Genomic DNA, 57,671 nt, shown 5'->3' on the forward strand with positions numbered 1-57,671 from the left:
GGTGGCGGTGGCCGACCGGCGGGTGATCGTCACCGGCACGCGCTTTGTCACGGCGATCACCGGCGACAGCGCGCAGATCTCGGTGCTTCAGGGTCGCGTGGCGATCGGTCGGCGCGACGCCGCCCGCGCCGATGCGTTGGACGGGGCGGTGGGGGTGACGGCCGGCGAACGCGCCGTCTTTCAACCCGGCGCAGCTCAGATCGTGAAGACCCGCGCCGACGTGGATGCGGCGACCGCCTGGCGTCAGCGCCGCCTGGTCTTCCGCAATGTCCCCATGTCCGAGGTGATTGCCGCGGCGGCGCGCTACTCCGACGCCCCCTTGGTCGTCGCCGACCCGGCCCTGCAGCGCCTGTACATCACCACCGTCCTGCCCCTGGAGGGCGACGGCGCCCTGGCCGATCGCATGGCTGCCTTGCTTCCCATAAGCGCCGAACACGCCGCCGACGGCCGCATCCTGATCCGCGCCGAATAGGCGGCCATCGCAGAGCTGTCACGCCCGTGCGTTAGGGCGGCTAGGCATGGTCTATCCACGGCTCAGCTCTTTGAACCTGATCGCGACGTCGCTGAGCGCAAGCTTGCGGTGGGCCGTGGTCGGCGCTGCGACTGTGGCCATCGTCCTGGCCGTGGCCCAGCCAGCTCAGGCGCGGCCGGGACCAATCCCGTTCAACATCCCCGCCCAGGACGCCTCGTCGGCGCTTCTTCAGCTCTGTCTGGCGGCCGACTGCGAGCTGGCCTTCACCCCCAGCCCTGGCCACAGCGTGCGCACCAGGCCGGTGCGCGGGGTGATGGATTGGCGGACGGCCCTGGCGCAGATGCTCGAGGGCACCGAGCTGCGCTACCGCTTCGTGGGGGCGAAGGGCGTGCGGGTCTGGGTCGCAGCGCCTGCGCCGCCGCCGCCGCCGCCGCCTGAGGCGCTCGGGCCGGTGGAGGTGCGGGCCGTCGAGGTCGTCGGGCGGCTTTCGGACCAGATCGACGAGGGTTTGAGCCGCAAGCGCGCCGCCGATGTCATCTCCGAGGTCGTGGCCGCCGATCGGATCGGCGACCTGCCGGCCGCCAACCTGGCCGAGGCGCTGCAGCGCGTGCCCGGTGTGGCCATCGAGCGCGAGGTGGGCGAGGGGCAGTTCGTCAGCGTCCGGGGCCTGGGGCCGTTGTTTCAGTCGGTGACGCTGAACGGCGCGCCGGTGGCCTTCAACGAGAACATCCGCAACTCCACCCAGAGCGGCCGCCAGTTCCGCTTCCGCGCCCTGTCGGTGGACCTGTTGGCCGGGGCGCGCCTGACCAAGTCCTCGACGCCCGACCTGATCGATGGGGGCATCGGCTCCAATATCGATATCGAGACCGCCGGCGGCCTCGACGGCGATCAGTTCCTGTCCCTGCGCCTGGGGGGCGAGGCGAGCGCGCGATCCGACAGGCTCGGGGCCGACCTCTCCCTCGCCGGGCGGATCGTCTCGGCCGATGGCGAGATGGGCCTGATCGCCGGCGTGTCCGAGGAGACGCGGAGCGTCCGCTATGACCGTTTCCAGATCATGCGCTATGGGCAGACGCTCATCGACGGCCGATGGCTGACGACGCCGAACGATGTCCGCACCACGGTGGAGCAGGAAGAGCGTCGGCGACGCAGCCTGTTTGTCGGCGCCGACTGGCGCCCGTCGCCGGAGGTCCGCCTCGATTTCGACGGGCTGGTCTCCACCTTCGACAATGACATCCGGGAGGACCGCCTGGTGTTCGGCTTCGGCGAGGCGCTGGCCGAGCCAGGCGCTGTCGTGCGCGTTCAGAATGGGGTGGTCACCGCCGCCAGCGTCGCCGACGGCCAGATCGACAACAACACCGAGTTCTCAGACCAGTCGCACCTGAACGTCCTCGTCTCGGTGGGCGCCGACGTCTCGCTGGGTGACTGGCGTCTCACCCCGCGGCTCAGCGCCTCGCAGGCCTATTCCGTGCTGGATACGCCGCTTGAGCGGTTCTCGGCGGAATCCCCGGAAGGCGTCGCCTACGCCTTCGACCTGGGCGATGCCGCCAGCTCCCGCCGGGCCGCCAGCCTGACCACCGACTTCGACCTGCTCAATCCCGCCAACCTGACCCTGGATCAGCTGGCCATCCGCGCCGTGGAGTCCCGGGACGCGGACGTGACGGTGGTCTTCGACGCTGAGCGCCGCCTCGACTACGCCTGGGCCGGCGTCCGGTTCTCGGCCCTGAGCCTGGGCGTCCAAATCAGCGACCGGAGCCGGGGCTATGATCGCCGCGATCGGCGCGCAGTTCCCCTGTCGGATGACGACAGTGTGCTCGACTTCTACACGGGCGCCACGCCGGCCGATGTCTTCAGCGACCTGATCGCCACGCGTTCGACGCCCTGGACGAGGACGGATTTTGCGAGGCTGAGATCGGCCTTCCGCATCGCCGATCCGGCCTCAGACATCGTCTTCCGCCCTGGCGACGTCGCCCCGACCGGCGCCGATCAGCAGAATTCCTACGCAGTGGAGGAGCAGGTGGCGGCGGCCTATCTGCGCCTGGATTTCGGAGGCCAGGCGGCGGGGCGCAGCTTCTCCGGCAATCTGGGCCTGCGCGCGATCGAAACCCGCACCCATGTGGAGGGCGCCCGCCTGCAGCTCGTCGATGGCGCCGCCCAGGTCGGTCCGGTCACCTTCGATGGCGACCATCAGGCGGTCCTGCCGAGCCTGAACCTGGCCTTTGATCTCGATGAGATCTCCATCCTGCGCATGGCGGCGTCTCGCTCGATCACGCGCCCCTCGCTGGCCGACCTGCGCGCCTCCACGGTCCCGGCGAGCGTCCTGGTGTCGGCCATCTACAAGTATGGCGCAGAGGCGATCACCGATCCGGAAGACGGCGTCATCTTCAGCGGGGTCGGAGGCAATCCTAGCCTGACGCCCTACGTCTCGACCAATTTCGACATCTCCTATGAGGTCACCGGGCGGCGGACCAGCTTTTCCATCGCCTATTTCCACAAGACCATCGACGACTTCATCGAGGCGGTGGCGGCGCCGGAGACGCTCGTCTTCGAGACGGCGGTCGGTCCCCTCGTCGAGGCCGAGGTCCTGATGAGCCGGCCGCACAACGCCGGGCGCGCCACCATCGATGGCCTGGAGTTTGGCCTGCATCAACGCCTCGCCAATGGCCTCGGCCTCTGGGCCAGCGCCACCTGGACCCACTCGCGGCTGGACGGCGGCGGCCGGCTGACCGGCGTCTCGGACTGGTCCTGGTCCCTCAGCCCCTATCTGGAGCGCGGCCCCCTGAGCGTGAACCTGTCCTGGTCCTGGCGCTCCCCCTTCCGCTCCGAGGCCGACATGCAGGGCGGCGGGGTCTCGGACTTCACGGTGGGCGCAGCGGGCTATCTCGACGCCCAGGCGATCTACGCGCTTCCCGCCCAGGCCGAGCTCGTGCTTTCGGCCACCAACCTCACCGACACCCGCGAACTGGCCTATGAAGGCTCCAAGGACCGCCTGCTCCAACTCGGCTCGGTCGGCCGCCAAGCCTCCATCGGCGTTCGCTGGGTCTGGTGAGGCAGAGTGCGCCGAGCACGTTAGGATGGATCGAAAGCCCTGCTGTGGGGTTGAGGAGGGATATGCTCGGCACGCTCCCATACTGGCAGCAGCTGGCGCTTTATGCGCTGGCCGGCGCCATCGTCATGTCCCTGCTGTTCCGGCTGCCCTATGTGGGCCAGGCGTTGCGCACCGTGGTGTCCTTTGGCGCCCTGGCGCTCTGTATCTTCATCCTGCTGCAGCATGCGCCCTATCAGCCCTGGCTCGCGCAGATCGTCGAGCGGACGGGGCTGGACCGGCAGGAGGTGGTGGGCGAGGAGGTGCGCATCCCCATGTCCGCCGACGGCCACTTCTGGGCCAAGGTGACCCTGAACGGCGAGGAGGTGCGCATGCTGGTCGATAGCGGCGCGACCCTGACCGCCATCTCCACCGAGACGGCCGCGCGGGCCGGCATCCGGCCGGAACCCGGCCTCACCCCGATCCTGGCCCGGACGGCCAATGGGGTGGTTCAGGCGCGGCCGGCGACGGTGGACTCCTTTGAACTCGAGGGAATAGCGGCGTCCGACCTGCAGGTGGCCATCTCGTCGGCCCTCGGTCCTGTCGATGTGCTGGGTATGAACTTCCTGACCCGGCTGGCCAGCTGGCGCGTGGAGGGCCGGACGATGATCCTCACGCCTCGGCCTGGCGAGACGACCGATCGGGCCGACCTGGACGGCGAGACCCTCTAGGCAGGCGCCGGATCGTCGGGCCGATCGCGAGCCAGCAGGGCGACGGGCAGATGTTCAAACAGCCTGGCCGCGGGCAGGGCGCCGGCGCTGTGGCGCTGGCCGCCGAGATGGTCGTGGAGGGCGACGCCCTGGCCGGCCTCCAGCAGAACGACCGTGTCGTCCCACCAGACAGGGTCGGGCAGGGGGCGCCCTTCGGCGAATTGAGATGGCGAACCCATCACCGCGGCGGCGATGACCGTGTCGGTCGCCGTCCGGCGGGCGAAGGCGATCACGGCGTCCTTGCGGCGACCTTGTATGCGTAGAGGGTTGTATTCGCCCCGCGCGAAGATCTCGGGCCTGGCCTTGCGAAGGCTCAGGGTCCGGCGGATCACGAACTGCTTCACCGCGCCCGTTCGCCAGTCCGCCATGAGCTCGGCCGGGACGGACTGGCGCAGCATCTCCTGGCGCAGGGCGAAGTCCACCGGGCGGCGGTTGTCAGGGTCCACCAGGCTGAAGTCCCACAGCTCGGTCCCTTGATAGGTGTCGGGGACGCCGGGACTGGCGCAGCGCAGCAGGGCCTGGGCCAGGCTCTTGATCGCCCCGGCCGGCGCGATCTCCTCCACCAGACCCGACAGCTCCGCGCGATAGGCCGGATCGGCGAGGCATTGCTGGAGATAGGCGAGGCAGGCGGCTTCATAGGCTTCGTCGGGGACCGCCCAGGAGGACCGCAGCTTGCCCTCGCGCAGCGCCTTGGTGAACCAGCCGGCCACCCGCGCGCCGAAGATCTTCAGGCCTGCGGCGTCGCCCAGGTCCAGGTCGAGGGGTAGGGCGCCCACAAGGGTCTGGTGCATCTGATAGGCGTCGGCCGGATCGATCTGCGGCGGCGCGTGGTCGAGCCAGGCGCGCACGGCTTTCGCCCAAAGGTCCGGGCGCTCGCTGAGCACGGCCAGCCGGGCGCGGACGTCTTCGCCCCGCTTGTGGTCGTGGGTGGCGGTGGTGAGCATGCTGGCGGGCCAGGCTTCGGCCCGGGCGGGATTGGCGGCGTGGAACTCGTCCGCGTCGCTGGCCAGACGGCCGGGATAGGAGCCCACCTCGTTGCGCGAAATCAGGCGCAGATAGCGGTAGAAGGCGGTGTCCTCCGCCGACTTCGCCGCCACCGGCGCGCTGAGCTGGTGGAAGCGCTGCAAGGCCCGGCGCCGGGCGTCCGGCGTCCCAGGTCCGCCGCCGGTCAGCCAGGTCTCGATCTGGTCGAGCGCCGGGCGGTCGGCCGGCGCAATGGCGGCGCGCGCCTTCTCCATGGCCCCGGCCAGAACGCCGGCCTCGCCCTGGGAAAGGGCTTCGCCCTCGCCATAGAGCCTGTAGGCGGAAAAGCCGGTGAGCAGCTGGGTGATCGCGCGGCGCAGGGCGCCCTGCGTCAGGTCGCGGGTCTTGAGGTTGTCGCGCGCCAGGTCGTGGAAGGCGCCGACCACGGCCTCGACCTGACCTGCAAAGCCGTGGGTAAGGATTTCCCGACGGGCGGCGTGCTCTTCGTCGCCGTAGTCGCCTTCGCGCCGGCTGATCTCGCGCCAGAGCGCGGCGAGCGGGGCTGCGCTTCCCGGCTCATGGAGGAGGGCCGAGACGTCGTCCATGAACTCATAGCCCGTGGTCCCGTCGCAGGCCCAGTCGCGGCTTAGGGCTTCGCCCTCGGCGAGGATCTTCTCAACAACCAGATAGGCCGGGCCCGCGGCCGACCCCTTGGGTCTCTCGGACTGGCGCTTCGCAAGCTCACCCCGCAGGCGGGTGAGGTAACCCGCTGGATCGGCCAGGCCGTCGATGTGGTCGATGCGCAGGCCATCGATCAGGCCCTCGGCATAGAGGCGAAGGGGCAGGGCGTGGATGCGGTCGAAGACCTCCGGGACCTCCACGCGGACGCCGGCCAGTTCGGTGATGTCGAAGAAGCGCCGCCAATTGATCTCGTCGCCTGCGGTCTGCCACCAGGCCAGGCGATAGGCCTGGCGTTCCAGCAGGTCGTGAAGGCGGGCGCGGCCCGCATCCTCAGCCGGATCAAAGGCCTCAAGGCCGAGCGCGAACACCTCGGCCCGGTCAGCCTCGCGGATCGGAAACCGGTGGTGGCCATAGGCCGTGGCCCACAGCGATCCGTCAGGGCCAGCCTCCAGCCGGATGTCGCCGCCTGCCAAAGCCTCTCCATAGGGCGCGCCGAGAAAGGGGGCCAGCACCTTGCCCTGAAGCGCCGGGTCGCGGGGCCGCCAGTCGATGTCGAACAGGCCCGCAAAGGCGCTGGCCTCGCCCTTTTCCAGGACGTCCAGCCACCAGGCGTTGTCGGCGCCGCCCACGGCGAGGTGGTTGGGCACGATGTCGAGGATGACGCCCAGGCCCTCTGCCTTGAGGGCCGCCACCATCTGGCGGAATCCGTCCTCGCCGCCAAGGGCGGGGTTGATGGCGGTGGGATCGACCACGTCATAGCCGTGGGTGGAGCCGGCCCGCGCCACCGCGATGGGCGAGGCGTAGACGTGGCTGACCCCCATATCGCGCAGATAGCCCGCCAGTCCTGCGCCGTCGGCGAAGGTGAAGCCGGCATGGAACTGCAGCCGGTAGGTCGCCGTGGGAGTCATCTCGGCCGCTCTTTGTTCAGGCTGGCGATCCGGCCAGCCGGTCCTGGCGCGTCGAACAGCGCCCCGGCCGGCCCCGCCAGGCGTCTGCGCCAATTGGGATGTTCGGTGGTGGTGCCGGGCAGGTTGGGCTGCGCCTCCAGGCCCAGCAAATCCTCGATCGGCAGGATGGCGAGTTCGGCGCTGGTCCTGGCCAGGAAGTCGATGGCGGCGTCCACGACGACACCGGTTTTTTCGGCGGACGGGCGATCGCCTTCAGCGCAGCCCGCCTTGCAGAAGGCGGCCCAAAGGGCGGTTCGCTGCGTCTCGCGCTCGGAACGAAGGGCTGTGACCTCATCGACCGTGAGGTCAGGCTGCAGTCGCACGCGCCAGTCGATGTCGGTCCCCCGCCACCAGCCGGCTATAGGCGGCAGGTCGTGGGTGGTGGTCATGGCGCAGGCCCTGGGCGACCATTGCTCCGGCGCCTTGAACGCGCCCGTCTCGTCCTGCTCGAACAGCAGCACCTGCATGCCGCGCACGCCGCCCGCGGCCAGGGTTTCCCGAAGGCCCGGAGGCACTGTGCCCAGGTCCTCGCCGACCACGAGGACGCCATGGCGGTGGGACTCGATGGCGATCAGCCGCATCAGGTCCTGCATGGGATAGGTGAGATAGGCGCCTTCCGTCGGCCCCGCCCCGTGGGGCACGACCCAGAGCCTTCGCAGGCCCAGGATGTGGTCGATCCTCACCCCGCCCGCATGGCGCATGGCCGAGCGCAGGGTGGCCAGGAAACCGGCATAGCCGCTGGCCGCCAGGGCGCGGGGCGAGAAGGTGGTCACCCCCCAGTCCTGGCCATTGGCCTGGAAGGCGTCGGGCGGCGCGCCAATGTTGAGGCCGGCCAGCAGGTCCTGCGGCCGGGACCAGGCGTGGCTGCCGCCCGGGTCCATGCCGACTGCGACGTCGGTGATCAGCCCAACCGGCATGCCGGCGGCCCGGGCGGCGTGCTGGGCGCGGGCCAGGCTGCGGTCGGCGAGCCATTGGACGAAGATGTGGAAGTCGATCTCATCGCCGTGCTCGGCGGCGAAGGCTGCGACCGCCGGGCTCGCTGCGTCGTGAAGATCCGCCGGCCATTCCGGCCAGCCCCGGGCGCCGTCGCGGGCGAAGAAGGCCCCGTGGATCGCCTCGAACCGGGCGTGGCCGCGCAGGTCCTCGCCGCCTTGGGTCGTGAAGCTCTGGAGGTCAGCCCTGAGATCGGCGGACGCCTCGGCCTTGAACCGCGCATGGACCCGACGCAGCGCCGCCCATCGCGCCGGAATGGCGCTCGACCAGGCCACCAGATCGCCGCCGGCCGGCTGATGACCCAGGTCGCCGAGTTGGTCGCCCAGGACGGCGGCTGGATCGGCATAGAGGCCGTTCAGGAACAGGCGGCTCGACGGGGCATAGGGGCTGAACCGCTCGGCGTCGGCGGCGAACAGGGCGTGGACGGGGCTGATGGCCAGGGCGGCGGCGCCGCGACGGCCTGCGGCGTCAGCGAAGCCGGCGAGGTCGCCAAAGTCGCCGAATGGCCGCGGGTCGCGGCCGCGCAGGGCGTAGAGCTGCACCGCCAGACCCCAGAGCCGCTGATGGGGCGCCAGGTCGTCCAGACCAAAAGCGCGGGGGGGCGCAACGGCCACGGTAATCTCTCGGCCTGCGACCTCCAGCCGGTGATATCCTGGGACGTCGACGCCCTGGCGCGTGAACCCGGTCTGGGGATCCAGAGCGATGTCCAGGACCTCCCCATCCTCCAGCCGCAGTCGAGCCTGCGCGCCGCACGGACCCCCGACGGGGCGGAACGGCTGGCCGACCTGGGCGGTGATGAAGTCGGGCGACGGGGTGGCGGCCAGGCGCGCGCGGCTCTCCTTCAACTCGGCCGGGGTCGAGGCCGGCAGGCCCAAGGCCGCCAGCACCGAGCGCAAGGTCTGAGGCGGCGTGCGGCAGGGCTTGCCGTGGACGTCGTCCCATTCCACCAGAACGCCGGCCTCGGTCGCGAAGGCCTCCAACTCGGCGTCTATCACCGCTTGGGCTCCAGCCACGCGATCAGGCTGTAGGGGCACAGTCGGCGCTCGCCATCCAGGCCGTCGCCCACCGTCGCCGACGCGATCCTGTTCGGCGCGTCGCTGAGCTCGACAGCCTCAGCGCCGAGGTTCAGCGCCAGGGTCCAGTGGGATCCGTCGCCCAGGGTCCACCTCGCCTTGATGGCGGTCGGACCAAATGCCTGGGCGCCGGCGCTTCGGGCGCCGCGCAGGCGCGGGGCAAGGTCTCGGGCGCGGATCTGCAGCAGGTCGCGGTACAGCCGGCGCCAGTCGGCGGCGTCTGGTCCCGGCTCCGGACGCGAGGCCTCATAGGTCGCGGCGTCGTTGGGGTCGGGGATCGCCGCCCGCGCGTCGGGGTCGGCGAAGGCGGCAAAGTGCGAGAATTCCGCGCGCCGTCCCTCACGGACGGCCTGCGCCAGGTCCTCATTGTGATCGGTGAAGTAGAGGAAGGGCGAGCGACTGCCCTCCTCCTCGCCCATGAAGACCATGGGGATCTGGGGCGCCAGCAGGAGCAGCCCGGTCGCCGCGCGCAGGGCCTTGGGTTCAGCAAGCGTCGTCAGGCGCTCCCCAAGGGCGCGATTGCCGATCTGGTCGTGGTTCTGGACGAAGTTCACGAAGGCCGTGGGCGGCAGGCCGCCGCTCGGCGCCCCGCGCGGCGCGCCGTCCCGCAACGGGAAGGCCTCGCCCTGATAGACGAAGCCTTCGGCCAGGCTGCGGGCCAGGGCTTCGGCGGGGGCCTCGGCATAGGCGCGATAATAGCCCTCGGTCTCCCCGGTCAGCAGCACGTGCAGAACGTGGTGGGCGTCATCGTTCCACTGGGCGTCGAAGGCCCCGCTCAGGTGATCAGGGATGTTGTCGTCGTTTTCGAGGATGAGATGGATCTGACGCTCGCGGCCGGCGGCGGCGCGGACCGCCTCGCCCATCTCGTCGATCCAGTCGCGTTCGCTGATGGCGTGGACGGCGTCGAAGCGGAGGCCATCGAACCGGTATTCGTTGATCCAGTAGACCGCGTTCTCGATGAAGAAGCGGCGGACCTCGGGCCGGCGGAAGTCGATCGCCGCCCCCCAGGGGGTCTGGATGTCGTCGCGGAAGAACTGCGGGGCGTAGGCGCCCAGCGCATTCCCGTCGGGTCCGAAGTGATTATAGACCACGTCGAGGAAGACCATCAAACCCAGCTCGTGGGCTTGGTCGATCATCGCCTTCAGCTCTTCGGGCGAGCCATAGGCCGCGTCCGGCGCGAAGGGCAGGACGCCGTCATAGCCCCAGTTCCGCTGGCCGGGGAAATCGGCGATCGGCATCAGCTCGATGGCCGTAAAGCCCAGGGCCTTCAGCTCGGCCAGCTGGTCGGCGATCCCGGAGAAGCCGCCCATGAGGCCGGGGTGAAGCTCGTAGATCACCGCCTCTTCCCAGGGGCGTCCCTTCCAGTCGGCGGTGCGCCACTGATAGGCGGCCGGATCGATCACCAGGCTGGCGTCGTGGACATCGCCGTTCTGACGGCGGGAGGCGGGATCGGCGACACAGACGTCCTCGCCTACACGATACCTGTAGAGCGATCCGGGGCCACAGGGCGCCTCGACCTCGAACCAGCCTTGTTCGACGGCGGTCATGGGCTGGGCCGGCAAGCCCTCCACTTCCAGGATCACCGCCTCGCAGGCCGGGGCCCAGAGGCGGAACCGCGTGCGATCCTCGGCCAGGACGGTGGCGCCGAAGGGCAGCTCGTGGACGCAGCGGCCTGAGCCGTCAGCCCCCTCGACCACCGAATGCAGGAGCACCGCGCTGTGTGCGCCCACTTCCACCTGCGTCCCGGCTACCGGCCGCTCGGCGAGGCCCGGGTGGGCGCTGTCGAGCAGGATGACCGGCGCCCCCATGGGTTCGGGCAGGTGGAAGGTCATGGCCTCGTCACTGGCGTTGGTCAGCAGGGTGACAAGCTCGACCCGGCCGTCCTCCATGGGCGCGGCGCGGCGCATGGCCAGGGCCGAGGCATGGGCGTTTTGCCAGTCGTCCGAGGACAGGCCGCGGCCATGCTCGTCGAACCAGTCGACGTCGAGCACGCCCGGCGCATATTCGTTCTGGCCGTGCAGGAACTGGTTGGGGCGGAGCGTCCCATAGGTCTTGCGCAGGGCGATCAGCCGGGAGACGAAGTCGATCTGGGCCTGACCCTCGGGGGACTCCAGCTGCTTCCAGTCGAACCAGGAGATCTCATTGTCCTGGCAATAGGCGTTGTTATTGCCCTTCTGGGTGCGGCCGAACTCGTCGCCGCCCAGCAGCATCGGCGTGCCTGACGACGCGAACAGGGTCATCAGCATGGCGCGCATCACCCGGCCTCGGGTGCGCTGGATGTCCACGTCCGAGGTCGGCCCCTCGGCGCCCCAGTTGCGCGACAGGTTCTCGCTATGACCGTCGCGATTATCCTCGCCATTGGCCTCGTTGTGCCGCTCCTCGTAGCTCACCAGGTCGCAAAGGGTGAACCCGTCGTGGGAGGCCAGGAAGTTGATCGAGGCCCACGGGCGCCGCGCCCGGCGGTCGAAGATGTCGCCCGATCCCGACAGCCTTGCAGCCAGGTCAGGCCGACCGCCCTGGTGGCCCCGCCAGTAGCCCCGCACATCGTCGCGGAACCGGTCGTTCCACTCGGCGAAGCCGGGCGGATGCTGGCCAAGCTGGTAGCCGCCAGGCCCGATGTCCCAGGGCTCGGAGATCAGCTTGATCCCCTGCAGGGTGGGGTCCTGCCGCAGCACGTCGAAGAAGCCGGCGCCAGGATCGAACCCGTGCTTTTCCCGTCCCAGGGTCACGCCGAGATCGAAGCGGAAGCCATCGATCCCGTAGGACTGCGTCCAGTAGCGCAAGGAGTCGGCGACCATCTGGATGACCCGGGCCTTGGACATGTTCACCGTATTGCCGGTGCCGGTGTCGTTGACGCAAAACCGCGGATCGCCCTCGACGAGGCTGTAATAGCTGGCGTTGTCCAGGCCCCGGAACGACAGGGTGGGGCCGCGCTCGCTGCCCTCGGCGGTGTGGTTGAACACCACGTCCAGGATCACCTCCAGGCCCGCCGCGTGCAGGCGGCGCACCGCCATCCGCAGCTCGTTCTGGTCGATCCCCGACAGGTAGCTCCGCTCGGGCGTGAAGTAGTTGAGCGTGCTGTAGCCCCAGTAGTTGGCCAGCCCCTTCTCCTGCAGGAAGCGGTCCTGCACGAAGGCGTGGATGGGCAGCAGCTCGACGGCGGTGACACCCAGGCGCTTCAGGTGGTCGATCACCTTGGGGTGCGTCAGCGCGGCGAAGGTGCCCCGAGCCGGGGGGCGGACCTCCTCCATCAGCATGGTCAGGCCGCGAACATGGGCCTCATAGATGACCGTGTCCGACCAGGGGATGTTGGGCCGCCGGTCGCCGCTCCAGTCGAAGGAGTCGGCGGTGACCACGGACTTGGGCATGGCGGGCGCGCTGTCGCGGCGGTCGAAGGTGAGGTCGGCCCTGGCCGAATTGACCCGGTAGCCGAACAGCGCGTCGGTCCAGCGCAGGTCGCCGGACAGGCTGCGGGCATAGGGGTCGATCAACAGCTTGTTCGGATTGAACCTGTGGCCTTCCTGCGGCGCATACGGTCCATGGGCGCGATAGCCATAGAGCAGCCCAGGCTTGGCGTCCGGCAGATAGCCGTGCCAGACCTCGTCGGTCCATTCGGGCAGGGGCAGGCGGGCGATCTCGCGGCGGCCGGTCTCTTCGAAGACGCAGAGTTCGATCTTCTCCGCATGGGCCGAATAGACCGCGAAGTTCACCCCCAGACCGTCGAAGGTGGCGCCAAGGGGATAGGGCAGGCCGCCCTCAAGACGGTCCGGGAGAAGGATCAAGCGGCGGTTCCTTGATGGCGCAGGATGACGGCGCCGAGCGGGGGGATGGTGAGCTGTAGGGAGGCGGCCAGGCCGTGGGCCTGCGCCGGCTCGGTATGAACCGCGCCGCCATTGCCAATGTTCCCGCCGCCATAGCGAGCGGCGTCGGTATTCAGGACTTCGGCCCACACGCCGGCGGCTGGCGCGCCGAGGCGATAGTCCCGCTGAGGCTCAGGCGTCATGTTGACGGCGAAGATCAGCGGCGGCGCGTCGCGGCCAGCCTGACGGCGGAAGGCGAAGACCCCGGCCTCGGCGTCGGTGCAGATCCAGGCGAAGCCCTCGGGATCGGCGTCGCTCTGATGAAGGGCGGCCTCGCGGCCGTAGATGAGGTTGAGGTCCCGCACCAGCATCTGCATCCCGGCGTGGTCGGGCTGCTCCAGCAGCTCCCAGGGAATGGCGCCGTCGTGGTTCCACTCGCTGGGCTGGGCCAGCTCGCAACCCATGAACAGCAGCTTCTTGCCCGGATGGGCCCACATGAAGGCCAGATAGGCCCGCAGGTTCGCAAACTGCCGCCACCGGTCGCCCGGCATCTTGCCCAGCAGCGACCCTTTGCCGTGCACCACTTCGTCGTGGGAGATCGGCAGAACGAAACGCTCGGTGAAGGCGTAGAGCAGGCCGAAGGTCAGCTCGTTCTGGTGCCAGTTCCGATAAACCGGATCACGCTGCATGTAGGTCAGGGTGTCGTGCATCCACCCCATGTTCCATTTGTAGTTGAAGCCGAGGCCGCCCTCTGCCACCGGGCTGGAGACGCCGGGCCAAGCGGTGGATTCCTCGGCGATGGTCACGGCGCCGGGGCAGCGGCTGGCCACCGTCTCGTTCAGGCGGCGCAGAAAGGCGATGGATTCGAGGTTCTCGCGGCCGCCATGTTCGTTAGGAACCCACTCGCCGGGCTGGCGGCTGTAGTCGCGGTAGAGCATCGAGGCCACCGCATCGACGCGCAGGCCGTCGATATGGAAGGTCTCCAGCCAATAGAGGGCGCTGGCGATCAGAAATCCCTGCACCTCCCGCCGGCCCAGATTGAAGATCAGGGTGTTCCAGTCCTGGTGGAAGCCCTCGCGCGGGTCGGCGTGCTCATAGAGCTGCGTGCCGTCGAAGCTGGCCAGGCCGTGGGTGTCGGTCGGGAAGTGGGCCGGAACCCAATCCAGGATGACGCCGACGCCCAGCCGATGGCAGGCGTCCACGAACCGGGCGAGGCCCTCGGGCGAGCCATAGCGCGCGCTGGGGGCGAACTGCGACAGGGGCTGGTAACCCCAGGAGCCGCCGAACGGATGCTCCATGATCGGCAGCAGTTCCACATGGGTGAAGCCCAGGTCCGCCACATAGGGGGCGAGGCGATCAGCAAGGCCGTCCCAGTCGAGGTTGGGGCTTTCACCATCGTCCGGGCGCAGCCAGGAGGCGGCGTGAACCTCATAGATCGACATCGGCGCGTCGGGCTTCTGACGCCGTCCGCGGTCGGCCATCCAGTCGGAATCGGTCCAGTTGAAAGCCGCAGCGGGCGCGACGATGGAGGACTGGCCTGGCGGCAGTTCGGTCATCCGCGCCAGGGGATCGGCCTTCAGGGGCAGCAGCTCGCCGGCGGCGCCGACCAGCTCATATTTGTAGCGCTCGCCAGGCCGCAGCCGCGGCACGAACAGTTCCCACACGCCAGCGGGATGGCGCAGGCGCATGGGATGGCGGCGGCCGTCCCAGCTGTTGAAGTCGCCGACCACCGAGACCCGGCGCGCATTCGGCGCCCAGACCGAGAAGCCGACACCCTCGACACCCTCGAGGGTCTGCGGCTGGGCCCCCATCCTCTGGCCGAGCTCCCAATGGGCGCCCTCCATGAAGAGGTGCAGGTCCAGATCGCCGAGCAGCAGGCCAAAGGCGTAGGGGTCTTCGGTCTCCTGCGTCGTTCCACCCCAGTCGATGCTCAGGCGATAGCCGCCCTTGCCCTTGAGGCGCCCCGCGAACACGCCCGGCGCGACTTCCTCCAGCGGCGAAGGCGCGGCCCCCTTCTGCAGGGCCGACACCGAGACGGCGCGGGGCTGGAAGGTGCGCACGACAGTGTCGTCGCCCGCCTCGTGCGGACCCAGGAAGACGAAGGGGTCGGTCAGCCGACCCTCCATCAGGGCGGAGGTCAGGGCGTGCGTCAGGGTGAGATCCTCGTGGCTCATGGGGCGCCGTCCAGGAGCCGGTCAGCGATGGCGGCCAGGCCCTGGAGGGGCGTGCCGAGCCAGGCGGGGCGATTGGCCGCCTCGTAGCTGACCTCATAGGCCGCCTTTTCCAGCAGGAAGAGGTCGAGCAGGTCCGTCGAAATGTCGCCTGCCACCTCGCCATAGCCATCCAGGAAGGCCTGGCTGGCGACGGTTGCGAACTGGCTCACCACATCGATGGCGCGGTCCTGAACGCCCTGGGCGACGTTCGAGGCCGCGATGGCGCCCAGCGCTGCGGCATAGTCGAAGGACCGCAACATGCCGGCCACGTCGCGCAAGGGGCTGGCCTTGGCGCGGCGAGCCTCCAGGGGCTTGGCCGGCTCGCCTTCGAAGTCGATGAAGGTGACGCCGCCGCCGGTGACCAGCACCTGGCCGAGGTGAAGATCCCCATGGATGCGGGTCCGCACCTGGCCCTTCGCGGCGCCGGAGAGGCGGGCGACCGCCGCATTGAGTTCGCCGCGATGGCGAAGGAGGCGCTCGGCGAGCTGGCCCAGGTTCCCATGGTCTAGCCAGTCGCCGCCCTTCTCCAGCACGACCAGGGCGTCTTCCACCTGTTGCATGATCCCGCCACGCACGGCTTCCGCCGCCGCCCCGTCCATCACCTCGGGCGCAAAGGCCTGATCGTCGCAGGGCTGGGCGAGCACGCTGTGCATCTCGGCCAGGCTCCGCCCCAGGATACGCGCGAACTCGGCATAGGAGGCGAAGTCCGGCGTCGCGTTCTGATCGCCGGCCAGGACAAGGTCGTCGATCACCCGGTGGAGATAGTCCTGGGTCCAGTCCCAGCCATCGCCCTGGCTGTAGATGAAGGCCTGGGCGACCATCAGGGTGTGCGGCGAGCCGTCTGGGGCGATACGGCGAACCTCACCGACAAAGGCCGGGACGTGCGGATAACCCCGCTGGCTGAGCACCCGGGTCATCTCGGCTTCCGGATGGACCCCGGGCACGACCTTGCGCAGCAGCTTCAGGACGATCTCGCGGCCGATGATCACCGAGCTGTTGCTCTGCTCGGCCGAGGACCACTCGATCTCGGCGTCGTCGTCGGCTTCGAAAGCGGCCGAGGCGAACTCGATGTCGCCGAAGGGCGAGGTCAGCCTGGCGTTGTCGCGCAGGCCCGTCATGACCGAGCGGACGAACTCCGTCGTCAGGAAGCCATCGGTCAGATCGCCGACCAACGCGCCGCGGCGGACCCGCGCCATGGCGAAGTTGTGGGCGTAGGGATCGCCCACATCGTCCTCCCAGGCCACGCCCAGGGGCACGAGATAGGCCGAGGTCCCCGTGGAGGTCTCGACCTCCAGCTCGGCGAGGATCTGGTTGGGCGCGCCGGGCAGGGGCGAGAAGCCCTTCACCCGGGTCGCCAGGAGCTCGGCGTCCTTGCCCTGGAACCAGCGCCGGCCGGTCATCCAGGTCGGCAGCACCTCGGATTCCAGCACCGCCCGATGGGGCGGCTCGACCAGGGTGGCCACATCGCCCCGCAACACGAAGGTGTGCTGTTCGGCCTGAACCCCGCTTGGGGCCGTGCTCCAGCTGGGACCATCGGTCTTTTCGCAGAGCTGGAACCAGTGGAAGCCATAGGGGGGCAGGGTCAGCAGGTAGGTGAGGTGGCCGATGGGCGGGAAGGGCGTGCTGCCCGACATCTCCATGGGCGCCCAGCCGGCGAACTCCGACAGGTCGAGCTCAACGGCCTGGGCCGTGCGGGCCAGGTTGGCGACACACAGGATGGTGTCGCCCTCGTGCTCGCGTAGATAGGCCATCACCTTGCGGTTCTGCGGCCGCAGGAAGCGCAGGGTTCCGCGTCCAAAGGCGCTGTGACGCTGGCGCACCGCCAGCATCCGCCGCAGCCAGTTGAGCAGCGAGTGGCTGTCGCGGCTCTGGGCCTCGACATTGATCGCCTGGAATCCGTAGAGCGGATCCATGATCGCCGGCAGCACCAGGCTGGCTGGGTCGGCGCGGGAGAAGCCGCCATTGCGGTCCGGCGACCACTGCATGGGGGTGCGCACGCCATCGCGGTCGCCGAGATAGATGTTGTCGCCCATGCCGAGCTCGTCGCCGTAATAGATCACCGGCGTGCCGGGCATGGTCAGCAGCATGCAGTTCATCAGCTCGACGCGGCGGCGGTCCCGCTCCATCAGCGGCGCGAGGCGCCGGCGGATGCCGAGATTGATCCGCGCCCGGCTTTCGGAGGCGTAGACGCTCCAGAGGTAATCCCGCTCCTTGTTGGTGACCATTTCGAGGGTCAGCTCGTCATGGTTGCGCAGGAAGATCGCCCACTGGCAGGCCTCCGGAATGTCCGGGGTCTGGCGCATGATGTCGGTGATCGGGAAGCGGTCTTCCTGGGCGATGGCCATGTACATCCGCGGCATCAGCGGGAAGTGGAACGCCATGTGGCATTCGTCGCCGTCGCCGAAATACTGCTGGGTGTCCTCGGGCCACTGGTTGGCCTCGGCCAGAAGCATGCGATCTTCAAAATGCTCGTCCAGATGGGCCCGGATGGCTTTCAGGACGTCGTGGGTCTCAGGCAGGTTCTCGTTGTTCGTGCCCTCCCGCTCGATCAGATAGGGGATGGCGTCCAGGCGAAGACCATCGACGCCGGCCTCCAGCCAGTAGCGCATGACCGACAGGATTTCTTCGAGCACCTTGGGGTTGTCGAAGTTCAGGTCTGGCTGGTGCGAATAGAAGCGGTGCCAGTAATAGGCGCCGGCCACCGGGTCCCAGGTCCAGTTGGAGGTCTCGGTGTCGAGGAAGATGATCCGCGTGCCGCTGTAGTCGGAATCATTGTCCGACCAGACATAGAAGTCCCGCTCGGGCGAGCCGGGCGGCGCGCGCCGGGCGGCCTGGAACCAGGGGTGCTGGTCGGAAGTGTGGTTGATCACCAGTTCGGTGATCACCCGCATGCCCCGGCCGTGCGCCTCGTCGATGAAGCGTTTCACATCGTCGAAGTCGCCGTACTCCGGGTGGACCCCACGATAGTCGGCGATGTCATAGCCATCGTCCCGGCGGGGCGACGGATAGAAGGGCAGCAGCCAGATGGCGGTGACGCCGAGGCTTGCGATGTAGTCCAGCTTGGCCGAAAGCCCTGCGAAATCGCCCACGCCGTCGTCATTGGCGTCGAAGAACGACTTCACGTGCAGCTGGTAGATGACCGCGTCCTTGTACCACTGCGGATCGGCGGTCTGGGCGGGGTCGGCGGCGTGATCGTCAGCAGCATAGGCGACGCTCATCGCGGGGCCTCCATACGGAAAATGAGATAGGGCTGGCCGGGATCAAGCGCGATGCGTCGCCACTTGCCCTGCCAGTCGAAGGTCTTGCCGGTGAGCAGGTCGTCCACCCGGGCCGTGGCGTCGTCGGCGAGGCCCAGCCTCCAGAACGGCGCCTCCACATCGGCCTCGTGGGCGCCGTGGGGATCGAGGTTGACGGCGACCAGGATCATGTCCCCGCCGCCTGGGCTGGCCTTGGCGTAGAACAGGATGTTGTCGTCGGTCGCCGGCAGGAACGTGACGTTCAGGTGGGTCTGCAGGGCCGGGTGGCTCTTGCGCAGGCGGTTGAGCTGGCTGATCTGCGGAATGATGCCCGGCGCGGTCCAATCCCGTGGCCGGATCTCATACTTTTCGGAGTCCTTGTATTCTTCCTTGCCCGGGCCGACGGGCTCGGCCTCCAGCAGTTCGAAGCCGGAATAGACGCCCCACAGGCCAGACAGGGTGGCCGCCAGGGCCGCGCGGATCAGGAAGCCGGCGCGGCCTGAGGTCTGCAGGAAGTGGGGGTTGATGTCGGGCGTGTTGACGAAGAAGTTCGGCCGGAAGAATTCCTTCGGCTCGGTGGTGGTCAACTCGGTCAGGTAGTCGGTGAACTCCGCCTTGGTGTGGCGCCAGGTGAAGTAGGTGTAGGACTGTGAGAAGCCGATCTTGGCCAGCCGGTACATGACCCGCGGCCGGGTGAAGGCCTCTGACAGGAAGATAACGTCGGGGTGAGTGGTGCGCACCTCACGGATCATCCATTCCCAGAAGGCGAACGGCTTGGTGTGGGGGTTGTCGACGCGGAAGGTGCGGACGCCCTCGCGCACCCAGAGCAGCACCACATCGCGCAGGGCGAGCCACAGGTCCGGGATCGCCTCGGACCTGTAGAAGTCCACATTGACGATGTCCTGATACTTCTTCGGCGGGTTCTCGGCGTACTTGATCGTCCCGTCCGAGCGCCAGTCGAACCAGCCCGGGTGATCCTTGATCCAGGGATGGTCGGGCGAGCACTGGATGGCGAAGTCCAGGGCGATCTCCAGCCCATGGTCATGGGCTGCGGCGATCAGCTGGCGGAAGTCGTCGAAGGTCCCAAGCTCGGGGTGAATGGCCTCATGTCCGCCCTCGGCCGCGCCAATGGCGTAGGGGCTGCCCGGATCATCGGGGCCCGCGGTCAGGCTGTTGTTCTTCCCTTTGCGATGGCGCTGGCCGATCGGATGGATCGGCGGGAAGTAGAGGACGTCGAAGCCCATGGCCCTGACGGCCGGCAGGCGGGCGATGACATCGTCGAAGGTCCCGTGGCGGGCCGGGTCGTTGGTCTGGGAGCGGGGGAAAAGCTCGTACCAGCTGGCGAATAGGGCTTCGCGCCGTTCGGCGTCGACGAAACGCGCCTCGCTCTTGCAGGCGAAGGCCCGATCCTGCGCCTGATCCATCAGGCGCAATGTCTCGGGGTCGAGCAGACTCTGCCCGGCTGCGGCGGGATCGAGCTTGGAAAGCTCGGCGGCGATCTTGGCCAGCTGGCCCGAGGCGTCGGCCTTGGCGGCGTCGGCGATCAGTTGACGGCCTTCGTCGAGATCGACCTTCTGGGCGACGCCGGCCTCGATCTTCTTCTCCAGGCCGTGATGGTAGAAGCCGTACCGATCGATCCAGGCTTCGATGACGAACTCGTACCGACCCATGCGCTCCAGCGGGAAGCACCCGGTCCAGACATCGTTGCCCAGTTCAGACATGCGGGCGCTGGACCAGGTCTCGCCGTCGACGGCTCGCCAGCGGAGTTCAGCACCGAGCGTCTCATGGCCATCAGCATAGATCGCGGCGCTGACCTCGACGGTCTCGCCGACGATGCGCTTGGCGGCGAAGGGACCGCCGCTGACCTGCGGGGACACTTCCTCGATCACCAGGCGCGGCGCCTTGGCTGCGCTCTTCGCGCCCTGGCGTCCTGTGCGGCTGGGGACGCGGATCACGGCGCTGCGCCGTGCGCCCAGCAGCCGAATCTCGCCCAGGGCCAGGGGCTCGAAGGGATCAGCGCGCCCGTCCATGGCCTCGAAGGGACCAAAGGGGCCGGCGGCCGGAAGAATGAGGCCTGCGTCCAACTCGGCCGTGGCGTCGAGGGCGCTGTTGATCAGGACCAGAATGGCGGCTTCGGCGGTGCGCATGTCTGACCCGCTGGCGCGCAACAGGGCCGTGGCCGGCGCGCCTGGTCCCGTCAGCAGCCGCATCTCGCCCTCGAAGGGCGCAAGTTCGGCCACCAGGCGGTTGGCCGAGCGCACGTCGGCGCTCAGGTCGGCATCATGTGTTGAACCGGGTCCTGAGCTGCCGAGGGGCGAGCGTTCGGCGGATTCAAAGCCCATGGACAACAGCAGGCCAGAGCCGGTCGAAGCCGCCAGGCGGAGCGCCCGAAGATAGCCGGCCCTCACGTCGGCCTCCGGCGGCAGACGCGTGGCCAGACGCGGCCCGAAGGGCGCTTCGGGCTGGGCGATCAGCGGGGCGATCAGGCGCAGATCCTCATGCTCTTCCACGAGCCAGGGCGCACGGCCGTCCCACCAGGCGACCGACGAGATCAGAGCGTCAAAGCCGCAGGGCGCCAGCGAGAGGGCGGCTTTCCGGTCCATCCCCGGCGTATCGGCGATGACCGTCAAATCGGGCCTGGACGACCGCAGGCGCGCGATCAGACGGGTCCAGACCTCCGGCGGCGCCTGCTCAAGCTCCAAAAGGCGGAAACCGTCCAGGCCGGCTTCGACCCAGGTTTCGGCGCGGCGGGCGATCCATTCGACGACGACATCGCAGGCGGCCGGCTCACGCAGCCGCGCCAGGGCGACGCCCTGGGGCGGCGAGGCGAGCCTTGGATCGACAGGGCGGTCGGCAGGGGCTTCCCGCCGCAGGGTGAAGGCGTCCGGCTGATCGGCCACCAGGGGGTGCTCGGCGTCGAACCGGACCAGATCGAGATCCATCAACAGCCTTAGCCCATGCGCCCGGCAGGCGGCCGCCAGCTCGCCGATGGCAGAGGTCGTCGGCGCGCCGTTCAAACATGAGGTGTCGTGGTCGCGGGGGCGGAAGACATCGCCGCCGTGCTGAAAAATGGGCGCCACCAGCAGGTGATCAAACCCGAGATCAGCCGCGTTCTCGGCCAGTTGGGCGGCCAGGCCATCGCCTTCGATTGCAATCGGGTGAACGTAGTAGATGCGCGGCGCATGAACGCGCGAAGCTGGTGCGGGGGTCATCGTCCCTCATGGAAAAGGCGTGCACCCACAACCGAGCCCCAGGACGTTCGTTCCGAGGGTCAAGCTTGTCTTCGAGGCTTTCTTTTCCGGCGCCTGATCTTGTGGCGCAGGCCTCGACGCGCGGCGGGAGGCGCCTCGAACCCCGGGGAAGGGCATCTGTTCCCGTCGCCGTCAGTCGTCACCGCGGAGGTTCAATGAACGTGGTCCGCGCCACCCTTTCCGGGACATGGCGGTCGGGTCAGATCGCCCGGGCGCGGCCTTCCCAGTAGGGCGCGCGGACCTTGTTGCGCTGAATCTTGCCGGCCTCGCTGCGGGGCAGCCGGGGCACGAAGTCCACGCCGCGGGGAATCTTGTACTTGGCCACCGCGGTGCGGGCATAGGCCAGGATCTCTTCCTTCAGCGCCTCGGAGGGGGCGTAGCCCGGCGCCAGTTCGATGACCGCCCGCACCTCCTCGCCGTACTCGTCGTGGGGCACGCCCACGGTGCAGGAATCGGCCACCGCAGGATGCTTGATCAACTCGTTGTCGATCTCCTGAGGATAGATATTCACGCCGCCGACGATGATCGTCTCGGCGCTGCGGCCGGTCAGGAAGAGATAGCCGTCCTCGTCGAAATAGCCGACGTCGCCCATGGTGAAATAGCCGTCGCGGCGGCCGGAGTCGGTCTTGGCGGCGTCCTTGAAATATTCAAACCCGCCCTGGTCGGCCAACCGCATATAGATGGCCCCGGCCTGACCGGTGGGTAGCTCGTCGCCCGCTTCGTCCAGGATCTTGGCGGCCTCAGGATCGGGGCGTTTCCCCACGGTGCCGGGCTTTTTCAGCCAGTCCTGCGAGGTGACCCAGAAGCCCACGCCGCCCTCGGACCCGGCGTAGTATTCGAACAGCACCGGCCCCAGCCATTCGATCATGGCCTGCTTGACCTCCGGCGGGCAGGGCGCAGCGCCATGCGATATGCGGCGCAGGGAGCTGAGGTCGTAGCGCTCGCGCACCTCAGGCGGCAGGCCCAGCAGCCGCTGGAACATGATCGGCACGAAGTGGCTGCGGGTCACCCGGCGGGCCTCGATGGTGGCCAGCACCTTCTCGTTGTCCCACTTGTCGAGCAGCACCGTCGGCACGCCGTTCACCAGGGCCTTGCGCACGTCGCCGGCCATGGGCGAGGCGTGATAGGCCGGGCCGGTGCAGAAGTGGACGTCGTCGTCCTGATAGGCCGGGTCGTAGGTGGGGATCGGCGCGTTGGGCTTGTAGACGCCCTTGGGCCGCCCGGTGGTGCCCGACGAATAGAGCATGGTGTGGCCGCGGACCGGGTCGGCGATGTCGTCCCCGGAATAGGGGCCAAGGGCGGCCTCATAGTCGATGAAGCCCGGCAGCGGCCCGCCGATGGCCACCTTCACGGACAGGCGTGGGCACTGGTCGGCGGCTTCGGCTGCGCCGGCCACCGAGGCTTCGGCGAACAGGGCCTTGGCCTCACAGTTGTCGATCACATAGGCGATCTCGTCGGGCGTCAGGTGCCAGTTCACCGGCGTCATGCGCAGGCCGCACCGCTGGGTGGCGAACAGCACGTCGACGAATTCCGCCCGATTGGGGCAGAGCAGGGCGACGGAGTCGCCTGGCGTCAGGCCCTGGTCCCGCAGCAGCCGGACGATCCGGTTCGCATTGGCGTTGAGCTCGCCAAAGGTTCGGGTCGGCCCCGACATCTCGAAGATGGCGGTCTTGTCGGGCTGGCGCGCCGCCCAGAAGGCCGGGGCCATGCCAAGCTCTGCGGCCGTCTTGAGCGCTTGTACAGATTCATCGTCCAGACGTCCGGCCATGGGGCCTCCCTTTGCCGGCCGCAACGCTCTGCAATGGCGTCTTCGTCAGTGGCCGGGCGCTTAGCGTCGCCGAGAAGGGGCGAGCCACAGCCGGAGCCAGGCTCGCCCAAGGTTCAACGTGCGTAGCCAATATGGAGCACTAATGGTGCGAATGTCACTATCCGGCTGGGGCTTCCGCACAGTGGAACTTGCGCCCCTGGAAGACGCGGCCCACTAATCGCCCATGAGGTCCGACTTGGCGCAAAAGGGTGGGCGCGCCCGGCTTTCCCCCGAGGTGCGGCGGGGCCAGATCCTGGACGCCGCCGAAACCTTGTTGACGGCCCACGGCGGCTTGCCCCTCCCGCTGGAGGAGTTGGCCCGCGCGGCCTTGGTCAGCAAGGCGCTGATCTACGCCTATTTTCCCAACCAGCACGATCTGGCCAATGCGCTTCTGGCCCGGCGCTTTACGGCCATGCTGGCGGCCGGCCTGGAGGCGGCGGCGAGCCAGGACGCCATGGACGACGCCGCCCAGGCCTGCGCGGCGGCCTATTTCGAAGAGGTGGCCCAGGCTGGACCCGTGGCGCACATCATCCTGCGCGATCCCTTCATGGCGGGCCGGATCGATCCCGCGCTGACCGCCATCCGCGACCGGATCGCCCGGCGGCTGGCCCGCACCGCCCGCAAGAGTCTGCGCCTTTCGCCCAAGGAGGCGGTGGCGGCGCTCAGCTTGATGACCACCATTCCGGAAGAGGCCGGCCGCCTGGTCCATGCCGGAGATCTCAGCCTGGAGCGCGGGCGCGAGCTCAACCGACGCCTGATCGCCTCGTCCCTGCGGGCCCTGACCCCCGATGTGGTCTAGCCGCGGCCTTCACGGACGATCTCGCGATTGCCGCCGGTGACGATGGCCAGGCTCAACCGCTCGGCCATGGCCAGGGGAATCTTCTTTTCCGCCAGCAGGCGTCCGGCCCGCAGACAGACGGCCGTCAGCACCACGGTGGCGCCGCGGGCGAGATCGGCCTCGACCCCGTAGCGGGTGGTCAGCCGCTCGGTCATGCGACGGCGGGAATAGCCGCTCTGGGCCTCGCGCTCGGCCCGCATGCCGGCGCGGACCTCGGGACTGTTGAGCAGCCGCTGGATCAGGGCGCCGCGTTCCTCGACCTGGCGCAGATAGGCGAGGGTTGAGAGGGTGACGCGGGTCAGATTGTCTTGCCCGCGCTCGATCTCGGACTGGCGCTCGTCATTCATGGCCGCCAACTCTCGCCGGGCCAGCGCGACCAGGAGGTCGGCCCGCCGGGGGAAGAGGTTGTGGGCCTGGGCTTCGCTGAGGCCCGTCTCGCGGGCCACGCGCTTCATGGTCGCCGCATGCAGGCCCTCGCCGGTGATGATGGCCGCAGCCGCCGCCATCAGCTGATCCTGCCTGGCCTCAGGCGAGCGTCGGGTCCGGTCGCGGCGCGTGCGGCCAGCCCGGGCCGACAGATCGACCACCGGATCGACCCCTGCAGGCGCCGGCGGCAGCGGCGGGCGCTCGGCCCGCTGCGCGTTCCAGTAGCCGCGGCCGGGATAGGGCACCATCAGCCGGTCGCAGATCTTGGCCAGGCCGCTACGACTGATGCCCCACTGGACCGCCAGGGTCGACAGCGGCGTCGCCCAGACCTGATCGTACAGCGCCTCCCGCGTCAGCCGCGGCGGGGCGGGAGTCGTCGATGGGGATTGCGGCGCGGCCATGCCGCAAGGCTTACCCCCTCAGGCCGGCTTGGCCCAGAGGGGCGAGGAGGCCTTCATGAAGCGGATCATGAAGGTGACCGTGGCCACGTCCTTGCCGGTGGCCGCATCGGCGATATCGACGTCGTACCAGGCGTTCTCGGTCTTGGGGCTCTCGGTGAGTTTCAGCATGGTCGTCCGCCCGACATAGTCATGGTCGGCCTTCAGCGGCCCGTCGGCGATGCGGATTTCCAAGGCGCCAAAGAGGCCCACGGACTGGTTCACCTTGGCCAGCACCGTGGGGCGGCTGATATGGGCCAGCCGCACGAGATGCGAGGGGGGGAGGATCCCCTCGTCGTAAAGGGGAAGCCGCTCGGTGATGCGGCTGAGGGACTTTTCCAGCGCTTCACGTTCGATACGCATGGGGATGTCGGTGTTCACGTCACCGACCTTGTAGCCGGCGAGGATGCGCAGGGCCTCGGCTGGGGCCTGGGCGGCCATGCGCCGGGTCATTTCCGACTCCGGATCACGCGTCTGGCCGCTGGCGGTGCCGATACAGACCTGGACGCCCTCGCGGTTGAACATGGTGAGGCGCGAGCGCGGGCTGGCCGCCTCCATCACCGCCTTCACCTCCTCGCGATCCACCGTCGCCTGGGTGAAGTGCAGGGACATGTTCCCGCGCGCAAACCAGTCGGTCCCATAGGTCTCCACCAGCAGGGGCGCGAACTGATCCATATGGACCGAGCCCGGCACCGTGCCGCCCTTGAAGCCCAGCTTGGCCGCGACCTCGTCATTGTGGATCGAGCCCGGCGCCTGCTGGAAGCCGTTGTGAGGGCTGCGAAACTCGCCCTCGATGATCTTGCCCTGAAGGGTCTCGGTCATGGCGCTCTCCCTGTCTGTGACGCTCAGAACGCGCCCATCATCTCTTCGAAGTTGCGGCTGTAGAACCGCTCGCGATCGTCCTCGCTGAGGCCGCCGAAGGTGCGCTCGAACCGGCCGATGGGATCGGTGGTGCCCTCGGGGTGCGGATAGTCGCTGGAAAACAGGAAGAGATCGGCGCCGGCGTCGGCGATCAAGTGGCCCACATCCTCGCCGGGGAAGGGGGTGAACTTGATGTGCTTGCGCATGTATTCCGACGGCTTCATGGCCAGGGCCTTGAGCTGCGGATCGGTCTTGGAAAAGCTGCGATAGCCCAGGTCGATCTGGCGTAGGAAGCCCGGCACCCAGGCCGCCCCGAACTCGATCACCCCGCCGCGTAGGTCCGGGACCCGGTCGAACAGCCCGTCATAGACCATGGCCGCCACGAACATCTGGGCCGAGAAGGGCAGGACGATGAAGTCCTGGAAGCGCAGGTTCTCGCCACCGCCGTGCAGGTCCGGCGACCGGGGCTTGCCATTGTTGTTGTACTGCTTGGGCAGCACCCGCGAGCCCTGGCCGATATGCAGCATGAAGGGGATGCGCTTCTCGGCCAGCAACGACCAGAATGGATCAAGGTCCGGGTGGCCCGGCGAGCGATCTCCGGCCGGGGTCGAGGGCACCCAGAAGGCGCCGCAGCCGAGCTCGATGGCCTCCTGCGCGATCTCGACGGCGCGTCCTGGGTCGTCCAACGGCACGAAGCCGACGCCGATCAGGCGCGGGTCGGCGCAGAAGGCGGCCATGGCCCGGTTATGCGCCCGGGCGCCGGCGAAGCGCACCTCGGGGTCTTCGGCGCCGCGGAAGTGGGCCAGCGACGAGGTGGCAAAGACCAGCTGTCGGGAAAAGCCGAGTTCGTCGAGCGCGCGCTTGCGCTCCTGCGCGTCGAAGGCGCCATAGGCGATCCAGCCCTTGGGCCCATCGACCAGCTTCTCGGCGGCCTTGCGGGCGGCATCCGGATCATCGGCCCTGGCGCGGGCGGCGGCCACCTGGGTCTCGACCCGCTCGGCGGATTTGCGGGCCTTCAGATGGTCGAGCAGGGCGCCGTCGGCGTGGGGGACCAGCCAGTCGCCCGGCTCCATCACATGGCTGTCGGCGTCATGAAAGACGCGGCCGCTGGCATAGGGGGCCATGGGTTTCCTCTCGACGTATTCTTTTTGACGAAGACACCAATACATAAGATCAAGCCGTTCGCAACCACGGCGGCCGAGGACCGAGAGGCCGCCGCCTGAGGTCTCGTTGTTGACGGTCGCACCAATCAAATCTACCCAATGGGCATGACCGAGCTGGATGATCTGCGCGCCGCCGCCCGGAGCTGGGTGGCGGAGAACTTCCCGGGGGAGCTGGCTGGCCGCGCGCCCGTCATGGGCCAACCGGCGGCTCACCATGCCGAAGCCGTCGAGACCTGGAAGACCCGCCTGTGCGCCAAGGGCTGGGGCATGCCCACCTGGCCGGTGGAGTATGGCGGCGGCGGGCTTTCGGCGGCCGGCGCGCGCGTGGTGCGCGAGGAAATCCGCAAGGCGGGCGGCTGGAACCCCATCGGCTGGAGCATGGGGGTTCGGATGTTCGGCCCCACCCTGCTGGAATACGGAACTGAGGCGCAGAAGCGGCGGCACATTCCGCCGATCGCCCGGGGCGAGACCCGCTGGTGCCAGGGCTATTCCGAGCCGGGAGCAGGCTCGGACCTAGCGTCGCTGCAGACCCGCGCCGAGGACCGCGGCGACCACTTCCTGGTCAACGGCCAGAAGATCTGGACCTCAGGCGCCCAGTACGCCGACTGGTGCTTCTGCCTGGTGCGCACGGACACCACGAAGAAGCATGAGGGCATCAGCTTCCTGATGATCGACATGGCCTCGCCTGGCGTCGAGGTGCGGCCGATCCGGCTGATCTCGGGCTCATCGCCCTTCTGCGAGACGTTCTTCACCGATGTGAAGGTTCCCAAGGAAAACCTGCTCGGTCCGCTGAACGGCGGCTGGACGGTGGGCAAACGCCTGTTGCAGTACGAGCGCCAGCGCAGCGAGGACGCGCCGGCCCGGCCAGGCGAGGGAAGGCCCGTGAACGAGGTCGCCGTCGCCCAGGTCGGGCTCGATGACCAGGGCCGGCTGGCGGACGGCGATCTGCGCCGGCGGCTCACCGAGCACCTGATGGACAAGAAGCTGCTGCGCCTGACCATGGACCGGGCCGCGGCCGAGGCGAAGGGGGCGGGGCCAAGCGCGGCGACCTCGATCCTGAAGAATGTCTCGTCGGTGGTGAACCAGACCCGCGCCGAGTTGCTGCTCGAGATCTATGGGCATGGCGGCCTTGGCTGGGAGGGCGAGGGCTTCGATCCCGACGCCCTGGCCAACACCCGCGAATGGCTCTCGGGCAAGGCCTCGACCATCTATGCCGGCTCCTACGAGATCCAGAACAACATCATATCCAAGCGCATCCTGGGTCTGCCCGACCCGGCCAGCGCGGCGGCCTGACATCACAAGAAAAACGAGCCCAAGGGGACAAGATGGACTTCATCGGCGAGAAGACCGAGGACGGCGTCACGCGGCGGGAGTTCCGCCTGCAGGTGGGCGGCGACACCGTGCCCGGATGTGTCTGGGCGCCGGAGGGCGCGAAGGGATCTCGGCCCCTGATCCTGCTGGGCCATGGGGGCTCGCAGCACAAGAAGGCCGCCAATATCGCCGGCGCCGCCGTGACCCACGCGCAGACGCTCGGCTATGCGACCGTGGCCATCGACGCGCCGGGCCATGGGGACCGCGTCACCCGCGAGCAGGCGGAAAAGGCCCGCGCCGCGGCCCTGGCGGCTGGCCGCGCCGCCCAGGAGGGCAAGCGCCCCGAAGGGGCCGAGCGGCCGAAGCTGTCGCGCGACGCTGAGACCGTGGCCAAGGTGACCGCCGAATGGAAGGCGACCCTGGACGCCGCCCAGGGGCTCGACTTCATCGGTTCAGACCACAAGGTCGGCTATTGGGGCGTCTCCATGGGGACCCGGTTCGGTGTGCCCTTCGTGGCCGAGGAGCCGCGGATCGCCTGCGCCATCTTCGGCCTGTTCGGCGTCTTTCCGGGGCTCGAGGACCACAAGGCCGCGGCCGAGCAGATCAGTATCCCGCTGATGTTCGTCTACCAGTGGGAGGACGAACTGATGAAGCGCGACCAGGGGATCGCCCTGTTCGACGCCTTCGGGGCGACGGAGAAGACGCTGCACGTCAATCCGGGCCGGCATGTGGAGATCCCCGCCCACGAGCGGGAGTCCTGGCTGCCGTTCTGGAAGCGTCACCTGGGCCAGGCCTGACGCCGGGCCTCAGGCGGCGGCGACGTCCGTCTGCGCCATCGCCCGGGCGACCGCCTCGGCGACCTTGATACCATCGACGGCGGCCGAAAAGATGCCGCCAGCATAGCCCGCGCCTTCGCCGGCCGGAAACAGGCCGCGCACGTTGAGGCTCTGGAAGCTGGCGTCGCGGGTGATCCGGATCGGCGAGGAGGTGCGGGTTTCGACCCCGGTCAGCAGGGCGTCCGGGTCATCATAGCGCGGAATCTTGCGGCCGAAGACCGGCAGGGCTTCGCGCATGGCCTCGATCACATAGTCGGGCATGAGCGCGGCCAGGTTGGTGGGGCGGACGCCGGGCTTGTAGCTGGGCTCCACCGTGCCGAGCGTCGTGGAGGCCTGACCCGCCAGGAAGTCGCCGACCCGCTGGCCGGGCGCGAAATAGTCGCCGCCGCCCGCTGTAAAGGCGCGGCCTTCCAGGTCCCGCTGCAATTCGATCCCCGCCAGGGGATGGTCGCTGGGATAGTCGGCCGGCGAGACACCGACCACGAAGCCCGCATTGGCGTTCCGCTCATTGCGCGAATACTGGCTCATGCCGTTGGTCACCAGCCGGCCGGGTTCGGAGGCCGCCGCCACCACCGTGCCCCCTGGACACATGCAGAAGGAATAGGCCGTTCGCCCATTCGCGCAGGGGTGCGACAGGGAATAGGCCGCCGCCCCCAGGTCCGGGTGGCCGGCGCAGGGGCCGAACATCGCCTGGTCGATCCAGGATTGCGGATGCTCGATGCGGAAGCCGATGGAGAAGGGCTTGGCCCCGATATGGACGCCCCGGTCGTAGAGCGCCTGGAAGGTGTCGCGGGAGGAATGCCCGATGGCCAGCACCACCTGGTCGGCCTCCAGGAACTCGCCGGTGTGCAGGTGGACGCCGCGTAGCCTCTGGCCGCCGTCGGGGCCGCGGTCCAGCTCCAGGTCGATGACCCGCTGCTGGAAACGGTATTCACCGCCCAGGGCTTCGATCTTGGCCCGCATGGCCTCGACCATGGTCACCAGGCGGAAGGTGCCGATATGGGGGTGGGCCTCGGTCAGGATTTCGGCCGGCGCGCCGGCGGCGACGAACTCGGTCAGCACCTTGCGGCCCAGGAAGCGGGGGTCCTTGATCTGGCTGTAGAGCTTGCCGTCGGAAAATGTGCCAGCCCCGCCTTCGCCATATTGGACGTTGGACTCCGGGTTCAGCTCGCTGCGGCGCCACAGGGCCCAGGTGTCCTTGGTCCGCTCGCGCACCACCTTGCCGCGGTCCAGGATGATCGGGCGAAACCCCATCTCCGCCAGGATCAGCCCGGCGAACAGGCCGCAGGGACCAGCCCCGATGACCACCGGCCGCAGGCGTCCGGGCGGGGGCGAGGTCGTCACCAGCCGATAGGCCGTGTCCGGCGTGGGCCGCAGGTGGGGATCGCCGGCCAGACGATCCATGACGGCCGCTTCGTCGCGGACCTCGACGTCGACGATATAGACCTTGAGGATCGCCGACTTGCGCCGCGCATCGTGCGCGCGTTTCCACACCGACCAGTTCAACAGGTCGCCTTGGCTGACGCCCAGGCGCTGGGCGATGGCCGCCGGAAGGGCGTCCGGCGCGTGGTCCAGGGGAAGTTTGAGTTCGGAGATCCGCAGCATGGCGTCCTCATCTAGCGGCTTGAGGCCCGCGGCGCGATACGCCTCCGGAGGAACCAGGCCGGCGGCTTGCGGATTCGCCTTTCAGAAAAGGAGATCTATCATGACCAGCAAACGCGAACTGATCGAGCCTACCCCCGGCGACAAGCGCTATGTCCGTCGCGATGAAAACGGCAAGTTCAAGGAGGTGGTGGATGTGGGCCGCTCCCTCGCGGCCGACCAGCGCCAGGCGGCGCAGGCCAGGGCCAAGCCGGGGCAGGGCGACCGGGGCGATCGATAAAGAGCTCAGGCTCTGACGCCCAAGGAGGCGGCGAGGGCGCGCTCGACGCGGGCGACGACGCCGTCGTCCGCCCCTTCGGCCCAGTTGGCGTAGACGCTGGCCAGGGAGGCGGCGTGATGCTCCTGCAGACGCACGCCGGCCGCCTCATAGGCGCGGCGCACCGCCGACTTGAACCGCTCTTCCAAGCTCACATCATCTCTGCCCATGGGCAGAGGCGTGGTGCGCTTTGCCAAACAGCAGGTTAATTTAGCGCAGGGATTTTAGCCGCCCGAGGCTTTCCGGCGATCCAGGGTGAAGCCGCCCTCGCCATGCTTGCCGACGCTGACGAACTCCGCGTCGCCGGCCTTGTGGACGAACTGCTCAGCCACCAGCCAGGCCTTCACCGGCCGCAGACTGCCCAGGCAACCCCCGATCATGGCGGGGAAGGCCACGGCCAGCTGCGCCCAGATCGGCGGCTGGGCCATGACCGCCCAGATGGCCCAGAGCGTGGTGACGACGACGCCCACGCCGCTCATCACGAAGAAGGCCGGGCCGTCGGCCGGATCGGCGAACCCGTAATCCAGGCCGCAATGATCGCAGGCCTCAGCCAGGGTCAGATAGCCCTTGAACAGCTTGCCCTGGCCGCAGTTGGGGCAGCGGCAGCGAAGGCCGGCGCTGAGGCTCGAGGGATGATCGAAGGACTCCGCCATCGGGGCGCTCCATACAAAACAAGCTTGTATCCATACAATTGCTGAGTAATGTATGGATATCGGCCTAGGACTTCAACCCGCCATGGCAATTCGCCACATCCCCTGGCTTCGCCATGCGCCCAAGGGCGGGGTCGCGCCGGTCTATCTGGCCCTGGCTCAGGCTTTGGAAACCGCGATCCGGACGGGTGAGTTGCAACCCGGCGACCAGTTGCCGCCGCAGCGGACGGTGGCCGCCCTGATGGGGGTCGATCTCACCACGGTGACCCGGGCCTATGGCGTCGCGCGGAGCCGCGGCCTGGTTGAAGGCGCTGTGGGCCGGGGCACCTTCGTCCGCCGGCAGGCGATCGATGACGACGCCGGCCTCGTCGACCTCAGCATGAACCTGCCGCCCCAGCCTCAGGGCGTATCCATCGCGGCTTGTCTCAAGGCGACGACGGCCGAGGTGCTGCAAAGGACCGATGCGGCGACCCTGATGGCCTACCATCCAGGCCTCGGCGCCCTGGCCCATCGGGCGGCCGGCGCAGCGTGGCTCTCGCCGGTGCTGGGGGCGGTCGCGCCTGAACGCGTGCAGGTCTGCCCCGGCGCTCAGGCCGCCCTGTCGGCCCTGGTAGGGAGCCTGGTCGGGCGCGGTGGGACATTGGTGGTCGAGCCCCTGACCTATCCCGGCATGCTCGCCATCGCAGAGCAGCTGGGGGTTCGGCTGATCGCTTGCCCGACGGACGCCGAAGGGCTTGCGCCAGACGCCCTGGAGGCGATCTGTCGCCGGGAGCGTCCCGCCGCGCTCTATGTGATCCCGACCATGCAGAACCCGACCGGGGTGACCATGCCGGCGGCGCGGCGGCTTGAGATCGTGCGCATCGCGAGGGACCACGACCTGTGGATCATCGAGGACGACCCCTATAGCCGCCTGATGGCCGAGCCGCTGGCCGGGCTCGCCAGCCTGGCGCCGGAGCGCAGCTTCCACATCGCCACCCTGTCCAAGTGCCTGGCGCCGGGCCTGCGGCTGGCCTTTCTGGTGACGCCGGAGGGCGACCGCGGCGCGGCCGCAGCCGAAGCCGTACGAAGTCTGGCTGGCATGCCTGCGCCGTTGATGTCGGCCGTGGTGGCGAGCTGGATAAGGGATGGGACGGCCGAGGCGCTGGTGGCCGGTGTGCGGGCTGAGGCCGCCGCCCGCCGCGCCCTGGCCGCCCGGCGTCTGCCGGCGGCGCAGGGCTCGCCTGAGGCGATCCACGTCTGGTTGCCTCTGCCGGCCGGATGGAGTGCGGCGCGCCTGCGGGCGGCGGCCAAGGATCGCGGCCTCGCCCTGGTCAGCGCCGAAGCCTTCGCGGTGGGACCCGTGGCGGGCAATGGCGTGCGGATTTCCCTGGGCGCCCCGGGCCGCCGCGAGGTGCTCGATGAGGCGCTGTTGGGGGTCGCCGCCCTGCTGGACGAGGGGCGCTAGGCCAAGACGCCTGCGCCGTGCAAAGCCAGGCCCACCAGGGCGCAGCCCAGCATCAGGGGGATGACGCCCAGCTTGAAGCCGAAGGCGGCCACCGCCGCGGTGACCGTCAATAACAGGCTCGGGATATCTACGGAGCTCAGGACCGGCAGGTCCAGCGTCAGGCCAGCGAGGCTCACCCTGCGGACCTCGTCGAACAGAACGTGCATCCCGAACCAGATGGCCAGGTTGAGGATCACGCCGACCACCGCAGCCGTGATCGCCTGCAGCGCCGCATTGAGGGCGCGCGCGCCGCGCAGCGCCTCGACGAAGGGCGCGCCGAGGAAGATCCAGAGGAAGCAGGGGGCGAAGGTGACCCAGGTGGTCAGGACGCCGCCCAGCACCCCGGCCCACAGCGGCTCGAGGCCGGACGCGCCCCGGGCTGCGCCCATGAAGCCGACGAACTGGGTGACCATGATCAGCGGGCCGGGCGTGGTTTCGGCCATGCCGAGCCCGTCCAGCATCTCGCCAGGCGCCAGCCAGCCGAAGGTCTGCACCGCCTCCTGCGCCACATAGGCCAGGACCGCATAGGCGCCGCCGAAGGTGACCACGGCCATCTTGCTGAAGAAGAGCGCAATCTGGGTGAACACATTGTCCCAGCCCAGGCTGAGGCCCAGCGCCAGGACCGGTCCCAGCCAGAGGACCAGGATCGTCCCCGCCACCCGCAGCGCCCAGGCGAGGTTTGGGCGGGTGTGGGCCGGCGAGTCCGCGCCCAGGACCGTGTCGATGTCGGCGACTCCGCCGTCGGGCGCGCCGTGGAGGTCCTTTGGGGTAAAAGCCGGCAGTCCCGCCTGTCCGCCTGCAAAGCCGATGAGGCCAGCGACGAGGATGATGAGCGGGAAGGGGAGGCCGAGAACGAAGATTCCCACGAAGGCCGCGCCGGCGATGGCCAGCAGCGCGCCGCGGCGGAGGATGCGTCCGCCCAGCCGGATCACCGCCTGGACGACGACGACCAGGACGGCGGCCTTCAGGCCGAAGAACAGGGCGGCGACCGGGCCGGTGTCGCCCAACAGCATGTAGAGGATGCTGAGCGCCATGATGGCGACGAAGCCCGGCAGGATGAACAGCAGGCCAGCCATCAGGCCGCCCAGGGTCCGGTGCATCAGCCAGCCGATATAGATGGCCAGTTGCTGCGCCTCGGGGCCGGGCAGCAGCATGCAGTAGTTCAGCGCGTGCAGGAAACGCTGCTCTCCCAGCCAGCGTTTCTCCTCGACCAGGATGCGATGCATCACCGCGATCTGGCCGGCAGGTCCGCCGAAGGACAGGGCCGCGATGCGCGTCCACACGCGCAGGGCCTCCGCAAACGGGACGACCCTCGCGGCCGGCTGGAGGTCTTGGGTCATCAGTCGCTCCAGGTGCGCCTAGGCTTCACTGGGCTCGTAATACAGGAGATCGACGACCGGCAGTCATTGCGAAAGGTTCTCATCATCTTTAAGCCTGGGGGCCGATCAAAGGAGCCTCCGCCTTGACCCCACGCCTCACCGCCTTCGCCGGCCTCGCCGCTGTTCTTACCCTCGCCGCCTGCGGCCAGGAGGCAGGATCATCTGCTGACGCCCAGGCGAATGGCGTGGTGAACGTCTATTCCGCCCGCCACTACGACGTGGACCAGAAGCTCTACACGATGTTCACCGAGGCGACCGGCATCTCGGTCAACCGCATCGAAGGGTCGGCGCCGCAGCTGATCGCCCGGATGCAGAGCGAGGGGGCCGCCAGCCCCGCAGACGTCTTCGTCGCCGCCGACGCCGGGGCCCTGTGGCGCGCCCAGGAGGCGGGCCTGCTGTCGCCGGTGGCGTCCGACGCCCTGAACGCGGCGGTCCCGGAAAATCTGCGCGATCCTGAAGGCCGCTGGTACGGCTTCCAGCGCCGGGCGCGGGTCGTGGCCTATGATCAGGCCCGGGTTCAGCCCAACGAAATCGCCACCTATGAGGACATCGCCAGCCCCCGCTTCCGCGGTCAGCTCTGCGTTCGCTCGTCCGACAATGTCTACAACCTGTCGCTGGTCGGCGCCCTGATCGAGGCCTGGGGGCCTGAGAAGACCGCAGAATGGGCCCGCGGCGTCGTGGCCAACCTCGCCCGCCAGCCGGAAGGCGGCGATCGCGACCAGATCCGCGCCGTCGGCGCGGGCGTCTGCCAGATCGCCCTGACCAACAGCTATTATTACGTGCGCATGGCGGCCGGCGACGACGCCGGCGACCGCGCCGTGACCCAGACCGTCAAGCTCGGCTTTCCCTCCCTCGATGGCCAGGGGGCCCATGTGAACATCTCGGGCGGCGGCGTCGCCGCCAATGCGCCCAACCGGGAGGCGGCCATCCGCTTCCTGGAATTCCTGGCCTCGCCGGAAGCCCAGACGCTCGTCTCCCAAGAGAACGGCGAATATCCCGCCAGCCCCGGCGTGGCCGTGCCGGCGCCGACCGCGACCTATGCAGAGTTCACGGCCCATCCCATGCCGGTGGCCGCCTATGGCCCGCGTCAGGCTGAGGCCCAGGCGCTGATGACTGCGGCAGGCTGGCGATAACCGCCGTAACGGGACGCATAGGCTGGCCTAGGCGCCTTCGCCTTCCGACGCGGGGGCCGGGCCTGCTGGGCTTCCTGGCGGGGTTGGCGGCCGTCGTCGCCATCCTGCCGCTGGTGGGTGTCGGCGTGGCCGCCCTGACGGGAGAAACCGCCGCCATACCGGCTCGCGACATCGCCAGGTACGCCCTGACCTCCGCGGCCCTGGCGACCCTCGTGGCCCTGGCGACGGGCCTCGTCGGCACCCTGGCGGCCTGGCTCGTGGTCATGCACCGGTTTCCCGGCCGGGACATCTTCACCTGGGCGCTGGCCCTGCCGTTGGCGGCGCCGGCCTTCGCCTTGGCCTACGCCTATGCCGACCTGTTCGACGTGGCCGGCGATCTGCGTATCTGGATGCGGGCCGACCTCGGGTTCGATCTGCCGTTCGAAATGCGCACGCTGCCGGGCGCGGCCTTCGTCCTGACCTGCGCCTTCTATCCCTATGTCTATCTGGCCATGCGCGCGGCCTTCGTGAACCAGTCGGCGCAAGCCCTGGAAGCCGCCCGCGCCCTGGGCTGCACGGCGCGGCAGGTCTTCCTGCGCGTGGCCCTGCCGATGGCGCGGCCGGCGCTCGCCGCCGGCGTGGCCCTGGCGGTGATGGAGACCCTGGCCGATTTCGGCGCGGTGCAGTTCCTGAGCGTACAGACCCTGACCACAGGGGTGGTGCGGGCCTGGTTCGTGTTCGGCTCGCTCACCTCCGCCGCCCAGTTCGCCCTGCCGCTGCTGGGGGCGGCGGCCCTCCTGCTGTGGATCGAGCGATGGGGGCGGGCCGGGCGCGGCTATGAGAGCGCCCATGCGCGCTGGCGTCCGCTGCCGGTGACGGACCTCAAGGGCGTGCGGGCGGCGCTGGCCTGGCTCTTCTGCTTTGCGCTGATCGCCTTTGGCCTGTTGATCCCGGCCGGTTGGCTGGCGATCGCCTTCCTGGGGGTGACGCCGGACTGGCCGCGCCTGATCCAGGCCGGCGCCAATTCGCTGACCCTGGGCCTCATGGGCGCTGGCGTCACCGTCATCCTGGCCGGCGCGCTCGCCTTGGGCTCGGCGCGCACGCCCCAACTCGCGCGGCTGGCCAGCCTGGGCTATGCGACGCCGGGGGCGGTGATGGCCATCGGCCTGCTCGTGCCCGCCGCCCTGGTCTGGCGTCTGGCGCCCGGCGCGGCCCAGGGCTTCGGCGCCGGCCTGATCATGCTGGTCTATGCCTATGCCGCCCGCCTGATGGCTGCGGCCCTGGAGCCGATCGATGCGGGCCTGTCGCGGGTCAGCCCCTCGATGGTCCAGGCCGCCCGCAGTCTGGGGCGCAGCCCGGCCGGCGCGGCCTGGAGCGTGCAACTGCCCATCGCCCGCGGGGCGCTTCTGACCGCAGGGCTGGTGGTCTTCATCGACATCCTGAAGGAGCTGCCGGCCACCCTGATCCTGCGGCCGTTCAACTTCGACACCCTGGCGGTGATCGCCGACAACTATGCCCGCGACGAACGTCTGGCCAACGCCGGCTGGCCGGCCCTGCTGATCGTGCTGATCGCCCTGCCGCCGGTGGTCTGGCTGACGCGCAAGATCGCCGCCTCGCGCCCTGGAGCCCCCGCATGAACGACGCCCCCGCGCTCATCGTTCGGAGCCTGGCCAAGGCCTATGGCGGCCGGCCTGCGGTGATCGACGCCAATCTCCGACTGCAGCCGGGCCAGATCACCTGCCTGCTGGGGCCCTCGGGATGCGGCAAGAGCACCTTGCTGCGTCTGGTGGCCGGGCTGGAGACGCCGGATGCGGGCGAGATCGAGGCTGGCGGCCGGCTGCTCTCGGGGCCGGGCGGGGTCGTGGCGCCCGAGGTGCGGGGCGTTGGCCTGGTCTTTCAGGACTACGCCCTTTTCCCGCACATGACCGCCTTGCAGAACGTCGCCTTCGGCCTCAGCGACCTGCCCCGCAAGGCGCGCCAGGAACGCGCCCAGGCGATGCTGGACCAGGTGCGGCTGGGCGCGCGGGCCGGGGCCTGGCCCCACACCCTGTCCGGCGGCGAACAGCAGCGGGTGGCCCTGGCCCGCGCCCTGGCGCGCCGCCCCGAAATCCTCTTGCTGGACGAGCCCTTTTCGGGGCTCGACGCCCATCTCAAGGGGGAGGTTCGCCTCTCGCTGACCGAGGCGCTCCGGGCCGCCGGCGCCACGGTTCTGGTGGTCACGCATGACGCCCGCGAAGCCTTGCTGATGGCCGACCACCTTGTCCTGATGCACGCAGGGCGGATCATCCAGTCGGGCGTGCCGGGAGACTGCTATCTCGATCCGGTGTCGCCGGACGCCGCTCGCCTGCTGGGCGAGGCCAATCTGATCGAGGCGGTGGTCTCGGGCGGCGTCGCCCGCACCGCCTTTGGAGAGGCGTCGGCGGCGGACCTTCCCGACGGACCCGCCGTGCTGATGGTGCGGCCGGAGGGGCTCAGGCTGGACGCATCCGGCGCTCCGGCGCAGGTCGCGCAGGTCCGGTTCGGCGGCGGCTATCACGAGGTCCAGCTGGAGGCCGCCGGCCAGCGGGCGCAGATGCATGCCGCCGGCGATCCGCCAGGGCAGGGGGCGGCCGTGGCGGTCCGCATCGATCCGGCCCTGGCCCGCGTCTTCCCGCAGGCCGCTGTAACCGTCTAGCGGCTGCGGCGGAGTCGGCCCCAGACAACGGCGGCGATGGGTACACTCAGCGCAGCCCAGGAAATCCAGTCCCCCAGGCCATTGGCCACCAGGGCGGCCACGAGGCCGACAATGCTGGCCGCCAGGATCAGCAAGGGTCCGGCGAAGATACGCCACAGATTGGCGCGTTCGGCTTGCCGGCTCATGCTCATTCCGCCGGCGCCAGAGCCGGCTGCTCGCGGAGCTGGGCGACCACCGGATCGGTGGCCGGCGCCCGCCTGCGGCTGAGCCAGAGATAGAGCCCGCTGACCAGGACGATGATGGTGGCGATGTCGAGCAGGGCCCAGAGGATCTTCAGCGGCAGGCCGCCATAGTCGCCGAAGTGCAGCGGGCCCGACAGCAGCAGGGCCTGGGCGTACCACGGCATCTGCCGGATGGCGGTCAGCTCGCCGGTGCGGGCGTCGATCAGGGCGGGGGTCAGCAGGTGCTTGGTGAGCGGCGTCGCCCCCTGCATGAAGACCGCATAGTGATGCTCAGTGGAATAGGCGACGCCGGGGAAGGCGACGAACTGCACGCGCATGCCCGGCGCCGCGGCCAGGGCGGTGTCCACCGCCTCCTGGATCGAGGCCTCGGCGCTGGCCGGGGGCAGGTGCTTGTAGGGCGCCGTCATCTCCGCCAACTGGTCGGCCTGCCAGAGCTGGATGATGGGCGTCGACAGGGTGTTGATGGAGCCGGTCAGGGTGACGACGCTGAGCCAGGCGACCGTCACGACCCCCAGCAGGTTGTGGTAGTCGAGCCACTTGACCCGCGAAGAGCGCGTGACCCGCACCACGCCAAAATCCAGCTTCCGCATAAACGGGGCGTAGAGCACGACCCCCGACACTATCGCGGCGAACACCACCAGTCCCATGAAGCCCAGGAACAGCGTGCCCGGCAGGCCCATGAACATGTCCACGTGCAGGGTCAGGAGCACGTCCATGACCCCGCCCTCTTGGTGGGGTGGGAGGGCTTGGGCGCTGGTCCAGTCGAAGGAGGCGAAGTGCATCTCCTTGTCCGAGGCGTTCGACCGCGGGCCGGTGGTGAAGTTCACCACGGGGCGGTCCTCGTCAAAGCTCAGATAGAGCGGGACCTCGCCGCCGCGGCCGGCCAGGGCGGTGGCCAGCATGGTGTCGAGGCTGAGCGTCGGCGTGCCGAGCGGCGGGGCCTCATAGGCGCCGTGCGTTTCGAAGATCTCGTCGATCTCGTGGTGGAAGATCAGCGGCAGGCCGGTCACGCAGAGCATCAGCATGAAGGCCGTCGAGACGAGGCTGGTCCACTTGTGGACGACAGACCAGGCGCGGACGGTGTTTCGGGTCATGCGGAGCGGCTAACGGGCGGGCTGCGGTTGCGAATTGGTTTCAACTAGGCGGTTCTGACCCGGGACGCAACGCGCCATGCCGCCGCGCCCAGCCGTCATCGACCGATGATCAGAAATCCACCGAGGCCGACACGATGAAGGTCCGCGGGGCGCCCAGGACCAGATAGTTGGCGCCGGGATAGCCGCCCGCCGACAGCCAGTCGTTCTCGTCGGTGACGTTTTCGACCCGGGCGCGGAGGGTGACGGGCCGGCCCGAGACGTCCAGGCTGTAGCGAGCGCCCAGGTCCAGCCGGGTCCAGGCGTCCAGGCTGACGGTGTTGGCGGCGTTCACATATTGCGAGCCGGTGTGGACGATCCGCCCGTCCAGGGTCAGGCCGGGCGCGGCCGGCAGGTCGTACTCGACATTGAGGTTGGCCTGGAATTCCGGCACGCCGATAGCGGTCTTGCCATCGAACGTTCCACCTTCCGTGCGCTTGCGTTCGGCGTCGACGAAGGTCGCCCCGCCCAGGACGCGCAGGCCGAACATGGGTTCGCCAAAGGCGCTGAGTTCGACGCCGCGATTGACCTGCTCGCCATCGACCACAAAGAAGAAGTTGTCGACGATGGCGCTGGGCTGGCTGATGCTGAACAGCGAGATGGTCCCGCCGAAGGTCCCGCCGTCATATTTCACGCCGGCTTCGTACTGCTTGCTGCGGAACGGCGCGGTGATTTCGCCAGGGTTGGCGATCGGGACGCCGCCGACCGTGCCAGGGGCGATCTGGCCCGGCGTCAGGGCCTCGGCATAGTTGGCGTAGACCGAGATGGAGTCGCTGGGCTTGAACACCAGGCCGACCGCCGGGGTGATGGCGTCGTTCGAGTACTGCGAGATCTCCACGCCGGTGTCGTAGTTGAACGAGGTTGTCTCGATCTCCTGGTAGCGGGCGCCCAGGGTGGCGATCAGTCGGCCATCCATCAGGGTGATCATGTCGGCGATGGCGAAGCTGCGGTTCTCGACCTTTTCGGTGACCTTCGGATCGGACAGCACGCCGCCGACGAAGAAGTCCGCTACCGGCGGGGCCACGGCCACGGGATTGTAGAGATCGCCGGCGAAGCCCGCGAAGTTCGAGAAGGCGTAGGCGTTGCGCGACTTCGACTGGATCGCCGAGACCGAGGCCACGACCCGATGTTCAAGTCCGCCCGTGGTGAAATCGGCCCGGACGCCCGCATCGGCCGAAATGATCTCGTCCTCACGCCGGTTGTCGAAACGATAGGCGCTGGTGGTCCCGTCCGCCGCGGCGTTGGGATTGGCCAGCACATTTTCCTCCTCGCCGTTCCGACCGCCCAGGGCGGCCCAGAGCGAGACGTTGGCGCTGAGGTCGAACTCGCCGCGCGCCACGCCGAACAGCTGGCGCTCATCGGTGAAGGTCCAGGGCTGGGCGAAATTGGTGTCGGCCGAAGGAGCGGCGGGCACATCGCCGTTGGGCGTCACGCTGGGACGAGGGGCGTCGATACGGTGATCCTGGAAGCCCAGGTCAGCGGAGAAGCGCAGGCGTTCGCCAGCATAGTCCATGCCAAGGGCGGCGACGGACAGGTCGCGATCCTGGTCGGCGACCGAGGTCTCGCCGTCGCGCTTGACCAGATTCAGCCGCACGCCGATGTCTTCGGTCGCGCCGAACCGGCGGGCCACGTCCAGGGCGCCATAGAGGGCGCCTTCGTTCTCGTAGCCGACCGTCGCCCGGGTCAGCGGATCCTGCGGCGCACGCTTGGGCGCCAGGTTGAAGGCCCCTCCGATACCGCTGCCACCCGGCGCAGCCCCGTTCAGGAAGGAGTTGGCGCCGCGGAAGACTTCCAGCCGCTCGATCAGTTCGGCGGCCACGAACTGCCGGGGCAGGATGCCGTAGACGCCGTTATAGGTCATGTCGTCGGAATAGACGGGGAAACCACGGACGACATAGAGCTCCTGGAAGTTGCCGAAGCCCTTGGCCACGCGGACGGTGGGCTCGTTCTTCAGCACGTCGCCGACACCGGTCGCCTGCTGGTTGCGGACCAGTTCCTCGGTGTAGTTGGTGGCCGAAAAAGGCGTGTCCATCACGTCCAGGGCGCCGAACAGGCCCACCCGGCCCCCACGGGCCACCTGACCGCCGGCATAGACCGGCGCCAGCTCCACCTGTGACCCCGTGACCACAAGCTCATCGACCTCGACGCCCTGGCTCTGGGCCATGGCCATCGGCGCGGCCATAAGGGCGAAGACCAGCGCGCTGGCGCTGGGAAGGAGGGTCTTGGTGACGGACATGGGGGGCCTGGCGTCTTAAGAGATCTTGAAAGTCATTCGCAATAACAGGCCGCCCGTTTGTGGCAAAGCCTTTTGCTCTGTGCGATTTCGCTAAGGCGCAGCCTGTGGCTTCGGCGCCATATCATCTGTATGGGGAATAATGCGCAGCACGATTCCATTGCTGGTCGGGACAGGCCTGGCCCTGGCCATGGCGCCTCTGCCGGCCGCCAGCGCGGCCGCTGAGTCCGACCAGGCTTCAGCGCTTGAGGGGCTGGCCCTGAGGGGGCGGGCGCAGTTCGACGCCCTGGTGGCTAATAATGACGAGGGCTCCACCATCACGGGCGGGGAGGTCCGCAGATTCTATCTCGGGGTCGAGGGAGACCTGTCCGACGAGGTCGCCTATGTGGTGGAAGCCGATTTCAGCGGCCCGGAGGTTTCGCTCCAGGACGTGACCCTGGCCTATCAGGCGACCCCTTCGCTCGAGCTTGTCGGCGGCCATTTCAAGCCGCCGGTCACTAACGAGGACCTGACCTCGGACACCCAGACCCTGTTCCTGGAGCGCTCGACCTTCGCCGGCGCCTTCGCGCCGGGGCGCCGCGTCGGCTTGGCCGCCAACTATGCGCGTGAGCGCTGGGGCCTTCAGGCTGGCGCGTTCGGCGAGGCTGACGGCCACGACCTGGACGGCGAGCGCGGCGAGTCCCGGCTGGTGGCCCTGCGCGCCTATGGGGATCTGCTGCCCGGCGAGGCGGCCCTCCATGTCGGCGCCTCGGCCTACGCCCTGGAGATGGACAACCACGATCCGACGGTCAGCCTGTCGCAGCGACCGGAAACCGGGCGCGCGCCGACCGCCGTGGACACTGGCGACTTCGTAGCCGACGCCGCCCGGTTCGTGGGTCTCGAGGCGGGCTATGGCCGGGGTCCGCTCACGATCCAGATCGAGGGGGGCGCGATCAACTTTGACGGCCCCACGACCAGCCCGCAGTTCGCCGGCTGGTCGGGCCAGGTGGCCTGGCGCTGGACCGGCGAGGCGCGGCCCTATGACATCGGCTCGGGCACGTTCGGGCGGGTGCGTCCCGACCGACCCTGGGGGCAGGGCGGTTTCGGCGCCGTGGAAACCGGCCTGAGGGTCAGCCGCCTCGATCTCGACGATGGCGCCATCACCGGCGGCGAGATGACCACCTATGGGGCGGTGATCAACTGGCTGCCCGTCACCCGCCTTCGCCTCTCGGCCAATCTGATCCAGGCGCGGATCGAAGACGCCGGCCCCGGCGTCACCGACGAAACCCTGCTGACCCTGCGCACCGCCATCGACTGGTAGGCCAGCGCGCCCGCTTCAGCGTCTGGCCGACCGCATCTGCTGCAGGCGCGCCTTGGCGCTCGCCATCTCGGCGGCGGTCAGAACCCCATCGTCGTTGGCGTCGGCCATGGCGAAGGCGACCGGCGGTGAGGCCAGCAGTTCCTCGCGGGTGAGCGCGCCGTCGCGATTGCGGTCGGCCGCCGAGATCATGCGCTCCAGGTCTTCGCCACGTTCCCCCCGCAGGGCGACCCGGGGAAAGTCCGTCTTGCCGATCACCCCGTCCCGGTCGCGGTCGAGGCGGTCGAACCGGGCCGCGCGACTGGCCTGATACTCCGCGAGGGTGATCTGGCCGTCACGATTGGTGTCCGCATCGGCGAAAGGGTCTTGGCCGCGCATCTGGGCGAGGGCGGGCGTGGCCAGTACGGCCAGGCCAAGGACCAGCAGGGATAGGCGCATCATGTGGTGTTGTCCTTTGAAGGTTGTTGAGTTGCTGGCGCCTATCGGGGCGGCCGCTGGAAGGTCCCGGTCGCTGTGGAGGTCTGGCCCTGCAGGCCGGTGCGGGCGCGGGCGTAGCTGATCGAGCCGTCGCCATTGTCCTGGAGGGTCGTGGACCGACCGGCCGAGGCGCCATTGTTGAAGCTGTGGCTGGCCCCGCCCTGATAGACGCCGTCCGACCAGCTGGCGTTACGGCTGTGGGCGGCGCCGTAGCCGGCATGGGTCTGGACGCTCTGCTGGACGCTGATCGCGCCGGGCTGGCGGCTGACCTGGCGCGCCTGGACATAGCCGGCGCCGAAGGGACCCTGGACCGTGCGGGTGCGTCCGTGCTGGCCGGCCTCCGCCGGGAGGGCGACGAGCAGGGTGGCCAGACCGCTCCAGGCGCCGATGGCGAGGATGGCGTTGCGGGTGAACATGATGGGCTCCTTTGGAGGGGGAGAACGAGCCTGTCGTCCTTGGCCCCATCAGAAGGCGCCTCCGAAACCGGGCTGTGACCAAGCCGTGGCCGCGTGTGACGAAGTGTAACCAGACCGCCTTGGGCCTAGGCGAAGGGGGCCGGCTGGGGCAGCTTGACGAGGCCCGCCATGCGCCCAGACAACACCTTCATCGCCGTCGTCGAGGACGACTCCGAGATCCGCGACCTGACCGTCGGCCTGCTGGCCCGCGAGGGGTACGAGGTCGGCGCCTGCCCCGATGTGCCCGCCTTTGATCGCCTGGCGTCCAGGCGGCGGATCGACCTTGTCCTTCTCGACCTCATGCTGCCCGGCGAGGATGGCCTGTCGCTCTGCCGCCGGCTGCGTGCGCAGGGCGCGACAGCCATTCTGATGGTCACGGCGCGGACCGACGACATCGACCGGGTCGTGGGGCTGGAGATCGGCGCCGACGACTATCTGGGCAAGCCCTTCAATCCCCGGGAGCTGGTCGCCCGCGTGCGGGCGATCCTTCGGCGAACCCGCGGCGCGCCGGCGCAAGGGCCCCAGGCGAGCGGCGCCCAGGTCTATCTCTTTGAGGGCTGGCGCCTGGATGCCGGACGTCGCGACCTGACGGCGCCCGACGGTCGCGACGTCGCCTTGAGCGGCGGTGAATTCGACCTGCTCATGTGCCTGCTCACCCACCCTCAAAGGGTGCTCAGCCGCGACCAGTTGCTGGACTGGACGCGGGGCCGCAACGCCGCGCCCTACGACCGCACCATCGATGTCCAGTTGAGCCGCCTGCGGCGCAAGCTCGGCGACCCCCCAGATGGCGGCCTCATCCGCACCATTCGGGGCGGCGGCTATATGCTGAGCGCGGCGGTGGAGCGCGAGGGCGCGCAATGATCCTCGCCGACAGCCTGTCCACGCGCATCACCCGTATCCTGTTGGCCGGCGCCGCAGCTGTCCTGGCGGTGGTGGCCCTGGCCCTGGCCTGGCCTGCGCCGGAAGGCGGCGTCGGCTTCTTCCGGTTGCCTCGGCCAGCGGAGTCCGCCGCCATCGTGGCCGCGGTCGAGGCGAGCGGCGACGAATCCCGGCCCGCCGTGATCGGCGGCCTGGACGCGGTCGGGGTCGGCGTTCGCCTGTCGCCCACCTTTCCAAGGCCGCTGGCCGGCGCCCGCCGGATGGGGCCTGAGGATGATCGGTATCAGAGCTATGCGGCGACCCTGGGCGGGCGGAGCTTCCAGCTTGAGGAGCGCCGACTGCTCCGCCGGGCCTCCGGCGGCCGACCAAGGGCGGTGGTGCGGCTCTCGGTGCGCCTCGCCGATGGCGAGGTGCTGGTGATCCAGCGCCGGCCGCCGGCTGCGGCGCGCGGCCGGATCGTCCGGGGGGCCATGGCGCTGAGCCTCATTGCGCTTTTGATGCTGGCGATGCTGGCCCTGGCGGTGCGTCAGACCACGAGGCCGGTGGCCCGTCTCGCCCAGGCCGCGCGGCAGTTCGGCGATGATCTGCAGGCCGCCGAGCTGCCCTTGCGCGGCCCGCGGGAATTGCGCGACCTCGCCGAGGCGTTCAACACCATGCAGGCCCGCATCCGCGCCCTGGTCGATGATCGGACCCGGGTGCTGGCGGCCATCGCCCATGACCTGCGGACCTATCTCACCCGACTGCGGCTGCGCGCCGAGTTCATCATCGATCCCGACCAGCAGGCCCGGGCGATCCGTGACCTGGACGAGATGAGCGCGCTCCTGGATGACACCCTGCTGTTCGCCGCGGGGCAGGGCGAGGCGAAGGCCCCGCTGAGCGACCTGCGCGCCGAGCTGGAGGGCCTGATCGCCCTGCGACAGGAAATGGGCCAGGCCGTGCGCCTCACCGAGGGGGCGACGGCCTTTGCGAGGGTATCGCCGCTGGCCCTGCGACGCATGGTGGGAAATCTGGTGGACAACGCTGTCCGATATGGCGGCGACACCGAGGTCGCCCTGGAGCGGGCAGGGGACCAGGCGGTCATCATCGTGGCCGATCGGGGGCCGGGCGTCGCGGCTGACGACCTGGCGCGGATCACGGAGCCCTTTGCGCGGCTGGAAACCTCGCGCAGCCGCGACACCGGCGGCGCGGGCCTCGGTCTGGCGATCGTGCGCGGTCTGGCCGAGGCCAGCGGCGGGCGATTGGAGATGAGCCATCGTCAGGGCGGAGGTCTTCAAGCAGAGCTAAGTCTGCCCTTGGCGGAATAGGGAACCCCTTGTTCTGCAAGCCCGTTGGTCATGAAAGGAGAACGCCATGATCAATCTGAGCTGGGAACTGCTCTATCCTGTCGGCGCCGCCCTGCTGGGTCTCGCCATCGCTTTCGGCCTTATTCGATACTACCGCCGGGACCGGTCCAACGACGCCATCACCGAGGCGGCCACGCGCGAAGAATACAAGCACCCGGAGCGCTATGATCGCACCGAGGACGAGTTCCGCGACCAGGCTCGACCCTCCTAGAGCCTGACGCGTTAACCTTGGCCATAAACCACATCTCAAGCCCTGACCGGCATGGTCTGGTCAGGACGGGGGTGGAAGAGTATGCGGCGCAAGCTACCCAGCGCGAGCCTGACGGCGGAAGACCTTGATGGTCTGAAGGCGCTTGTGGTCGATGATCATGCCAACACCGTCCGGCTGATGACCGATGTGCTACGCGCAGCCGGCGTTGGCGAGGTCTACGCCGCCAGCGATGGCCTGAGCGCGCGGCAGATACTGACCCGCCGCGATCCCGACCTGATCTTCACCGACTGGCGGATGCCGCTGATGGACGGCCTGGAGTTTACCCGCTCCATCCGCATGGCCGCGGTCGCGCCCGATCCCTATGTGCCAGACCCGGAAGTCCCGGTGATCATGGTGACAGGCCATCGAAGCGCCCGTGAGGTCGAGCTTGCCCGCCAGGCTGGGGTCAACGAGTTCGTGGTCAAGCCCTTCACGCCCGCGGCCCTGCTGTCGCGGATTCAACTGGTGCTGAGCCAGCCGCGCCCGTTCATCGTCAGCAACGCCTATGTCGGGCCTGACCGCCGTCGGAAGACCGAGCTGACCTATGCCGGCCCGCTGCGGCGCACCAGCGATCCCGACGAGGTTGTCGATATCGTCGAGCGGCAGGCGGCGCGCGATACGATCAGCGTCGAGCTGGAGGCCATGCGCCGGCTGATCGCCGCCCGGGGCGGCGTGGACCGCGCCACCCTGCAGATGACCTATCGTGTCATGCAGCACACCCGTTTCCGCGCCCGACAGGTGCGCGACAAGATGCTGGAGCGAGCCTCAGACGCCCTGCTCGCCTATGCCAGCGAGGTGGGCGGCATGGAGCACTGCGAGGCCGATGTGGTCGACGCGCATCTGACGGTGCTGGGACAGATTCTCGAGGCCGACGATCACGACGCCGTCGGCGCGGCCAAGCGCGTTCGCGGCCTCGAAGCCCTGATCCGCCGCAAACGGGCCGCACGTCAGGCCCTGGCCGCATAGGCTGGTTCGCCCTTCGCCTGGGCCTCGTCCGGCGTCTCCAGATGAGCTAGGACACCGGCCATGGCTGAAGCATTCAACGACCTTGTCCTGCCGACCGAAAAGTCGGCGCGTTACGCGGCCCTGATCGAGGAGGTCGCCGCGGTTCTCGACGGCGAGCCCAACCTAACCGCGCGGATGGCGACCGTGGCGTCGATGCTGGCCTCCAGCTTCGACCACTTCTTCTGGACCGGATTCTACGTGGTCGATCCCGACAAGGGCGACGAGCTGGTGGTCGGTCCCTATCAGGGCAGCCTGGGCTGCATGCGCATCGCCTTCGGCCGCGGCGTCTGCGGGACTGCGGCGGCGACCGGCCTGTCCCAGGTCGTCGATGACGTCCACGCCTTCCCCGGCCACATCGCCTGCGACGCCCGCTCGGCCAGCGAGATCGTGGTCCCGGTTTTCGACGCCAATGGCGCCTTGATCGCGGTCCTCGACATTGACTCCGACCAGCCCGCGGCCTTCGACTCAAATGATGACCTGTGGTTGAAAACCCTTGTTACACAGGTGTTTGCGGGCGGGCGACCGGCCTGAACCTTGCACGAGTTCGATCCACTGATCCCACGTCGGGACAGTGAGACGAAAGAGCTGCTCGTGGACGTTGAAACCCTTCATCCGGCGAAGCTTGAGCCCCGAGACCTTGTCGCGTGGCGGCACATGATCGCGGCGCAGCCAGCCTTCGCCTCGCCCCTGATGGGGCCGGAATTCGCTCAGGCCGTCGGCGCGGTCCGCCCGGACGCCCGGGTGGCGATCTGGCGGCGGGATGGCCAGGCGGTGGGTTTCCTGGCCCATCACCTGCGGCCGAGCGGCCTGGCGCGGCCCATCGGCGCGCCGCTGTCGGACTATCACGGCCTTATCGCCACCGAAGCTTTCGACGCCCGCGCCGCCATGGCTGCGGCCGGCCTGGGCGCCCTGCGGTTTCGCGGTCTGGTCGATCCCCTCGAAATGTTTGGCGAGGCGACGCAGGAAACGCATGAGGCCTATGTCATCGCGCTGGACGGCGGGGCCGACGCCTATCTCGAAGCCCTGCGCGCCCAGAGCCCCAAGCGGTTCAAGAATTATCGGCGGCTGGAGCACAAGATCGAGCGGGAGCTCGGCCCCCTGAGTGTGGCGGCGCCGGACCATGACCAGGCCGCCTTCGACCAGATCATCGCCTGGAAGCGCGAACAGCTGGTGAGGACCGGCATGCACGACTTCCTGGCGCCGGACTGGACCAGCCAGCTGATGCGCAACCTGTTTGCGGCCCGCGACGGCGACTTTCAGGGGCTGATGATCACCCTGCGGATCGATGGCCGGCTGGTGGCGGGCCATTTCGGCGTGCGCCAAGGGGCGGTCTATCACCCCTGGATCGCCTCCACCGATCCGGAGATGGGCGCCTATTCGATCGGCCAGCTCTTCCTGATCAAGGCCATCGCGGCCATGCCGGACCTGGGCCTGACCACCTATGATCTCGGCCCCGGGCATGATCACTACAAGTCGCCCTACGCCCTGCAGCGGCGCACGGTCGGTGAGGGGACGCTCACCGCCGCAGGGCCGTCGGGTTGGCGCGTCCGGCTGGGCGAGGGCGCCTGGCGCGTGGCGGGCGCTGGGGCCGGGCCGCTGGCCGGCCGTGTGCGGCGCCGTTTCGAAACCATCTCCGACGTAGAACTGACCCTCGGCGGCCGCGTGCGCGGCATGGCCGCCGCCGTCGCCAGCAAGGGGCGACGCAACGGGGCGGCGAGCGAAGGGTGAAGTCTGTCATGTCCGAACGGGTCAGCATCGTCATTCCAACCCAGCGACGTCTGGCCGGCCTGATGACCGCGGCCCGATCCGCCTTGGCTCAGCAGGGCGTCGATCCGGCGCGGCTGGAGCTGGTGGTTGTGGACAATGATGCGACGCCCTCGGCGCAAGCCAGCGTCCGGGCCCTGGCGGCCGAGGCGTCCTTTCCGGTCATCTATGTGCATGAGCCCGAGCCCGGCGTCGCCAACGCCCGCAATGCCGCCCTCGCCCAGGCGAGCGGCGACCTCATCGCCTTTCTGGATGACGACGAGGAGGCGCCGGCCGGCTGGCTGGCCGAACTCCTGGCGGTGCAGGCGCGCCTGGACGCCGACGTGGTCTTTGGTCCTGTGCGAGGCAGAGCGCCAGCCGATGTCGGCCGTCATCGCGACTATCTCGAGACCTTCTTCTCGCGCCTGGGACCGGCGGAAACAGGCGTGATCGAAGACTATTATGGCTGTGGCAACAGCCTGCTGCGCCGGGCCGCGCTGAACAATCCCAAGCAACCCTTCTCCGCGGTGCGCAACCATATCGGCGGCGAGGACGACCTGCTGTTTGGCCAGATGAAGGCCGATGGCGCGCGCTTCGCCTGGGCGGCCGAGGCCTTTGTCTGGGAGGATCCGGTCCCGTCGCGGTTGACGCTGGACTACACGATCCGCCGCGCCTTCGCCTATGGCCAGGGGCCGTCGGCCGCCTGCGCCGCCGCCGATCCCCCCAATAGGGCGGGCCTCGCCTTCTGGATGGCCCAGGGGTTGGTCCAGGCCAGCGTCTTTGGCCTGCTGGCGGGCCTCAAATGGCTCATCCGCGCCCCCGGCTTCGCCGCCACCCTCGACCGCGCGGCCCGCGGCCTGGGCAAGACCCTGTGGTGGGGTCCTTTCAAAATCGAATTCTACGGCCGAAGCGCCGTCTGACGGGAGAACCCCCATGATCATCCAGGACTGGACCGCGGAGAAGGCCAAGGCCTTCGGCCAGCAAACCCTGTCGTTCGCGCATAACCTGCATGAGCGGCCGCTATTTACCGACGCGGGGCTGGCGGAGGCGCTGGAGGCCTATCCGCGCAGTCGGCTCGGCGTGTTCACCATGGGCGAAGATCCCAAGGACTGGACCACCTGGCGAAAGGGCTCGGCCGACCATCTGTCGGGCGCGCAGTTGCTGGAAGCCGCCCTGGCGGGGCGCATATGGCTGAACCTCCGCGAGGCCAACCTCTATCTCAAGCCCTATGCCGACCTGGCCGACGAGGTGTTCGCCGAGAAGGAGGCCATGGCGCCGGGGCTGAAGACCTTTAAGCGCGATCTGGGCGTGTTGATCTCCTCGGCCAATGCTCAGGTCTTCTATCATCTGGACGTGCCCCTGGTGTCGCTCTGGCAGGTGCGGGGCACCAAGCGGGTCTGGGTCTATCCGCCCAAGGCGCCGTTCGTGGGCGAGGAAGCCCTGGAGCGCATCGTGCTGCGCGAAAGCGCTGAGCAGTTCGCCTTCGATCCGGCCTGGGACGCCGGCGCCGAGGAGATCGAGCTGACGCCCGGCCGCATGGCGACCTGGGCCCAGAACGCGCCGCATCGGATCGAGAACGGCCCGATGCTGAATGTCTCGCTCTCGATGGAGTTCATGACACCCAGGGCCCTGCTGCGCGCCAATGTGATCTACGCCAACGGCGTCCTGCGTCGCCGGGCAGGCATGGCGCCCAGGCTGGCGGATGGCGTCGGCCCGGCCAATCTGGGCAAGCTCGTCCTGGCCCGCGGCGCCAAGGCCCTGAAGCTGCAGACGCCGCACGAGCGCGTGCTGCCGACGACCTTCCGGCTGGACGCCGCGCGGCCGGGGGCGCTGCTTCCGGCTTGAGGTGAAAAGAGGCCAGTTGGCTTACCTCGCGGCGCCTGCCTAGAGTCCCTTAACGATGCGCCACAGGGCGCTGAAACAAGGGAGCGGAACAATGGGCGAAGCCTATATCGTCGCGGCCGCGCGGACGGCCGGTGGTCGCAAGAACGGCAAGCTGAAGGACTGGCATCCGGTCGATCTGGGCGCCGTCGTTCTCAACGAACTCGTCGATCGCACGGGCATGGACCCGGCTCGCGTCGAAGACGTGATCATGGGCTGCGTCATGCAGGTGGGCGAGCAGGCCATCAATGTGGCGCGCAACGCCGTCATGGCCTCCAAGCTGCCGGAAAGCGTGCCAGGCACCTCGATCGACCGCCAGTGCGGCTCTTCCCAGCAGGCCCTGCAGTTCGCCGCCCAGGCGGTGATGAGCGGCACCCAGGACGTGGTGATCGCCGCCGGCGTCGAGAGCATGACCCGGGTTCCCATGGGCTCCTCGGCCGCGCTGGCCGCCAAGGCCGGCATGGGCCAGTACAAGAGCCCGCGGATGGAGGAGCGCTATCCCAACATCCAGTTCTCCCAGTTCATGGGCGCCGAGATGATGGCCAAGAAGTACGGCCTCACCAAGGACCAGCTGGACGAATACGCCTATCACAGCCACCAGCGCGCCATCGCCGCCACCCAGGCCGGCGCCTTCAAGGACGAGATCGTCGCCCTGAAGGTCAAGGACGAGGCCGGCGCCGAGAGCGAGCATACGGTCGATGAGGGCATCCGCTTCGACGCCAGCCTCGACGGCATCCGCGGCGTGAAGCTGCTGGTCGAGGGCGGCGCGATCACGGCGGCCACCTCCAGCCAGATCTGCGACGGCGCCTCGGGCGTGATGATCGTCTCCGAACAGGCCCTGAAGGAGTTCGGCCTGACGCCGCTCGCCCGCATCCACCACCTGTCGGTGATGGGCCATGACCCGGTCATCATGCTGGAAGCCCCGCTGCCCGCCACCCAGCGGGCCCTGGAAAAGGCCGGCATGAAGATCGACGATATCGATCTCTTCGAGGTCAACGAGGCCTTCGCCTCGGTGCCCGTGGCCTGGCTGCAGGCGACCGGCGCCAATCCGGAAAACATGAACGTCAATGGCGGGGCCATCGCGCTTGGCCACCCCCTCGGCGCCTCGGGCACTAAGCTGATGACGACGCTGGTGCACGGCCTGAAGGCGCGGAACAAGCGCTATGGCCTGCAGACCATGTGCGAGGGCGGCGGCATGGCCAATGTGACCATCGTGGAGCGGCTCTAGCCGCCTCGAAATCTGGCGCGCGATCCTGTCTTTTCGCGGGGTCGCGCGCTGGACCTCGATGGTGCGCGGGCGAATCCAGCGGAACGTCGGCGAAGCCCACGCGTTCCCTAGGCGCTACCGGCAAATTTTTCGCCGGCCGCGGTAACCGGAGTTCCAACGCCCATGAAGCTTTCCCGAACGACCGTCGACGATGGATTGGTGATGTACGCCGGCGTGATCGAGAAGGTGGGCTACGAAATCCGCAGCGACGAGAAGATGAAAATCGGCAAGGGCGAGTTGATCGGTTCGCCTGAACTCATGCGCGACGCCTTCCGCCATGGCCGCCTGACCCTGAAGCTCGCTGAAGGCTCCGACATCCGAATCCTGATGGTCGCCCACACCGAGGGCGGCGAGCGCGCCTACTTCGAAATCGAGACCTAGCTATTGGCGGGCGTTCTCGACGCCTGAACCATCTGGCCCCGGTCCCGGATTCCGGCCAAGCTGTCAAAAAACAATAAGACAGCCCGGGGAGGGGCCAGGACGTGATCCTGACAATCGTGGCCGCGAGCGCGGTCGCCACAATGGCGCAGCCTGCGTCAGAGCTGACGCCTGCGCCGGCTCCGGCCGAACGGGCGGTGATCGCCTATCCGCCCAGCGCGTTCGCCGAGGCCGCCCCAGACACCGCCTATGACATGATCCTGCGCCTGCCGGGTTTCGCCTTCGACAAGGGCGCGACCGTGCGCGGCCTGGCGGGGTCCGGGGGCAATGTGCTGATCGACGGTCAGCCGCCGGTCTCCAAGAACGACGCCCTGGACGAATTGCTCAAGCGCATTCCGGCGGCGGCCGTGGCGCGCATCGAACTGATCCGCGGCGGCGCGCCAGGCATCGACATGCAGGGCCGCTCGGTGATCGCCAATGTGGTGCGCAACCGCACCGACGGGGTGCGCGGGGCGGTGATGACCTCGGCCCATTTCATCAATGACGGCCGGGTGCTGACCAGCCTGCGGGCCGAGAGCCAGGCCGAGTGGCGGGGGCGCAGGTTCGAAGCCTCCCTCGTCTATGGCAAGGGACCAGACGACCTGCTTGGTGACGGCCCGCGCACCCGTTTCGGACCGGGCGGGGAGGTGCTGATCGCATCCGTCGTGGACGCCGACGCCGGGGGCTTGCGCGCCTGGACCACGGGCGCCTTCGAGACGCCGCTGGCAGGCGGTCGTCTGCGGCTCAACGGCGCCTATATGCGCACCCCGGCCAGCGGCGAGATCACCGACCGGATCAGTCCGGCGGGGCGGGAGTACGAATACTACACCAGCGTGCGCCTGCAGCAGGAGCTGGGGGCGCGATACGCCCGGCCGATTGGGCCGCAGAGCTCGCTGGAGGCCGTCGCCTTCCAGCAGTGGAACGATGTCGAGACCCTGGCCGACTTCGAGGCCCCGGGGCTGCGCCGGGACTTCGACCTGGACAAGGCCGTCACCGAGACGGTCGGGCGCCTCACCCTGCGCCACACGATCAGCCCGGCCCTGAGCGCCGAGGCGGGCGCAGAGGGCGCGCTGAACCGGCTGGAGAGCCAGACGGCCTTCACCCTCAACGGCGCCGTCGTGCCTCTGCCGGCCGCCGATGTTGAGGTGGAGGAGACCCGCGGCGAGGCCTTCGCCACCCTGACCTGGCGGGCCAATCCGACGCTGAGCATCGAGGCTGGCCTGCGCCAGGAGGCCTCGTCCATCTCCTCGACCGGCGACGTGGTGCTGGAGAAGTCGCTCAGCTTCACCAAGCCGCGGCTGGCCCTGGCCTGGTCGCCCGGCGGCGGCCGGCAGGTGCGGTTCCGCCTCGAGCGCGAGGTCGGCCAGCTGAACTTCGACGACTTCGTCGCCGCCTCCTCGGCCGTCAGCACCGGCGCGGTCCTGGCCGGCAATCCCGATCTCAGCCCGCAACAGGCCTGGGTGGGCGAGGCGACCTTCGAGCAGCGCTTCGGCGGTGGGGCCGTCCTGGTGGCGACCCTGCGCCACGCCGAGCTGACCGACGTCATCGATCGGGCGCCGCTGTTCGCCGGCGGTGTGGCGGTGGCCGACGCCCCGGGCAATCTGGGGGACGGGACCAAGGACGAGGCGATCCTCAACCTGACCCTGCCGCTGGACCGCCTGGGTCTGCGCGGCGGGCAGCTGAAGGGGCAGGGGACCTGGCGCCGCTCGGAGGTGAACGACCCGGTCCTGGGCGGGACGCGGGAGATTTCCGGTCTGCGCCCCGTGGAGTGGGAGGCGCACTTCACCCACGACCTGCCGGGCCTGCAGGCCAACTGGGGGATCGACGCCACGGGCGGTTATCGCGAAAGCTATTACCGCCTGAGCGAGATCGAGACCCGCAAGGTCGGAATCTGGGTGGTCATCTTCGCCGAGTACAAGCCGCGCCGTGACCTCATCCTGCGCGTGGAGGCGCAGAACCTCGGCGCGCGGAATGTCCAGCGGATCCGCGAGGTCTATATCGGACCGCGGTCGGACGACCGGCTGGCCTATACCGATGTGCGCGATCTCGAATATGGCCGCGCCATCTTTGTGCGCCTGCGAAAGACCTTCGGCTAACACCGTTCTGGAGGCCGCCGGATCAGGCGGCTCGATGCGCCTCAGATTGCGGCGTCCGGGCCACAATTCGCCGCCTTGTGCGGTAGCTGGAACGCGGACCCGACAACCTTCATGGATTTGTCGTCGAACCGCGGCAGGGGGCGCTCCAGCGAGCGCGATCCTCCCATCGCGACTCTCGTGTTCGTTCAGGACCACAGGGGATCGACATGACCACTTCCACCGCGCGGCTGCTGGCCGCTGCGAGCCTGTTCGCCTTGGCCGCGGCCGGCGCCGCCCAGGCCCAGGACTCCACCCTCCTCGAAGAAATCGTCGTCACCGCCCAGAAGCGCGAGCAGCAGTCCCTGGACGTGCCGCTGGCCCTGACGGCGTTCGGGGCCGAGCGCCTGAACGCCCTGGGCGTCCAGGATTTCGCCGACCTGTCGGCCTATACGCCCGGCTTCGAGGTTCAGGACCAGTCGCCCAACAACCCCGGCTTCGTGATGCGCGGCATCACCTCGGACTCCACCGACGCCTCGGCCGAGGCCCGCGTCTCGGTGTTCCAGGATGGGGTGTCGATCTCCAAGGCCCAGGGCTCCTATGTGGAGCTGTTCGACCTGGAGCGGGTCGAGGTGGCCAAGGGGCCGCAGTCGACCCTGTTTGGCCGCGGCGCCCTGATCGGCGGCGTCAACATCATCCAGCGCAAGGCGCAGCCGGGCGTGTTCGACGGCTACATCACCGGCCAGGCCGGCGACTATGGCTACCGCATGGCTGAGGGCGCGGTGAACATCCCGATGACCGATGCGGCGGCGATCCGGTTCTCGGGCCGCATCCGTCAGCGGGACGGCTATGTGGAGAACGCGCTGGGCGGCGAAGACTTCCAGTCGGTGGACACCGTGGCCGGTCGTCTGGCCTTCAACCTGAACCCGTCTGACCGGGTGAACTTTGACTTCATCGTCAACTACCAGGAAGACAAGGCCGCGGGCACGGCCTTCAAGTCCGGCGGCTATTCCCCTACCGATCCGACCACCGGCCAGGTCCTGGCGTCCCGCGACCCGTGGGATGCGGCGGCCCTGGCCGCGCCGGCCAATTTCCAGGGCGGCATGGCCCTGGGCGTCGATCGCACCGTGTGGGGTGTGACGGGTCTTGCGACCATCGAGCTTACCGATGCGGTGACCCTGACCTCGACCAGCGCGGCCCGACGCTTTGAGTCCGAGGAGGTCTTTGACCCCGACGGCATCTCGCTGCCCATCCTGACCGGTCTCAACGACGCCATCGGTGAGCAGTTCAGCCAGGAGTTCCGCCTGAACTTCGACCAGGGCGGGCGGGTTCGCGGCTTTGTCGGCGCCGGCGTGTTCCGCGATGACGGCCGCCAGCGTCTGCCGCTGCAGTTCGACGAGCGCATGGGCCTTGCGGTCCTGACCGGCCAGCTGAACGGCGGCGCGGCGGGCACGGGCCTGCCGGCCACCACGCCGGCCCCGGCCGCCCTGTTCGGTCTCACCCCCTTCACCGGCGCCCTCATCCAGGGGCTGGTCGGTCAGCTGAGCGGCGGCAATGTGCTGCTGACCTCGGCCCAGGCCGCCGGCATCGCCGCCAACCTCCGGTCCAACCATGTGGAGGAGGCGACCAACACCAGCGAGCTGACCTCCTATGACGTGTTCGGCGACGTGACCTTCGACGTCACCGACCGGCTCGAGCTGTCGGCGGGCCTGCGCTACACCCGCGACGACAAGACCACGGGCTTCTCCTCCCGCGTGGTCGGCGGTCGCAGCGTGCTCGGCGGCGCCATCGGCGCGGCCCAGATCGCCGCGGCCGGCACGCCTCAGGCCGTCGGCCAGGCGCAAGCTATCCTCGGCGCGCTAGCCCTGCCGATCGTGCAGCAGCTCACGCCGGCCCAGCTGCCGCTGTTTGGCCTCACCTTCCAGCCCACCGCCGGCAATGGCGGGCTGAGCGAGCAGGATCTGGAGAGCGACGGCTTCACTTGGCGTCTGGTGGGCCGCTACGCCCTGAGCGACGACGCCAACCTCTACGCCTCCTACGCCCGCGGCCGTCGCCCCGAAGTGCTGTCTGCCGCCGGCCCCGCCGCGCCCGAGGGCGCCACGCGCTTCGCCCAGGTCGAGGCGGAAACCGTCGATTCCTACGAGGTCGGCGCCAAGGCCGAACTCGGCGGCCGGGTTCGTGTGGACGGCTCGGTCTACTACTACGACTACGACAACTTCCAGACAGTGGAGCAGCAGGGCACGCTGTTCGTCACCACCAACGCCGGCAAGGCCAAGGCCTATGGCTTTGAAGGCCAGGCAGAAGTTTCCGCTGCGGCGGGCCTGACCCTCTACGGAACCTACGCCTACAGCCACGCCCGGTTCGAAGGCGGCGCCTATGACGGCAACAGCTTCCGCCTGTCGCCCGACCATATGGCCAGCGTCGGAGCCAACTGGACGGTCGATCTCATGGGCGGCCAGTTCAGCCTGCGGCCGACCTATGTCTGGCAGTCGGAAGTCTTCTTCGACGACAACAACGATCTGCCGGCCTTCCAGCAGCCGCCGTCGGTGTTCGTGGCCGATAACCTGCAGGACGAGCGCCAGGGTTCCTACGGGACCCTGAACATCCGGGCCTCGTGGACGCCGGACTCCATGCCGCTGACCCTGGAGGCCTTCGTCAACAACG

Annotated in this window: 43 protein-coding genes (2 of these 43 cut by a window edge); 24 read left to right on the forward strand and 19 right to left on the reverse strand. The window is 69.0% G+C overall.

The features are described 5' to 3' along the window. The 3 genes from Q8L83_RS18140 to Q8L83_RS18150 all read left to right on the forward strand — a co-directional run. Positions 1-472, forward strand: partial view of a FecR domain-containing protein gene (locus Q8L83_RS18140; RefSeq protein ID WP_305289491.1) — the final stretch only. Its footprint begins 524 nt before the window's first position; the window shows 472 of its 996 coding nt (coding positions 525-996); its start codon lies off the left edge, out of view; its stop codon occupies positions 470-472. A 46-nt stretch (positions 473-518) separates the two neighbouring features. Next, complete coding sequence (locus tag Q8L83_RS18145; protein WP_305289493.1) at positions 519-3,518, forward strand: TonB-dependent receptor; 3,000 nt, start codon at positions 519-521, stop codon at positions 3,516-3,518. A gap of 62 nt (positions 3,519-3,580) precedes the next feature. After that, positions 3,581-4,225 (forward strand): TIGR02281 family clan AA aspartic protease, encoded by a 645-nt coding sequence (locus Q8L83_RS18150; RefSeq protein WP_305289495.1) that lies wholly within the window; start codon positions 3,581-3,583, stop codon positions 4,223-4,225. On the opposite strand, the gene treY is transcribed toward Q8L83_RS18150, so the two are convergent. The 7 genes from treY to Q8L83_RS18185 all read right to left on the reverse strand — a co-directional run bounded on the left by treY (position 4,222) and on the right by Q8L83_RS18185 (position 23,189). After that, a complete protein-coding gene (gene treY, locus Q8L83_RS18155) occupies positions 4,222-6,816 on the reverse strand; it encodes a malto-oligosyltrehalose synthase (protein WP_305289497.1) in 2,595 nt (864 codons plus the stop codon). The two genes, Q8L83_RS18150 and treY, sit on opposite strands and share 4 nt — an antisense overlap. Beyond that, positions 6,813-8,843, reverse strand: coding sequence for a 4-alpha-glucanotransferase (gene malQ, locus Q8L83_RS18160; protein ID WP_305289499.1), 2,031 nt, complete (start codon positions 8,841-8,843; stop codon positions 6,813-6,815). The genes treY and malQ overlap by 4 nt, the downstream gene beginning before the upstream one ends. Beyond that, positions 8,840-12,703 carry a glycogen debranching protein GlgX gene (gene glgX / locus Q8L83_RS18165; protein ID WP_305289501.1) on the reverse strand — a complete coding sequence of 1,288 codons (3,864 nt, stop codon included), beginning with the start codon at positions 12,701-12,703 and terminating at the stop codon, positions 8,840-8,842. Before glgX ends, malQ begins: the two co-directional genes overlap by 4 nt. Next, the gene (gene glgB / locus Q8L83_RS18170) at positions 12,700-14,895 is read right to left on the reverse strand and encodes a 1,4-alpha-glucan branching protein GlgB (protein WP_305289502.1); all 2,196 of its coding nucleotides are present in this window, start codon (positions 14,893-14,895) and stop codon (positions 12,700-12,702) included. Before glgB ends, glgX begins: the two co-directional genes overlap by 4 nt. After that, positions 14,892-18,152 (reverse strand): maltose alpha-D-glucosyltransferase, encoded by a 3,261-nt coding sequence (treS, locus tag Q8L83_RS18175; protein ID WP_305289503.1) that lies wholly within the window; start codon positions 18,150-18,152, stop codon positions 14,892-14,894. The genes glgB and treS overlap by 4 nt, the downstream gene beginning before the upstream one ends. Further along, positions 18,149-21,382 carry a maltotransferase domain-containing protein gene (locus Q8L83_RS18180; RefSeq protein WP_305289504.1) on the reverse strand — a complete coding sequence of 1,078 codons (3,234 nt, stop codon included), beginning with the start codon at positions 21,380-21,382 and terminating at the stop codon, positions 18,149-18,151. Before Q8L83_RS18180 ends, treS begins: the two co-directional genes overlap by 4 nt. 238 nt (positions 21,383-21,620) lie before the next feature. Next, positions 21,621-23,189: an AMP-binding protein gene (locus Q8L83_RS18185; RefSeq protein ID WP_305289506.1), complete on the reverse strand. Its 1,569-nt coding sequence runs from the start codon at positions 23,187-23,189 to the stop codon at positions 21,621-21,623. Between the two features lie 235 nt (positions 23,190-23,424). Here Q8L83_RS18185 and Q8L83_RS18190 point away from each other — a divergent pair, with 235 nt between their 5' ends. Next, on the forward strand, positions 23,425-24,027 hold the full coding sequence (locus Q8L83_RS18190; RefSeq protein ID WP_305289507.1) for a TetR/AcrR family transcriptional regulator: 603 nt from the start codon (positions 23,425-23,427) through the stop codon (positions 24,025-24,027). Here the strand turns inward: Q8L83_RS18190 and Q8L83_RS18195 are convergent. The 3 genes from Q8L83_RS18195 to Q8L83_RS18205 are packed head-to-tail and all read right to left on the reverse strand — an operon-like array spanning position 24,024 to position 26,914. Next, positions 24,024-24,893: a TetR/AcrR family transcriptional regulator gene (locus Q8L83_RS18195; RefSeq protein WP_305289509.1), complete on the reverse strand. Its 870-nt coding sequence runs from the start codon at positions 24,891-24,893 to the stop codon at positions 24,024-24,026. The two genes, Q8L83_RS18190 and Q8L83_RS18195, sit on opposite strands and share 4 nt — an antisense overlap. A gap of 18 nt (positions 24,894-24,911) precedes the next feature. Beyond that, complete coding sequence (locus Q8L83_RS18200) at positions 24,912-25,751, reverse strand: hypothetical protein (RefSeq protein WP_305289511.1); 840 nt, start codon at positions 25,749-25,751, stop codon at positions 24,912-24,914. A 23-nt stretch (positions 25,752-25,774) separates the two neighbouring features. Further along, positions 25,775-26,914: an amidohydrolase family protein gene (locus tag Q8L83_RS18205; protein WP_305289513.1), complete on the reverse strand. Its 1,140-nt coding sequence runs from the start codon at positions 26,912-26,914 to the stop codon at positions 25,775-25,777. Between the two features lie 144 nt (positions 26,915-27,058). Between Q8L83_RS18205 and Q8L83_RS18210 the strand changes: the two genes are divergently transcribed. After that, complete coding sequence (locus Q8L83_RS18210) at positions 27,059-28,246, forward strand: acyl-CoA dehydrogenase family protein (RefSeq protein ID WP_305289515.1); 1,188 nt, start codon at positions 27,059-27,061, stop codon at positions 28,244-28,246. A 32-nt stretch (positions 28,247-28,278) separates the two neighbouring features. Further along, positions 28,279-29,061 (forward strand): dienelactone hydrolase family protein, encoded by a 783-nt coding sequence (locus tag Q8L83_RS18215; RefSeq protein ID WP_305289516.1) that lies wholly within the window; start codon positions 28,279-28,281, stop codon positions 29,059-29,061. Between the two features lie 9 nt (positions 29,062-29,070). Here Q8L83_RS18215 and Q8L83_RS18220 read toward each other — a convergent pair whose 3' ends face one another. Next, entirely contained in the window at positions 29,071-30,705 is a 1,635-nt protein-coding gene (locus Q8L83_RS18220) for an NAD(P)/FAD-dependent oxidoreductase (protein WP_305289518.1), read from the reverse strand. A gap of 100 nt (positions 30,706-30,805) precedes the next feature. Here Q8L83_RS18220 and Q8L83_RS18225 point away from each other — a divergent pair, with 100 nt between their 5' ends. Continuing rightward, positions 30,806-30,982 carry a hypothetical protein gene (locus tag Q8L83_RS18225; protein WP_305289519.1) on the forward strand — a complete coding sequence of 59 codons (177 nt, stop codon included), beginning with the start codon at positions 30,806-30,808 and terminating at the stop codon, positions 30,980-30,982. 5 nt (positions 30,983-30,987) lie between these two features. Here Q8L83_RS18225 and Q8L83_RS18230 read toward each other — a convergent pair whose 3' ends face one another. Next, positions 30,988-31,173: a hypothetical protein gene (locus Q8L83_RS18230; protein WP_305289521.1), complete on the reverse strand. Its 186-nt coding sequence runs from the start codon at positions 31,171-31,173 to the stop codon at positions 30,988-30,990. A gap of 69 nt (positions 31,174-31,242) precedes the next feature. Then, positions 31,243-31,671 carry a DUF983 domain-containing protein gene (locus Q8L83_RS18235; RefSeq protein WP_305289523.1) on the reverse strand — a complete coding sequence of 143 codons (429 nt, stop codon included), beginning with the start codon at positions 31,669-31,671 and terminating at the stop codon, positions 31,243-31,245. Between the two features lie 82 nt (positions 31,672-31,753). Between Q8L83_RS18235 and Q8L83_RS18240 the strand changes: the two genes are divergently transcribed. Beyond that, on the forward strand, positions 31,754-33,112 hold the full coding sequence (locus Q8L83_RS18240; protein ID WP_305289524.1) for a PLP-dependent aminotransferase family protein: 1,359 nt from the start codon (positions 31,754-31,756) through the stop codon (positions 33,110-33,112). Here the strand turns inward: Q8L83_RS18240 and chrA are convergent. Beyond that, positions 33,109-34,491, reverse strand: coding sequence for a chromate efflux transporter (gene chrA, locus Q8L83_RS18245; RefSeq protein ID WP_305289526.1), 1,383 nt, complete (start codon positions 34,489-34,491; stop codon positions 33,109-33,111). The genes Q8L83_RS18240 and chrA overlap by 4 nt on opposite strands. Before the next feature lie 122 nt (positions 34,492-34,613). Here chrA and Q8L83_RS18250 point away from each other — a divergent pair, with 122 nt between their 5' ends. The 3 genes from Q8L83_RS18250 to Q8L83_RS18260 all read left to right on the forward strand — a co-directional run bounded on the left by Q8L83_RS18250 (position 34,614) and on the right by Q8L83_RS18260 (position 38,316). Continuing rightward, positions 34,614-35,663, forward strand: a complete 1,050-nt coding sequence (locus tag Q8L83_RS18250; RefSeq protein ID WP_305289528.1) for an extracellular solute-binding protein — start codon at positions 34,614-34,616, stop codon at positions 35,661-35,663. An 83-nt stretch (positions 35,664-35,746) separates the two neighbouring features. Beyond that, positions 35,747-37,279, forward strand: a complete 1,533-nt coding sequence (locus Q8L83_RS18255) for an iron ABC transporter permease (RefSeq protein WP_305289529.1) — start codon at positions 35,747-35,749, stop codon at positions 37,277-37,279. Next, on the forward strand, positions 37,276-38,316 hold the full coding sequence (locus tag Q8L83_RS18260) for an ABC transporter ATP-binding protein (RefSeq protein WP_305289531.1): 1,041 nt from the start codon (positions 37,276-37,278) through the stop codon (positions 38,314-38,316). Before Q8L83_RS18255 ends, Q8L83_RS18260 begins: the two co-directional genes overlap by 4 nt. Here the strand turns inward: Q8L83_RS18260 and Q8L83_RS18265 are convergent. The 3 genes from Q8L83_RS18265 to Q8L83_RS18275 form a co-directional block, all read right to left on the reverse strand. Further along, positions 38,313-38,501: a hypothetical protein gene (locus tag Q8L83_RS18265; protein WP_305289533.1), complete on the reverse strand. Its 189-nt coding sequence runs from the start codon at positions 38,499-38,501 to the stop codon at positions 38,313-38,315. The two genes, Q8L83_RS18260 and Q8L83_RS18265, sit on opposite strands and share 4 nt — an antisense overlap. A gap of 2 nt (positions 38,502-38,503) precedes the next feature. Then, positions 38,504-39,652 carry a PepSY domain-containing protein gene (locus Q8L83_RS18270; RefSeq protein ID WP_305289535.1) on the reverse strand — a complete coding sequence of 383 codons (1,149 nt, stop codon included), beginning with the start codon at positions 39,650-39,652 and terminating at the stop codon, positions 38,504-38,506. Between the two features lie 109 nt (positions 39,653-39,761). Further along, positions 39,762-41,924 carry a TonB-dependent siderophore receptor gene (locus tag Q8L83_RS18275; protein WP_305289537.1) on the reverse strand — a complete coding sequence of 721 codons (2,163 nt, stop codon included), beginning with the start codon at positions 41,922-41,924 and terminating at the stop codon, positions 39,762-39,764. A 139-nt stretch (positions 41,925-42,063) separates the two neighbouring features. Here Q8L83_RS18275 and Q8L83_RS18280 point away from each other — a divergent pair, with 139 nt between their 5' ends. After that, positions 42,064-43,221, forward strand: a complete 1,158-nt coding sequence (locus tag Q8L83_RS18280; RefSeq protein WP_305289539.1) for an OprO/OprP family phosphate-selective porin — start codon at positions 42,064-42,066, stop codon at positions 43,219-43,221. 15 nt (positions 43,222-43,236) lie between these two features. Here Q8L83_RS18280 and Q8L83_RS18285 read toward each other — a convergent pair whose 3' ends face one another. Next, positions 43,237-43,659 (reverse strand): EF-hand domain-containing protein, encoded by a 423-nt coding sequence (locus Q8L83_RS18285; RefSeq protein WP_305289541.1) that lies wholly within the window; start codon positions 43,657-43,659, stop codon positions 43,237-43,239. Positions 43,660-43,697: 38 nt separating this feature from the next. Beyond that, positions 43,698-44,111 (reverse strand): hypothetical protein, encoded by a 414-nt coding sequence (locus Q8L83_RS18290; protein WP_305289543.1) that lies wholly within the window; start codon positions 44,109-44,111, stop codon positions 43,698-43,700. Positions 44,112-44,279: 168 nt separating this feature from the next. On the opposite strand from Q8L83_RS18290, the gene Q8L83_RS18295 reads away from it, so the two are divergent. The 12 genes from Q8L83_RS18295 to Q8L83_RS18350 all read left to right on the forward strand — a co-directional run. Further along, a complete protein-coding gene (locus Q8L83_RS18295; protein ID WP_305289545.1) occupies positions 44,280-45,011 on the forward strand; it encodes a response regulator in 732 nt (243 codons plus the stop codon). Further along, positions 45,008-46,333: an ATP-binding protein gene (locus Q8L83_RS18300; protein WP_305289547.1), complete on the forward strand. Its 1,326-nt coding sequence runs from the start codon at positions 45,008-45,010 to the stop codon at positions 46,331-46,333. Before Q8L83_RS18295 ends, Q8L83_RS18300 begins: the two co-directional genes overlap by 4 nt. Positions 46,334-46,379: 46 nt before the next feature. Next, on the forward strand, positions 46,380-46,583 hold the full coding sequence (locus tag Q8L83_RS18305) for a hypothetical protein (protein ID WP_305289548.1): 204 nt from the start codon (positions 46,380-46,382) through the stop codon (positions 46,581-46,583). 81 nt (positions 46,584-46,664) lie between these two features. After that, entirely contained in the window at positions 46,665-47,588 is a 924-nt protein-coding gene (locus Q8L83_RS18310; RefSeq protein WP_305289550.1) for a response regulator, read from the forward strand. Positions 47,589-47,648: 60 nt separating this feature from the next. Continuing rightward, positions 47,649-48,158 carry a GAF domain-containing protein gene (locus Q8L83_RS18315; protein ID WP_305289552.1) on the forward strand — a complete coding sequence of 170 codons (510 nt, stop codon included), beginning with the start codon at positions 47,649-47,651 and terminating at the stop codon, positions 48,156-48,158. A gap of 123 nt (positions 48,159-48,281) precedes the next feature. Beyond that, entirely contained in the window at positions 48,282-49,355 is a 1,074-nt protein-coding gene (locus Q8L83_RS18320; protein ID WP_305289554.1) for a GNAT family N-acetyltransferase, read from the forward strand. A gap of 8 nt (positions 49,356-49,363) precedes the next feature. Next, on the forward strand, positions 49,364-50,290 hold the full coding sequence (locus Q8L83_RS18325) for a glycosyltransferase family 2 protein (RefSeq protein WP_305289556.1): 927 nt from the start codon (positions 49,364-49,366) through the stop codon (positions 50,288-50,290). Positions 50,291-50,303: 13 nt separating this feature from the next. After that, entirely contained in the window at positions 50,304-51,215 is a 912-nt protein-coding gene (locus Q8L83_RS18330) for a hypothetical protein (RefSeq protein WP_305289558.1), read from the forward strand. Positions 51,216-51,306: 91 nt separating this feature from the next. Next, positions 51,307-52,479, forward strand: a complete 1,173-nt coding sequence (locus tag Q8L83_RS18335; protein WP_305289560.1) for an acetyl-CoA C-acetyltransferase — start codon at positions 51,307-51,309, stop codon at positions 52,477-52,479. Between the two features lie 162 nt (positions 52,480-52,641). Continuing rightward, a complete protein-coding gene (locus Q8L83_RS18340) occupies positions 52,642-52,899 on the forward strand; it encodes a hypothetical protein (RefSeq protein WP_305289562.1) in 258 nt (85 codons plus the stop codon). Between the two features lie 101 nt (positions 52,900-53,000). Continuing rightward, a complete protein-coding gene (locus tag Q8L83_RS18345; RefSeq protein WP_305289564.1) occupies positions 53,001-55,031 on the forward strand; it encodes a TonB-dependent siderophore receptor in 2,031 nt (676 codons plus the stop codon). Positions 55,032-55,237: 206 nt separating this feature from the next. Beyond that, on the forward strand, positions 55,238-57,671 hold the 5' portion of the coding sequence (locus tag Q8L83_RS18350; RefSeq protein WP_305289566.1) for a TonB-dependent receptor. It continues 119 nt past the right edge of the window; only the first 2,434 of its 2,553 coding nucleotides appear in the window; it begins with the start codon at positions 55,238-55,240; the stop codon falls past the right edge of the window.

Origin of the sequence: Phenylobacterium sp. (assembly GCF_030680185.1) — a bacterium.
Classification (GTDB): domain Bacteria; phylum Pseudomonadota; class Alphaproteobacteria; order Caulobacterales; family Caulobacteraceae; genus Phenylobacterium.

Coding starts and splice junctions, on each gene's coding strand:
- Q8L83_RS18315 (WP_305289552.1), top strand. CDS start 47,649: ATGGCTGAAGCATTCAACGACCTTGTCCTGCCGACCGAAAAGTCGGCG.
- Q8L83_RS18300 (WP_305289547.1), top strand. CDS start 45,008: ATGATCCTCGCCGACAGCCTGTCCACGCGCATCACCCGTATCCTGTTG.
- Q8L83_RS18280 (WP_305289539.1), top strand. CDS start 42,064: ATGCGCAGCACGATTCCATTGCTGGTCGGGACAGGCCTGGCCCTGGCC.
- Q8L83_RS18260 (WP_305289531.1), top strand. CDS start 37,276: ATGAACGACGCCCCCGCGCTCATCGTTCGGAGCCTGGCCAAGGCCTAT.
- Q8L83_RS18220 (WP_305289518.1), bottom strand. CDS start 30,705: ATGCTGCGGATCTCCGAACTCAAACTTCCCCTGGACCACGCGCCGGAC.
- Q8L83_RS18205 (WP_305289513.1), bottom strand. CDS start 26,914: ATGGCCCCCTATGCCAGCGGCCGCGTCTTTCATGACGCCGACAGCCAT.
- Q8L83_RS18215 (WP_305289516.1), top strand. CDS start 28,279: ATGGACTTCATCGGCGAGAAGACCGAGGACGGCGTCACGCGGCGGGAG.
- Q8L83_RS18180 (WP_305289504.1), bottom strand. CDS start 21,382: ATGACCCCCGCACCAGCTTCGCGCGTTCATGCGCCGCGCATCTACTAC.
- Q8L83_RS18200 (WP_305289511.1), bottom strand. CDS start 25,751: ATGACCGAGACCCTTCAGGGCAAGATCATCGAGGGCGAGTTTCGCAGC.
- Q8L83_RS18150 (WP_305289495.1), top strand. CDS start 3,581: ATGCTCGGCACGCTCCCATACTGGCAGCAGCTGGCGCTTTATGCGCTG.
- Q8L83_RS18235 (WP_305289523.1), bottom strand. CDS start 31,671: ATGGCGGAGTCCTTCGATCATCCCTCGAGCCTCAGCGCCGGCCTTCGC.
- Q8L83_RS18340 (WP_305289562.1), top strand. CDS start 52,642: ATGAAGCTTTCCCGAACGACCGTCGACGATGGATTGGTGATGTACGCC.
- Q8L83_RS18195 (WP_305289509.1), bottom strand. CDS start 24,893: ATGGCCGCGCCGCAATCCCCATCGACGACTCCCGCCCCGCCGCGGCTG.
- Q8L83_RS18320 (WP_305289554.1), top strand. CDS start 48,282: ATGATCGCGGCGCAGCCAGCCTTCGCCTCGCCCCTGATGGGGCCGGAA.
- Q8L83_RS18185 (WP_305289506.1), bottom strand. CDS start 23,189: ATGGCCGGACGTCTGGACGATGAATCTGTACAAGCGCTCAAGACGGCC.
- Q8L83_RS18270 (WP_305289535.1), bottom strand. CDS start 39,652: ATGACCCGAAACACCGTCCGCGCCTGGTCTGTCGTCCACAAGTGGACC.
- Q8L83_RS18225 (WP_305289519.1), top strand. CDS start 30,806: ATGACCAGCAAACGCGAACTGATCGAGCCTACCCCCGGCGACAAGCGC.
- chrA (WP_305289526.1), bottom strand. CDS start 34,491: ATGACCCAAGACCTCCAGCCGGCCGCGAGGGTCGTCCCGTTTGCGGAG.
- treS (WP_305289503.1), bottom strand. CDS start 18,152: ATGAGCGTCGCCTATGCTGCTGACGATCACGCCGCCGACCCCGCCCAG.
- Q8L83_RS18275 (WP_305289537.1), bottom strand. CDS start 41,924: ATGTCCGTCACCAAGACCCTCCTTCCCAGCGCCAGCGCGCTGGTCTTC.
- Q8L83_RS18145 (WP_305289493.1), top strand. CDS start 519: ATGGTCTATCCACGGCTCAGCTCTTTGAACCTGATCGCGACGTCGCTG.
- Q8L83_RS18240 (WP_305289524.1), top strand. CDS start 31,754: ATGGCAATTCGCCACATCCCCTGGCTTCGCCATGCGCCCAAGGGCGGG.
- Q8L83_RS18335 (WP_305289560.1), top strand. CDS start 51,307: ATGGGCGAAGCCTATATCGTCGCGGCCGCGCGGACGGCCGGTGGTCGC.
- Q8L83_RS18290 (WP_305289543.1), bottom strand. CDS start 44,111: ATGTTCACCCGCAACGCCATCCTCGCCATCGGCGCCTGGAGCGGTCTG.
- treY (WP_305289497.1), bottom strand. CDS start 6,816: ATGACTCCCACGGCGACCTACCGGCTGCAGTTCCATGCCGGCTTCACC.
- Q8L83_RS18285 (WP_305289541.1), bottom strand. CDS start 43,659: ATGATGCGCCTATCCCTGCTGGTCCTTGGCCTGGCCGTACTGGCCACG.
- Q8L83_RS18305 (WP_305289548.1), top strand. CDS start 46,380: ATGATCAATCTGAGCTGGGAACTGCTCTATCCTGTCGGCGCCGCCCTG.
- Q8L83_RS18210 (WP_305289515.1), top strand. CDS start 27,059: ATGACCGAGCTGGATGATCTGCGCGCCGCCGCCCGGAGCTGGGTGGCG.
- glgB (WP_305289502.1), bottom strand. CDS start 14,895: ATGAGCCACGAGGATCTCACCCTGACGCACGCCCTGACCTCCGCCCTG.
- Q8L83_RS18310 (WP_305289550.1), top strand. CDS start 46,665: ATGCGGCGCAAGCTACCCAGCGCGAGCCTGACGGCGGAAGACCTTGAT.
- Q8L83_RS18265 (WP_305289533.1), bottom strand. CDS start 38,501: ATGAGCCGGCAAGCCGAACGCGCCAATCTGTGGCGTATCTTCGCCGGA.
- Q8L83_RS18325 (WP_305289556.1), top strand. CDS start 49,364: ATGTCCGAACGGGTCAGCATCGTCATTCCAACCCAGCGACGTCTGGCC.
- Q8L83_RS18295 (WP_305289545.1), top strand. CDS start 44,280: ATGCGCCCAGACAACACCTTCATCGCCGTCGTCGAGGACGACTCCGAG.
- Q8L83_RS18330 (WP_305289558.1), top strand. CDS start 50,304: ATGATCATCCAGGACTGGACCGCGGAGAAGGCCAAGGCCTTCGGCCAG.